The following is a 56,743-nucleotide window of genomic DNA, read 5'->3' as shown; positions in this document are numbered from 1 at the left end:
TTCGAGGACATCAAGGCGGTCTTCAAGAACGAGACCGGCCGCGTCTTCATCTATCCGTCGTCTGGCACAGGCGCCTGGGAAGCGGCGATGACCAATGTGCTGAGCCCCGGCGATAAGGTGCTGATGTCGCGCTTCGGGCAGTTCTCGCATCTGTGGGTCGACATGGCCGAGCGCCTCGGCTTCGAGGTCGATGTGATCGACTGCGAATGGGGAACCGGCGTGCCGCTGGAGCTCTATGCCGAGCGGCTTAAGGCCGACAAGGCACACAGGATCAAGGCCGTGTTCTGCACCCAGAACGAGACCGCGACGGGTGTGACCAGTGACGTCGCCGGTTGCCGTGCGGCGCTCGATGCGGCAGACCACCCAGCGCTCCTCTTCGTCGACGGCGTCTCGTCGATCGGCTCGATCGACTTCCGCCAGGAGGAATGGGGCGTCGACTGCGCCGTCAGCGGCTCGCAGAAGGGCTTCATGCTGCCCGCTGGCCTCGGTTTCCTCTCGGTGAGCAAGAAGGCGCTCGTCGCTTCGCGGATCGCGACGCACCGGCGCTGTTTCTTCTCCTTCGAGGACATGATCCGCGCCAACGATGCCGGCTATTTTCCTTATACGCCGGCGACCCAGCTGCTGCGCGGCCTGCGCGCCTCGCTCGACCTGATCGCCGAGGAAGGGCTGGAGAACATCTTCGCCCGTCACCATCGCCTTGCCGAAGGCGTGCGCAAGGCGGTCGATGCCTGGGGCCTGAAACTCTGCGCCAAGGCGCCGAAATGGCACTCCGATACGGTCAGCGCCATCTTGGTGCCGGACGGCATCGACAGCGGCGACGTCGTCAAGCGCGCCTACAGCGCCTACCAGACATCGCTCGGCGGCGGTTTGAACAAAGTGTTCGGCAAGGTCTTCCGCATCGGCCATCTCGGCTGGCTGAACGAGGTGATGGTCTGCGCCTCGCTGTCCGCGGCCGAAATGGCGCTGCTCGACTGCGGCGTGCGGCTGGCGCCGGGCTCCGGCGTGGCGGCGGCGATCGAGCATTTCCGGCGCACCGCCGACGTGCCCGTCGCCAAGGCGGCGTGAGGAGCGCACGATGAGCCACACCATCAACCACCTGAAGAAGCTCCGGCTGCAGCGCAGCGAACTGGCCGTCCCGGGTTCCAGCCCGGAGATGATCGACAAGGCGGCAAACAGCGCCGCCGACTTCGTCTTCCTCGACGTCGAGGACGCGGTCGCGCCACCGGACAAGGAACGCGCCCGCAAGAACATCATCCAGGCGCTGAACGACATCGACTGGCGCGCCAAGGGCAAGACCGTCTCGGTGCGCATCAACGGCCTCGACACGCATTACATGTACCGCGATGTGGTCGACGTCATGGAACAGGCCGGCGACCGGCTGGACACCATCCTGGTGCCGAAGGTCGGCGTGCCGGCCGACCTCTATATGGTCGAGGCGATGGTCAACCAGATCGAGATGGCCAAGGGTTTCAAGACCCGGGTCGGCCTCGAAGCGCTGATCGAGACGGCGCTCGGCATGGCCAATGTCGAGGCGATCGCCGCCACGCCCGGGCGGTTGGAAGCCATGCATTTCGGCGTCGCCGACTATGCCGCCAGCAACAAGGCGCGCACCGTCAACATCGGCGGGCTCAATCCCGACTATCCCGGCGACCAGTGGCATTTCGCGCTGTCGCGCATGACGGTCGCCTGCCGCGCCTACGGCTTGCGCGCCATCGACGGACCGTTCGGCGATTTCTCCGATCCCGAGGGCTACAAGGCGGCCGCGAGACGCGCCGCCGCGCTCGGCATCGAAGGCAAATGGGCGATCCACCCTTCGCAGATAACTCTGGCCAACGACGTGTTCTCTCCGCCGGAAAAGGAAGTCATCCGCGCCAGGCGCATTCTGGAAGTGCTGAAGGAGGCCGAGGCGCAGGGCAAGGGTGCCGCCGCGCTCGACGGCAAGATGATCGACGCGGCGTCGGAACGCATGGCGCGCAACGTGCTGGTGGTGAATGAGGCGATCGAGCGCGCCGGCCAGGCGCACGCCGTCGCCGCGCAGTAGAGAAATACCGGGAGGACAAGATGGACATTCACGAATACCAGGCCAAGGAGCTGCTTGCCCGCCACGGCGTGCATGTGCCGCGCGGCGGCCTCGCCTACAGCCCCGAACAGGCGACCTACCGTGCCAGGGAGATCGGCGGCTCGAAATGGGTGCTGAAGGCGCAGGTTCACTCCGGCGCGCGCGGCAAGGCCGGCGGCATCAAGCTCTGCGCCAATGACGAGGAGATTTCCAACGCCGCCGAAGCCATGCTCGGTCGCAAGCTGGTGACCAACCAGACCGGCCCGCGCGGCAAGCTGATCTCGCGGCTTTATCTTGAGGAAGCCGTCGACATCGCGCAGGAGCTCTATCTCGGCTTCGTGCTCGACCGCAAGGAAGAGCGCGTGATGATCGTCGCCTCGGCCGCCGGCGGCATGGAGATCGAGGAGATCGCCGAGACAGCGCCGGATTCGATCATCCGCGCCGCCGTCGATCCCGGCGTCGGCATGCAGCGCTTTCAGGCACGCGAGATCGCCTTTGGCCTCGGGCTCGAGGACAATCTGATCGGCAAGGCCACGGAAACCATCCTCGGCTGCTACCAGGTGTTCCGCGACTACGATGCCTCGATGCTTGAGATCAATCCGCTGGTGGTGACGCGCGACGGCAATCTCGTCGCGCTCGATGCCAAAATGTCGTTCGACGAGAACGCGCTGTTCCGTCGCCCGGAAATCTCCGAACTGCGCGACAAGAGCCAGGAAGACCCGCGCGAGACCTTCGCCAGCGATCGCGGCCTCTCCTATGTCGGGCTGGACGGCAACATCGGCTGCATCATCAACGGCGCGGGGCTCGCCATGGCGACGATGGACATGATCAAGATCGCCGGCGGCGAGCCGGCGAATTTCCTGGACATCGGCGGCGGCGCCTCGCCGGAGCGCGTGGCGAAGTCCTTCCGCGCCGTGCTCGGTGACAAGAATGTCGAGGCCATCCTGGTCAACATCTTCGCCGGCATCAACCGCTGCGACTGGGTGGCCGAGGGTGTCGTCAAGGCCATCCGCGAGGTCGGCGTCGGCGTGCCTTTGGTGGTGCGCCTTTCCGGCACCAGGGCCGAGGAAGGTCGCAAGATCCTGGCCGATTCCGGCGAAGCGGTGATTGTCGCCGAAACGCTGGCCGAAGCCGCCGAGAAAGCGGTCGCCGCCTGGCGCGCAGCCACCAAGACAAAAAAAGCAGCCTGAGGGAGGTCGAACAAATGGCAATCCTGCTCAACCGCAGCACCCGCGTCATCGTGCAAGGATTCACCGGCAAGATCGGCAGCTTCCATGCCGACGACATGAAGCGCTACGGCACCAAGCTGGTCGGCGGCGTCACCCCCGGCAAGGGCGGCCAGACGCATCTCGGCCTGCCGGTCTTCAACACCGTCAAAGGCGCGGTGCGCGAGACGCGCGCCGAGGCCAGTATCGTCTTCGTGCCGCCGCCCTTTGCCGCCGATTCGATCATGGAGGCGGCGGACGCGGGCATCAAACTTTGCGTGTGCATCACCGACGGCATCCCCTCGCAGGACATGATGCAGGTCAAGCGCTACATGCGCCGCTATCGCTTCGAGGACCGCATGCGGCTGGTCGGGCCGAACTGCGCCGGCGTCATCACGCCCGGACAGGCGCTGATGGGCATCATGCCGGGCAATATCTATCTGCCTGGACGCGTCGGCATCGTCGGCCGCTCCGGCACGCTCGGCTACGAGGCGGCCTCGCAGATGAAGGCGCTCGGCATCGGCGTGTCGACCAGCGTCGGCATCGGCGGCGATCCGATCAACGGCTCGTCCTTCAAGGACATCCTGCAGCTCTTCGAGCGCGACGACGATACCGACGCCGTGGTGATGATCGGCGAGATCGGCGGCCCGCAGGAAGCCGAAGCCGCGATCTGGGCGCGCGACAATATGCGCAAGCCGCTGATCGCCTACATCGCCGGGCTTTCCGCGCCGAAGGGACGACGCATGGGCCATGCCGGCGCGATCATCTCGGCGTTCGGCGAATCGGCGCAGGAGAAGGTCGAGATCCTCAAGGAAGCCGGCGTCATCATCGTGCCGACGCCGGCGTGGTTCGGCGAGGTCGTGGCCGATACGCTGGCGCGAACGAAGAAGGCAGCGTAGCCTTCGCGAACAGGCCGGCCTCGCCGGCGGTTGCCGGAGCGCGAGGCGGCGCTGGCCTGTTGCATAGCCTGGTTACTTCACAACCATCAATTTTATTAATCTCTAAAATAGCTATCACTAAAGAAATTGGAACAATGTGCCATAGTTAAAAATGCCGCACAGAAGTATGTGCAACGCCGACTAGACTTTGCTAGAGCAGTATCCCATGAGGATGCTTCTCGACTGGGTGCGACGTTGTTTCACCACGGACAGGTTGACGCTGGTGACGGCGAGCGACGCAAGCCATGCGCGCTCGCTGGAGAACCTGCTGGCCAGCATTCAACGCCATGAGCCGGGCGCGAGGGTCGTCGTCTACGATCTCGGCATGACCGCCACCCAACTCGGCCATCTGAAGTCCCGCTTCCGTTACGAGTTCAAGGCCTTCGAGTTCTCGAAATATCCGGCCTTCCTCGATATCAGGATCGCGGCCGGCGAATACGCCTGGAAGCCGCAGTTGATCCGCGACGCGGCGCGCGAAAGCCGGGAGATCGTCTGCTGGATGGACGCCGGCAACATCGTCACGGAACCACTGCGCAAGCTGCGGCGCGAGGCACGGCGCGAAGGCTATTATTGTCCGCAATCGCAGGGCACGATCTCGGAATTTACCCATCCGGCTATGCTGGCTTATTTCGACCTGCCGGCGGATTGGAAAAGCGATTTTCGCAACCTCAACGGCGCTTGCGTGGCCTTTGACATGCGCAATCCGCGAGGCGCCAGCCTGCTTGAAGACTGGGCGCGGTACGCCCTCATCAAGGACTGCATCGCGCCAGAGGGCTCGAGCCGCGCCAATCATCGCCAGGACCAGGCGCTGCTTACCGTGCTCGCATATCGCGCCGGCCGGGCTCGCGAAAGCAGCAAGGCCGCCAGGAAGCTGCTGGGGTTCAAGACACACCAGGATGTCGAGAGCTGACCATGCACCCGTGCCGTGAGACACCAAAACTCAAGAATACAGGTGGAAATATTGAAGTGGTTTAGCCGCAAAACCGAAAAGCGCATGAGACAACGTCTGCAGGCCGAGCTTCCAGTTTTCTACCCGAGTTCGGGGAACTATTGGCTTTACCCGCATCTGACATACAGCGCCGCCAACCACTTGCCCAAGCAGTTGCTGAGGCTCGTTACTGCCCCGGCGGCCCACAGCATGAACAGCTCGGATTTAGCCGGCGATGGTGACAACCGCCTGGAAGAATTGTTCAGGGTTTACGGCTCCGACAAGGGTACCAATGGCTATGCTCCGGTCTACAATTTCGTTTTCCGGAGCCTCGGTCGACCAGATTTCACGCTCCTGGAAATTGGTCTTGGCACCAACGACCCGCTTGCGATTTCGACTATGGGAGCGACGGGGCGACCTGGAGCGTCACTACGCGCATTTCGCGACTACATGCCGAAGGCAGCGATCTATGGCGCCGACATTGACAGGAACATCTTGTTTTCCGAGCAAGGCATTCGTACGGGATGGGTAGATCAAACCGACATCGCCACATTTGACGGATTGGTCTCTCAGTTGGGACGCACTTCGTTCGATCTCATAGTCGATGACGGGCTTCACTCCAGCGAAGCGAATTTGAACACCATCGACTTCTGGCGGCGCAGTTCGTCACAAGGTGGATGGGTGGTCATAGAAGATATCCCTGAACGCACACTTGATGTCTGGCGCGTTGTTGCGGGTCTTCTCGGCCAATCCGGCCATGATTGCTGGCTGATAAAGGCACCGAATTGCTTTATGTTTGCCGCGCGCCACGCCGGTCAGGATCACTCCACACCACGCGATTGACCCAAAGCCCAACAGCCTGATCGTGGCCGGCGATTCAGTTACCAAACGGTGGCGTGGCGCACCGGCTTGCCGGCCTGTCAACGCCATTTTCAGAGCGCGCTCGTACAGGTGACAAGATCAGGCCAAGATTGCGCAACAAAACTTAATATCACTTCACGCATGCGGCCACTTTCACCTGAAATAGTCGGAGCATCAGGGGCTCTCACCGCCCCGCTGCTCTGGAGCATGCATGTTCAAAATGGTTTCTGGAAACTTCGCCCGCCAGGCCTCTCTCGCGGCGATGGCGATCCTGTTTTCAACGCATTCGGAGATCGTGCTGGCGGCGGACGCGATTGCCGTCGATACCGAGGATTTGACACAGCCGCCGGAGCCTTCCCGTTTCGGGCGCTTCGAACAGAAACTGGGCGACTGGCATGTCGTCCTTGGCGGTGGCGCCATCATCACCCCCAAATACGAGGGCAGCAACGAATTCAAGGTCATGCCGGTGCCTTTCATATCGGCGACATTCCTCGACACGGTAACGATCGATCCGACAGGCGCCAACATCGCCCTCTATGAACAGGGGCCGTTCGAATTCAGTGCGCGGCTTGGCTATGACATGGGCCGCAAGGAAGACGATTCCGACCATCTGCGCGGCCTGGGCGATGTCGACATGAGCGCGACCGTCGGCGCCAAGGCGGCGGTGAAGTTCGGTCCGGCGGAAATCTTCGCGCAATTGGACAAGACGATCGGCGGCAGCGATGGCCTGGAGGGTATGATCGGCATCGAAGTGACCCAGCCTCTGTCGCAATCGCTGATGGTCGGCGCCAGCGCATCGGCGGTCTTCGCCGACGAAAAATACATGCAGGCCTATTTTGGCGTTACGCCCGAACAATCGGCTCGATCGGGCTTGGCGCGTTATGATGCCGGCGCCGGGTTGAAGCGCGCCGATTTTTCGATTTCCGCCACATATATGCTCAATCGGAGCTGGATGGTGCGTGGCCAGGCGGGGGTCGGCATTCTTGTGGGGGACGCCGCCGACAGCCCAGTTGTCGTCGACAAGGTCCAGCCCTCGGGGATGCTCCTTGTCGGATATCGGTTTTGATGCCCACACACAGTGCGATGCAGACCGCGGCAAGCGGGATCGATTTGAACGCCGAGTTCAAATCGCCGAGGCAAGGACCGCATATCCTCATTGTCGAAGACGATGTCGACATCGCCCGCATGCTGGGCGAGACGCTCACTGAAAACGGCATGATCGTGGAAATCGCCGGCAACGGCGTCCGGATGAACGCCGCGCTCCGCAACCAGAAATTCGATCTGATCGTGCTCGACATCATGCTGCCGGGCGAAAACGGCCTCAGCATCTGCCGCCGGCTTCGTGCGCAAACGAATGTTCCGATCCTGATGCTGACCGCGCTCGGCGAGGAAATCGACCGCATCTTCGGGCTGGAGATCGGTGCCGATGACTACGTGACGAAACCGTTCAGCGCGCGCGAACTGACGGCAAGGATACGGGCGTTGCTGCGCCGCACGGCCTACGCTCCCGACGAGCGCGACCGGTCGAAGGTGCTTTGCTTCAACGGCTGGCGCCTCGATCCCGTTCGCCGGCAATTGCATGATCCGAGCAATGCCCGGGTTGCGACCACGACGCATGAATTCGATCTGCTGCTGGCGTTCTGCCGCAATGCAGGCCGGGTTCTGTCGCGCGAGGAACTTCTCAGCGTAACCCATGCCGGGCTTGCCGGCCCGATCGAGCGAAGCGTCGATGTCCATGTCAGCCGGATCCGCCAGAAGATCGAAAAGGACGCGCGCGATCCTGTGCTGCTCCGGACCGTTCGGCTGGGCGGCTACATCTTCACCGCGACGGTGGAGGAAGCGTGAGGGACCTGGTCCGCCGTTTCCTGCCCCGGTCCGTGCGTGTGCAGTTCGCGGCAATCATTTTCATCGCGGTGATTGTGATCTTGTCCGTCGGATCGGTCGTCGAAGGTTTGATAGAGAAGATCGACCTTCCCGTTATGGAAGATAGCGCCAGGCGAGCCGCCGTGGTCGCTGCCCTGTTGCGCGAAACCCCCGCCGAAGCTCGTGGTGCTGTTCTGGCGGCAGCGACGCGAGCCGGCTTTGATTTCAAGATCCTGCCGAAGGAACAGACCCGCAGTCTTCCATACTCCTATCTGCAATGGCGAAGCATCGAATGGCTATTCGGGATCGAGAAAGGGGCGATTGATGGACAGTGGACAAGGCTTGCCGGCCAATACGCTTTTGTCATCGATCTGGATCAGCAGAGCGTCTTGGCTCATTTCGGCATGCCAGATTCCTGGCTGACATCAGGCTTCGTCCGTGTCTCGTTCTACAGGTTCATGGCTTTCGTCGCCTTGCCCGTCCTGATCTGGCTGTTTGCGGTATGGGCCGTGACCGATCCGCTGAAGCGCATCTCGGCGGCGGTGGGGGAAGCTGAAATCGAGAATGGCAACGAGCTTTTCGCCGAACACGGCTCCATCGAAATGGTCGGTCTGACGCGCGCGCTGAACACGATGCGGGCACGTATCCGCGCGATGATCGAAAACCGCACGCGCATGCTGCGCAGCGTCAGCCATGATCTGCGCACACCGTTGACACGGCTGCGGCTTCGCGCCGAGCGCATGGAGGATGGCCCCGTTCGAACCGCCCTCTTGTCCGACGTCCAGCACATCGAAGATCTGATCGACGAGACCTTGACCTATCTGCGCAACGATGTCTCGACGGAAAAGCTGCAACGGGCCGACATTGCCAGCGTACTGCAAACCGTCTGTGCAGAATTCTCCGATGTCGGGTTTTCGGTTTCCTATTCCGGGCCGGACAGGCTTCTGGGCTGGTGCAAACCCAATGCGCTGGCGCGTGCCATCACCAACCTGTGCGACAACGGCGTCAAATTCGCCGGCAACGTCACCGTCGCGTTGACGCAAACCGACACGGTGGCGCGCATCGCGGTCGGCGACGATGGCCCGGGCATTTCGATGACGGCGCGCTCGCGCGTCTTCGAGCCCTTCTTCAAGGAGGACATGTCACGCGGCGTTGCGTCCAAACACGGTTTCGGTCTGGGCCTGTCGATTGTAGCGGATATCATCCAAGGTCATGGCGGCAAGATCGAGTTGCACGACAACCGGCCAACCGGTCTTGTCGTCACCGTCGACCTGCCGAATGAAAGGGGCCAACCTTTGTAGGATGGCCGGCGCCTTACTGGAAGCCCTATGAGCGCCGGATTGCCCGAGGTGATTTAAGGCTTGCTTCAGGAGAATTTGGTGCGGTCGAGAAGACTCGAACTTCCACGGGTTGCCCCACAGCGACCTCAACGCTGCGCGTCTACCAATTCCGCCACGACCGCACGTGGTAGGAGCCGGAACCGACCGGCTCGGGGCCTGTAGCAAATCGTTTCCGGCGAAACAAGTGCGCCGGGCGGAATAATCGCAGGCACCTGGCACACAATGCTCCATGGTGTCGCCGTACTTGCGGAACTGGACGTTTGGATCCTTTGCCGCCATATGAAGGGAAACGCATGTCGCCGAAAAGCGTAAGGCGGTTTTGGGGTGACGACATGCACAGCCAAAAACGATCGAATGATGACAGAACGCAGCCAGATCGCCACGTCGTTCCTGCCCCTGCCCGGCTCGGCGCCGGTCGAATGGATGGTCGAGCCCGGCCTGACCGCATATCCCGATGCCCTTGCCTTCATGGAAGCACGCGCCGAGGCGATCCGCGCCGGGGCTGCAAGCGAAATGGTCTGGCTGGTTGAGCACCCGCCGCTCTACACCGCCGGCACGAGCGCCCGCAGCGAGGATCTGATCGAACCCGATCGCTTCCCGGTCTTTGCCGCCGGACGTGGCGGTGAATACACCTATCACGGCCCGGGACAGCGTGTGGCCTATGTGATGCTCGATTTGAAGCGCAGGCGCGAGGATGTGCGCGTCTTCGTCGCCGCGCTGGAGGACTGGATCATCGGTACGCTCGCCGCCTTCAATGTGCGCGGCGAGCGGCGCGAGGATCGCGTCGGCGTCTGGGTGGTGCGTCCGGATCGCCCTCGCCTGCCGGACGGCTCGCCGGCCGAGGACAAGATCGCGGCAATAGGTATCCGGCTCAGGCGCTGGGTGAGCTTTCACGGCATCGCCATCAATGTCGAGCCGGACCTCGGCCATTTCAGCGGCATCGTGCCTTGCGGCGTCTTAGACCACGGCGTGACCAGTCTTGTCGATCTCGGCCTGCCGGTGACCATGGCCGATCTCGACCTCGCTCTGAAATCAGCCTTTGAGGACGTGTTTGGACCTGCAATGGCACCGATCGCCGAGAAGGCCCTAAAGGCGGGCTGAACCCGGCCCTACATTAACTGCGCCGACGCCCACAGCATCCCGTAGCCGTGGATGGCAAACACAGCGAGCAGCGCGCCGGCCATCGCCAGCCGGTCGAAGGGCTGGATCGGCTTCAGCTCGTGACGCGGCTTCACGCCGCTGCCCATGGTGAGCAGGCTGAGGATCGAGAACACCGCGCCGGCGATCAGCAGGAAGCTTGGTGAAAAACCGGCCCGCCAGCCAAGCGCCAGAAGCGCCGACAAAAGGAAGAAGGACGCCAGCGCAAGCGCTATCGGCCCGGAACAGATCTGCCGCAGCACCTGGCCGCCGTCGAACTTCCACACCGGGACCAGATTGGCGATGTTGAAGAGTGACGCGCAGCCGGCCAGTGTCGCCAGCAGCGCCGCAGCCAGACGGTGCCCTTCGGCGCTGGCAAAACCGTTGGCGGCGATCAGCACCGGCACCAGGAACGCCGAGAAGCCCGCGCCCATCAGCGCCACGAAGGCCACCTCGAAGCGGCTGTCATAGGGTCTGCCGCCCATGGCGATGCCACCAAGCAGCGGAATGAAGATCATGCGTGCCCGGCGATGTCCCGTCAGCCGGAACGCCGCCATGTGGCCGAGCTCGTGCAGCGCGACCACCGAGGTCAGGATGGCGGCCAGCGCGAAGCCGCCGATGTTGAGGCCGAAGAACGGCCACAGGATGAAGGCGGAAAGCACGGCAAAGCCAACCTGGCTTACCGGATGCTCGAACCAGCCGCCCTTGCGGTACTGCCCGGTTGCCGCCCAGATCTCCAGCTTGCGCAGTTCCCGGCGCATAGCGAAGAAGCGGAAGATCAGGAAAGCGACGCCGCGATAGCGGTCGGCCTGGCTGAGCGTCACCCGCGTGGCCTCGCCTTCCGGCGCAAGCGCGGTGATCTCGCGATAATTGGCCCAGAACGAGGGATCGAGCGCGGTATCCTCGATCACGCGCATCGAGAAGCGGCTGCCTTCCACCACATCCTCGAACCGCGCCCTACGGTGGATCGGCTGGCCGTCCCGGCCCTCCCAGGACAGCTTGATCAACGCCGTCCCGCCGCCGTCCAGCGCTTCGGCCGAGAGGATTTCGCCGGACCACCCGGCATCGCTGCCGAACGGCCACAGCGCCTGCCAGAGCCGGGCCTGCTCGGCCCGTATCACACGGCTGACGGTAACCGTGCGCAGACCGAGCGGCACCGTCATCAGCAAAAAGATCAGCCCGAGATTTCCGGCCACGAGTGTGACCGTGACAATGACCGACACCGCCTATGCTCCTGCCTTGAAGGAGCACCCTAGCGGCGGCACGACCAAGAAAGACTTAACAACGGGCGGGCTCTTGCCCGTCCCGACAAGGGCGAGCCCTTTGCTCGTCCCAGGCGGGCTCTCACCCATCCCAGACAACGGACGGGCACTTGCCCGCCCCGGCGCGGCGACCATGCCGCCTGATCACATGGCGCCAATCCAGATCGCCATGGAAACAAGGAAGGTGCTCATGCAAACCAGCGAGACGACATCCTGAACCAGATCAGACATAACTCTCTCCTGTTGTTGATATGTTCGCAATTTGTTCTAATTTTGTTCGAATGTCAACGACCTCCTTGGCACGGCGAGAGGCAGAGAATTTTACACAGTAAATGAAAGGTAAACGCTGGCTGAGGGGTGACCGGTCGAAGCCGCAGCGCCCGAGAGCCCTTGGGGGCCGCAAGACCAGGCGCCTATTCCCCACCAACCGGCGTGTGCAATGCGCTCAGAGTTGCCTGCGTCCCTTCCGACAGCAGCACCCGAAACCTACGACTGCGGGCAGCCGCAGGTTTCACGGTTGAAGCCCTGGACGCATCGGTATGAGCCACCACGCGGACACCCGAAAAGCAGGGAGTAGACGGTCGACAAGGCGACCGCCAGGAACAGCAGCACGACAATCCCGAGAATGACCTTTTTCATGGCGGCCTCCGGCCGGCGACAGGTCGCATCCTATCACATCCGCGGCGGATACACGGCTGACCGTCATGACAGCATTGCTGGCTGGAATCCGGCTCCCGGCCCGTTAGCGTAGATCGTCAGCCAAGCCTCAGAGAGGCACGACCTTGCCTTCGGCCAGCGTCACGCGCCGATCCATGCGGCCCGCCAGCTCATGATTGTGGGTCGCGATCAGCGCCGCCAGGCCGGATTGCCGGACCAGCGCCTCCAGCGCGTCGAAGACGTAGGACGCCGTCACCGGGTCGAGATTGCCGGTCGGCTCATCCGCCAGCAGCACCAGCGGCGCGTTGGCCACCGCGCGCGCGATCGCCACGCGCTGCTGCTCGCCGCCCGAAAGCTCGGCCGGCCGGTGTTGCGCGCGCTTGCCGATCTGCATGTAGTCGAGAAGCTGCGCCGCCCGCTCGGACGCGTCCTTGCGAGGCAGCCCCTTGATCAGCTGCGGCATCATAATGTTTTCGAGGGCCGAGAATTCCGGCAGCAGGTGATGGAACTGATAGACGAAGCCGACATCGTTGCGGCGGATCGCGGTGCGGTCCTCGTCCGACAGCCGGCCGCAGGCACGGCCGCCAAGGATGACGTCGCCGGCGTCGGGCCGCTCCAGCAGCCCCGCGGTATGCAGCAGCGTCGACTTGCCGGTGCCTGACGGCGCCACCAGCGCCACCATCTCGCCGCGCCGCAGCGAGAAATCGGCGCCGTTCAAAATGGTGAGCTTGCGCGGCCCCTGGACATAGTGCCGCTCGACGCCCTTCAACTCGATAATGGTCTCGGCCATCATTCGTACCGCAAGGCTTCGACAGGATCGAGCCGGGCTGCCCGCCAGGCCGGAAAGACGGTTGCAAGAAACGACAGGCCGAGCGCCATGATCACCACATAGGTGGTCTCGCGCGGATCCATCTTGGCCGGCAACTGGCTGAGGAAATAAAGCTCGGGATTGAACAGGATCTTGCCGGTCATCCACGAGAAGAACTGGCGGATCGATTCGATGTTGATGCAGATGACCACGCCGAGCAGCACGCCGGCGATCGTGCCGGTAACGCCGATCGCCGCGCCCGTCATCAGGAAGATGCGCAGGATCGCGCCGCGCGAGGCGCCCATGGTGCGCAGGATGGCGATGTCGTGGCCTTTGTCCTTCACCAGCATGATGAGGCCGGAAATGATGTTGAGCGCCGCCACCAGCACGATCAGCGTCAGGATCATGAACATGACGTTGCGCTCGACCTGCAGCGCCGAGAAGAAGGTCTCGTTGCGCTGGCGCCAGTCGACGATATCGATCGGCCGCTGCGCCGCCCGCTCGACCAGCGGCTTCAGCGCATCGACATTGTCCGGATTGTCGACATAGATCTCGATGGTCTGCGCCCGACCGTCCATGTTGAAATAGAGCTGCGCTTCCGAAAACGGCATATAGACGATCGAACTGTCATACTCCGACATGCCGACCTCGAAGATCGCCGCGATCTTATAGCCCTTCATGCGTGGCGTGGTGCCGAGCGGCGTCACATCGCCGTCGGGCGAAATCAGCGTGATGGTATCGCCGAGCACGAGACCGAGATTCTCGGCCATGCGCTTGCCGATCGCCACGCCTTCGCCGGCATCGAAGCCGTCGAGCGTGCCTTCCTTGATGTTGCCGGAGACGATCGAGATCTTGCCGAGATCCTCGCCGCGGATGCCGCGCACCAGCGCGCCCGTACCGCCGCCGACATTGCCTTGCGCCAGCACCTGGCCGTCGATCAGTGGGATGGCATATTTGATGCCTGGGACGCCGTTGATGCGGCCCGCCACCTGCGCGTAGTCCTCAAGCGGCGAATCGAGCGGCTGCACGATCAGGTGGCCATTGACGCCGAGGATGCGCGTCAGCAACTCGGCGCGAAAGCCGTTCATCACCGCCATGACGACGATCAGCGTCGCGACGCCGAGCATGATGCCGAGGAAGGAGATCGAGGCGATGACCGAAATCACCGTCTCCTTGCGCCGCGAGCGCAGATAGCGCCACGCCACCATGCGCTCGAAACCCGAGAATGCACCTGCCGCTGACCGGGCCGCCGCCGCTTCGCTCATGCGGCGACACCCAGGCGCTTCTTCGCCTCGGCGACCGGCAGCGTCTCGCGCTCGCCGGACTTGCGGTTCTTGATCTCGACCTCGCCGGCGGCCACGCCGCGCGGGCCGACGATCACCTGCCAGGGCAGGCCGATCAGGTCGGCGGTGGCGAACTTGCCGCCTGGACGCTGGTCGGTATCGTCATAGAGAACGTCCTTGCCGGCCGAGGTCAGCGCCGCGTAGAGCTCGTCGCAGACGCGGTCGCATTCGGCGTCGCCCGCCTTCATGTTGATCAGGCCGATATCGAACGGCGCCACCGCCTCCGGCCAGATGATGCCGTTCTCGTCATGGCTCGCCTCGATGATCGCCGCCACCAGGCGCGACGGGCCGATGCCGTAGGAGCCGCCGGACGCGAAGTGATCCTTGCCGTCGGGCCCGGTCACCTTGGCGTTCAGCGGCTTCGAATATTTGTCGCCGAAATGGAAGATGTGGCCAACCTCGATGCCGCGCGCCGAGACCCGGTCGGCTTCGCCGAGCTTCTCCCAGGCCGCCTCGTCATGCATCTCGTCCGTGGCGGCGTAAGGCGTCGTCCATGTCTTCACGATGTCGCCGATCTCGGCGTCGTCGGAAAAGTTGGTGTCCGCGCCCGGCACGCCCAGCGAAAGATAGGCGCGGTCGCAAAACACCTGGCTCTCGCCGGTGTCGGCTAGGATGATGAATTCGTGGCTGAGGTCGCCGCCGATCGGACCGGTGTCGGCGCGCATCGGTATCGCCTGCAGGCCCATGCGCGTGAAGGTCCGCAGATAGGACACGAACATGCGGTTGTAGGCTGCGCGCGCGCCCTCGAAATCGAGGTCGAAGGAATACGCGTCCTTCATAAGGAATTCACGGCTGCGCATGACGCCGAATCGTGGCCGCACCTCGTCACGGAACTTCCACTGGATGTGATAGAGATTGAGCGGCAGGTCCTTGTAGGACTTCACATAAGCGCGAAAAATCTCGGTGACCACTTCCTCATTGGTCGGACCGTAGAGCATGTCACGGTCCTGCCGGTCCTTGATGCGCAGCATCTCCTTGCCGTAGTCGTTGTAACGGCCGCTTTCGCGCCACAGATCCGCCGACTGGATGGTCGGCATCAGGATTTCCAGGGCGCCGGCGCGGTTCTGCTCCTCGCGGATGATCTGGCAGACCTTGTCCAGCACGCGCTTGCCGAGCGGCAGCCAGGAAAAGCTGCCCTGCCCTTGCTGGCGGATCATGCCGGCGCGCAGCATCAGCCGATGCGAGACGATTTCAGCCTCGCGGGGATTTTCTTTGAGAATGGGCAGGAAATAGCGCGACAAACGCATGGACTGGTCCGTGAGTGAGAATAGCGGCGCCGGAATCGGCGCGACGAGGCTTGTTTGCCCGGGCTTCATAGCCATTTCGTGGCCGAATGGAAACCCGAGCACCCTAAAGTGTTGACGGCCTCTGAACCCGACCAAAAAGCCAGTCGAGGCCCTGAAATGCCAAATACCGCTATTTGATCGATTCACAAGCAAGCTATGCTACACTATTGTGCAGTGCAGCACGATATTGCCCGTTTCGGGGCAAAATTCTTCGTGACATTTTCACCTGCCTTGGTCTAGTGTGCGCCGATAACCGAGAGGGCGGAGAAAAATCTGCTCTCCTACGCGGTCAAAGTCTTGGGAGGATGCGATCTAGGCGCGGTTACTCGCTGCCGCCGGACACCGGAAACGGATCGGACGCGTTTAAATTGCAAGGCCTTGTGCCTTGCATTTTTTTTGTGCAATCATCCGCTTAGCACGCCCCCTGCCAAACAGCTTGATCATCATGCAGCCGTCAAGATCGGAAGCCGGCTTCCGATCTCAACCTTGGCGCGCGTTTACTGCTCAATACTTGCGAAAACTGTAGCGTTGAGCAATTTCAGGAAAAGTATGAAGCGGTTAAGTTCGGCGACTTCGCCGTAACCCTCCGTCGGTAATTGCGTCGAGCAAAAAGTGGGGAGGTTCGCCAAGGCGAACCTCCCCACCTCAGTGACTGGCGTCCGGCGTGAAGTCCGGCATCATCCGCATGATGTCGTCGAAACCGAATCCCAGACCCACCGTCAGGCCATAGAGAACGCCCATCACGACCATTGTCACGATCGTCGCGCGGATGAAGGCGCGCAGCACATGCGGTCCGCGCGGCGCGCTGGAAACGGTGCCCAGTGTGACATCCTGGTCGTCGTCCTGGGTGCGCAGGCTGAACGGCAGAACAATGAACAGCGCCAGCCACCAGGTGACGAAAAACAAAGCGGCGAACAGAACCCAGTTCATGCCTGCTCCAGTTCGACCAATGTGCCGAAGAAATCCTTGGGGTGCAGGAACAGCACCGGCTTGCCATGTGCCCCGATCCTGGGGTTGCCATCGCCGAGCACGCGGGCGCCGCTCGCCTTGAGATGGTCGCGCGCGGCAAGGATGTCGTCGACCTCGTAGCAGACATGATGCATGCCGCCTGACGGGTTCTTCTCCAGGAAGGCGGCGATGGGGGACGCCTCGCCCAACGGCTCCAGCAACTCGATCTTGGTGTTGCCGACATCGACGAACACCACGGTCACCCCATGTTCCGGCAGCGCCTGCGGCTCGCTGAGCCGCGCGCCAAGCGTAGTGCGATAGGTTGCGGTCGCGGCAGCCAGATCCGGCACGGCAAGCGCGACATGATTGAGGCGTCCAAGCATGAAAAGCTCCGCTTTAGGGAGTAAGGCAGTAGGGCAATAGGGGAAAAACAAGGAAACAAGCAACCGCTCGTTCTTCCCCTACTGCCTTACTCCCCTATTCCCTTATTCGTCACCGCGTGACGAATACAGTCACCAGCGGCTTCTTGCCCCAGGCCTCATTGGCGGCGCCACGCACCGCGCGGCGCACCGCTTCCTGCACCAGATCGAGATCCTTCCGGCGCTGACGCGGGATGGAGTCCACCGCGCCGACCGCCGCGTCGAGCATCAGGTCTTCCAGCGTATTGCCCTTGCCGTCCGCCTCGGCGACGCCGATGGCGACAAGGTCCGGATCGCCGGCGAGCTCGTATTTGTCGTCGAGCACGACATTGACCGCGACATGGCCGGCGAATGAGAGCTTGCGCCGGTCGCGTATGCCCATCGCCTGGTCGGTGCCGATCAGCGACCCATCCTTATAGACGCGGCCGAACGCCACCTGGTCGATGATCGTCGCCGGGCCCGGCCAGAGCCTGAGCAGATCGCCGTCGCGCACCTGCGCCACCTGGCCAATGCCCGACATCGACATCAGCGAGCCCTGCGCCACCAGATGCGCCGCCTCGCCATGCACCGGAACGCCGATCTGCGGCCGCACCCACTCATACATCTTGCGCAATTCGCTGCGCCGCGGATGGCCGGAGACATGCACCAGCGCGTCGCCATCCTCGATGATCTTGATGCCGAGATCGATGAGGCGGTTCTTGATCTCGAGGATAGCCTTTTCGTTGCCGGGAATGGTGCGCGAGGAAAACACCACCGTGTCGCCGGCCGTCAGCGACACCGATTTCATCTCGTCGCGCGACAGCTTGGCCAGCGCCGCCAGCGGCTCGCCCTGGCTGCCGGTGCAGATGATCACCAAATTCTCGCGCGGGATGAAGCCGTAATCCTCCTCGGCAATGAACTCCGGCAGGCCGTCCATGTAGCCAAGTTCGCCGGCGACATCGATGACGCGCTTCAGCGAACGGCCAAGCACCAGGCATTGCCGGCCGGCATCACGCGCCGCTCTCGCGATCGAGACGATGCGCCCGACATTGGAGGAGAAGGTCGTGACCGCGACACGGCCCTTGGCGCTCTCGATGACGCCCTTCAGCCCTTCGCCGACTGCAACTTCCGACGGCGATTCGCCTTCGCGCAGAGCATTGGTGGAATCGCAGATCAGCGCCAGCACGCCCTTGTCGCCATAGGCGCGGAAACGCGCCTCGTCGGTCATCGGGCCGATCGTCGGCGCCGGATCGATCTTCCAGTCGCCGGTATGGATCACCGTGCCGGCCGGCGTGGTGATCGCCAGCGACATCGGCTCGGGGATGGAATGCGCGACCGGGATGGCCTCGATCTCGAACGGTCCGATGGTGAATTTCTCGCCGGCCCGGTAGATCGTCAGCGGGATCTTGGGCGCCCCCTGTTCGCCCTGCCGCTTGGCTTCGAGCAGTCCGGCAGAAAACGGCGTCATCCATACAGCCGCTTTGAGCTTCGGCCAGATGTCGAGCAGCGCGCCGTAATGATCCTCATGCGCGTGGGTGATGACGATGCCGCGCAGGCCGTCGATGTTTTCCTCGATGAAACGCGTGTCGGGCAAGATGAGATCGACGCCCGGATGGGCGCTGTCGGGAAACGTCACCCCGACATCGACGACGATCCATTCGCGCGCGTGCGCCGGCCCGTAGCCGTAAAGGGCGAAATTCATGCCGATCTCGCCGACGCCACCAAGCGGCGCGAAGACGAGTTCGGCGTTTTCCTTGTTCGCCATCAAATTCTTTCCTTCCTGGCCTCTCAGGCCAAGTCACTCAAATCAAGTCGTCAAAGACGAGCCGACGCGACAGCGCCGAAATGCACATCGCCGGCGGCAATCGTCAAAACCGATCCCTCATCGTCGCGGATCACAAAACGGCAGTCCTCGTCAATGGTTTCGAAGACGCCACGCACCACATTGCCGTCAATTCTGACAGCAACCTCGCCGCCAAGGCCCGCCGCGCGGGTCAGCCAGCGCTTTCTTATGGCATTAAGCCCACGCCCGTCATCCCACAGCCGGGCATTCTCGCTCCAGGCATCCGACAGCGCCAGGAACAACGTCTCGGCGTCGCAATCGGCGCCCAGCGCCTGCAACGACGTCGCAGGATAAGGCAGATCCTGCGGATAGGCCGCCACATTGACGCCGATGCCGATCGCAACCGCGAAACGGCCGCCTTCGAGCATGGTCGATTCCAGCAGGATGCCGGCGAGCTTGGCGCCGGAAGCCAGCACATCGTTCGGCCATTTCAGCTCGAAACGGTTGCGGCCCTGGCTGGCGCCGTCGACGGCGACCGCGATCCGGCCCTTCGGCACGACGGCGTCGAGCGCATCGGCGAGCGCAAGGCCGGCGACGAAGCCGAGCGTCGCGGCAAGCTTCAGTTCGCTGCTAGGAATGAGAAGCAGCGTTGCCGCCAGATTGCCTGCGGGCATCAGCCAGGCACGGCCGCGCCGGCCACGGCCGCTTTCCTGCCTTCTGGTGACGACCCAGAGCTTGCCGGGATCGCCGGCCCGCGCGTGCTCTAGCGCCACCGTGTTGGTGGAGCCGACGCTGTCATGGGCATCGAGCCGGAACCCTTCCGAAGTCGCGGTTGGAGCCAGCCGAAACGCCATCCCGTCAGAAGAAGGTCTTTGCGGCGGCTTCGGCGTAGCTGCCGATCGGTCCGCCGATCAGCACGTAGAACAGCACGAAGGCGCCGCTGACGCCGAGCACGACGCGCAGCTCGCTCGCCATCGGCACGAAGCCGCCGACCGGCTCGTCGAACCACATGATCTTGATGATGCGCAGGTAATAGTAGGCGCCCACCACCGAAGCCAGCACTCCGATGATCGCCAGCGCATAGAGATGCGCGTTGATGGCGGCGAGGAACACGTACCACTTCCCCCAGAAACCCGCGAGCGGCGGGATGCCGGCCAGCGAGAACATCAGGACGGTCAGGATGGTGGCCATGTACGGATTGGTCGACGACAGACCGGCAAGATCGCTGATCTGCTCGACATTGCCTTCCTTGCGCCGCATGGCGAGGATGAAGGCGAAGGTGCCGAGCGTCATCACCAGATAGATCAGCATGTAGATGGCAACGCCACGCACGCCGTCCTGGCTGTTGGCGGCCAGGCCGACCAGCGCGTAGCCCATATGGCTGATCGAGGAATAGGCCATCAGGCGCTTGATGTTGGTCTGGCCGATGGCCGCGAAAGCGCCAAGCGCCATCGAGGCGATCGAGATGAAGACGACGATCTGCTGCCAGTCGGCGGCGATCGGCTTGAAGGCGCCCATGGTGACGCGCACGATGAGCGCCATCGCCGCCATCTTGGGTGCCGCCGCCAGGAAAGCAGTGACCGGCGTCGGTGCGCCTTCATAGACGTCCGGCGTCCACATATGGAAGGGCACGGCGGAAATCTTGAAGGCAAGGCCCGCCAGAACGAAGACGAGGCCGACCACCAGGCCAAGCTGGCGCTCGCCACTGCCGAGCGCCGAGGCGATTTCCTGGAAGCCGACATTGCCGGTGTAGCCGTAAACGAGGCTGATGCCGTAGAGCAGCATCCCCGACGACAGCGCGCCAAGAACGAAATACTTCAGGCCTGCTTCGGTCGAACGCAGATTGTCGCGGTTGATCGCCGCCAGCACATAGATCGCCAGCGACTGCAGCTCGAGGCCGAGATAGAGCCCGATCATGCCGTTGGCCGAGATCATCAGCATCATGCCGAGCGTGCAGAGCAGGATCAGCACCGGGAACTCGAACTTGTCGAAATGCTCCTGCCGGGCAAAGCGCATCGACATCACCAGCGCGACCGCCGAGCCGATCAGCGACAGCATCTTCATGAAGCGCGAAAAGGAATCCTGGATGAAGGCGCCGCCATAGCCAGGTCCAACCCCGCTGGAGAAGGCGAGCGACAAGCCGGCGATCACCAGCACGACGACGGCAAGCACGGTCACCGTCATGGTGTTGTTGCTGCGCGAATAGGCGCCGATCAGCAGCAGAACCAGCGCGCCGATGGCGAGGATCAGCTCCGGCGTCGAGAGCGAAAGACTGGAGAGAAGGTCCGGCGTCATGGTTTATCCCCAGTCAGTTCGCCGCCGCGGTCTGCGCGGAATTGATGGATGCGGTGACGTTGGTGACGAGCGTCTTGACCGAAGCCGCCGTCGCGTCGAACACCGGCGCCGGATAGACGCCGAAGAAGATGACCAGCACCACCAGCGGATAGACGATCACCTTCTCGCGGGTCGAAAGGTCGAGCAGGTTCTTCAGGCTTTCCTTGGTCAGCACGCCGAAGATCACCCGGCGATAGAGCCAGAGCGCGTAAGCCGCCGACAGGATCACGCCGGTGGCGGAAAAGAACGCTACCCAGGTGTTGACCTTGAACACGCCGAGCATGGTCAGGAATTCGCCGATGAAGCCTGAGGTGCCCGGCAGGCCGACATTGGCCATGGTGAAGACCATGAACACGGTGGCGTATTTCGGCATGTTGTTGACCAGGCCGCCATAGGCATCGATCTCGCGCGTGTGCATGCGGTCATAGATGACGCCGACGCACAGGAACAGCGCGCCCGAGACAAGGCCGTGGCTGAGCATCTGGAAGATCGCGCCCTGCACGCCTTCCTGGTTCATGGCGAAGATGCCCATGGTGACGAAGCCCATATGGGCGACCGACGAATAGGCGATCAGCTTCTTCATGTCCTCCTGCATCAGCGCCACCAGCGAGGTGTAGATGATGGCGACGACGGAGAGCGTGAACACCAGCGGTGCGAACATCGCCGACGCTTCCGGAAACATCGGCAGCGAGAAGCGCAGGAAGCCGTACCCGCCCATCTTCAGCAGGATGGCGGCCAGGATGACCGAGCCGGCTGTCGGCGCCTCGACATGGGCGTCGGGCAGCCAGGTGTGCACCGGCCACATCGGCATCTTCACCGCGAAGGAGGCGAAGAAGGCGAGCCACAGCCAAGTCTGCATGTTGGCCGGGAAGTGATGCGTCAAAAGCGTCGCGATATCGGTGGTGCCCGACTGGAAGAACATCGCCATGATGGCGAGCAGCATCAGCACCGAGCCGGCCAGCGTATAGAGGAAGAACTTGAACGAGGCATAGACGCGCCGCTTGCCGCCCCAGACGCCGATGATGATGAACATCGGGATCAGGCCGGCCTCGAAGAAGACGTAGAACAGCACGATGTCGAGCGCGCAGAACACGCCGATCATCAGCGTCTCGAGGATCAGGAAGGCGATCATATAGGCCTTGACCCGCTTCTCGATCGCTTCCCAGGAAGCCAGGATGCAGAACGGCATCAGGAAGGTCGTCAGGATGACGAACAGCATCGAAATGCCGTCGACGCCCATGTGGTAGGAAATGCCCGAATCCAGCCAGGCGTATTTCTCGACGAACTGGAAGCCGGCCTGCGAATTGTCGAAGCCCGTCCAGATGAACAGCGACACCAGGAAGGTGAAGGCCGTCGTGATGAAGGCGATCGCGCGGATGTTGCGACGCCCGTTGTCATTGTCATCGTTGATGAACAGGATGAGCAGAACACCAACCAGCGGCAGGAAGGTGACCAGCGAGAGGATTGGCCAGGCGGTCATCAGAGCATCATCCAGGTGACGAGAGCGGCCACGCCGATCAGCATGGCAAAGGCGTAGTGATAGAGATAGCCGGTCTGCAGCTTGACGACGCGGTTGGTGATGTCGACCACACGCGCCGAGATGCCATCGGGACCGAGCCCGTCAATGATGGCGCCGTCACCGGTCTTCCACAGGAACCTGCCGAGGCGCTTGGCCGGCTGCACGAACAGGAAGTCGTACAGCTCGTCGAAGTACCATTTGTTGAGCAGGAAGGCGTAGAGGCCGCGATGCTGCGCCGCGAGTTCCTTCGGCATGTCGGGACGACGGATATAGAACTGCCAGGCGACGGCAAAGCCGATCAGCATGGCGACGAACGGCGCCAGTTCCACCCAGAGCGGCAGCTCGTGTATTTCGTGCAGGATGTGGTTGTCCGGCATCGTGAACAGCGACGCCTTCCAGAACTCGGCATAACCCTCGCCGATGAAGGCGCCGTGGAAGATGACACCGGCAAACAGCGCGCCGACCGCCAGCACATAGAGCGGCCCCAGCATCACCGGCGGCGATTCATGGACGTGATGCATCACCTCGTGGCTGGCGCGCGGCTCGCCATGGAAGGTCATGAAGATCAGCCGCCAGGAATAGAAGCTGGTGAAGCAGGCCGCGATCACGAGCAGCACGAAAGCCAGGCCCGCGACCGCGTTGTGGCCGGCGAACGAGGTTTCGATGATGGCGTCCTTGGAGAAGAAGCCGGCGGTGCCGATCACCGTCGCCGGGATGCCGACGCCGGTCAGCGCCAGTGTGCCGATCACCATCATCCAATAGGTGTTGGGGATCAGTTTGCGCAGGCCGCCCATCTTGCGCATGTCCTGCTCGTCCGACACGGCGTGGATGACCGAGCCGGAGCCGAGGAACAGCAGCGCCTTGAAGAAGGCATGCGTGAACAGATGGAAGATCGCCGCGCCATAGGCGCCGACGCCGAGCGCCACGAACATGTAGCCGAGCTGCGAGCAGGTCGAATAGGCGATGACGCGCTTGATGTCGTTCTGCACCAGACCGACGGTCGCCGCGAAGAAGGCGGTAAAGGCGCCGATGAAGGTGACGACGGTCAGCGCCGAATGCGACAGCTCGAACAGCGGCGACAGCCTTGCCAGCATAAACACGCCGGCGGTCACCATGGTCGCTGCGTGGATCAGCGCGGAGACCGGCGTCGGGCCTTCCATGGCGTCCGGCAGCCAGGTGTGCAGCGGCACCTGCGCCGACTTGCCCATGGCGCCCATGAAGAGCAGCAGGCAGACCACCGTAAGCGCCGACTGCTTGTCCAGCGCATGACCGAGGAAGGTGAGCACCGCGGCGCCCGCCGGCGCGCCTTCGGCCGGCAGGTAAGTGGCCGCATTGGCAAAGATGGTGCCAAGGTTGACCGAGCCGAACAGCACGAACACACCGAAGATGCCGAGCGCGAAGCCGAAGTCGCCGATGCGGTTGACGACAAAGGCCTTGATGGCCGCGGCATTGGCCGACGGCTTCTTGTACCAGAAGCCGATCAGGAGATAGGAGGCGAGACCGACGCCTTCCCAGCCGAAGAACATCTGGACGAGGTTATCGGCCGTCACCAGCATCAGCATCGCGAAGGTGAACAGCGACAGGTAAGCGAAGAAGCGCGGCCGGTTCGGATCGTGATGCATGTAGCCGATCGAGTAGATGTGGACCAGCGCCGACACGGTGTTGACGACGACCAGCATGACCACCGTCAGCGTGTCGATCCTGAGCGCCCAGGATGCATCGATGCCGCCAGACTGAATCCAGCGCAGCACCGGCACCGTGAACACTTCGCCATGGCCGAAGCCGACGGTGAAGAAGGCGACCCACGACAAAACAGCGGCAATAACCAGGAAGCCGGAGGTGATGTATTCGGACGCCTTGGCGCCGAGCGAATTGCCGAACAGGCCGACAATCAAGAAGCCAAGCAGCGGAAGGAAGACGATAGCCTGATACATGATCGTTCCCGTCAACCCTTCATCGCGCTGACGTCTTCGACCGCGATCGAGCCGCGGTTGCGGAAGAAGACGACAAGAATGGCAAGTCCGATCGCGGCCTCGGCGGCTGCGACCGTCAGCACGAACAGGGCAAAGACCTGTCCGACGAGGTCATGCAGCGCCGCCGAGAAGGCGACGAAATTGATGTTGACCGCAAGCAGGATCAGCTCGACCGACATCAGGATGACGATGATGTTGCGGCGGTTCAAAAAGATGCCGAACACACCGAGCGTGAACAGGATCGCCGATACGGTCAGATAATGTGCGATGCCGACGACCATCTTCAGATACCCTCGCCCGACTTGACCTTGCGGATTTCCATGCCCGTCGCCGGCGTGCGGCCGACCTGGGCGGCGATCGACTGCCGCTTGATCCCTTCCTTGTGGCGCAGCGTGAGCACGATGGCGCCGATCATGGCGACCAGGAGCACGAGGCCCGAAATCTGGAAGTAGTAGAGGTAGTCCGTATAGAGGATGTCGCCGAGTGCTGCCGTGTTGGAGCGCGTGGCGAGATCCGGCGTATGCTTGGCAACCGTCGAGGCGAGCTGCGGCGCGAAGGTGTAGCCGCCGAGCACGACGACCAACTCAATAAACAGGATAATCCCAACCGATGCGCCGATCGGTGCATATTGCAGCGCGCCCTGCTTCATCTCGGCGAAGTCGACGTCGAGCATCATGACGACGAACAGGAATAGCACCATCACCGCGCCGACATAGACGACGAGCAGGATCATCGCCAGGAACTCGGCGCCGGTCAGCATGAACAGGCCGGCGGCGTTGAAGAAGGTGAGGATCAGGAACAGCACCGAATGCACGGGGTTGCGCGACGAAATGACCATGAAGGCCGACGCCACGGCGATAAAGGCGAAGAGGTAGAAAAAGGCCGCCTCTAATCCAGTCAGCATGGGTTCCCCCGGGTTCCAAATTCCGACTCCGACCCGCCTCCGGTTCGAAACCGCGTGTTCCTTAGACGGACGCCGTTGCGCCGTCCACTTTCTTGTTCCTTCTCCCCGTTTACGGGGAGAAGGTGGGCCGAAGGGTCGGATGAGGGGTAACGCCAAGTTTCCAGAAGCTGGCGCCGCCCCTCATCTGCCTGCCGGCATCTTCTCCCCGTAAACGGGGAGAAGCACGCTAATCACCTATAAGGCGAGTCCAGCGCGATATTGCGCGCCAGTTCCCGCTCCCAGCGATCGCCGTTGGCGAGCAGCTTTTCCTTGTTGTAGTAAAGCTCCTCGCGCGTCTCGGTCGCGAACTCGAAATTCGGCCCCTCGACGATGGCGTCGACCGGGCATGCTTCCTGGCAGAAGCCGCAATAGATGCACTTCACCATGTCGATGTCGTAACGCACGGTGCGGCGCGTGCCGTCATTGCGACGCGGGCCTGCCTCGATGGTGATCGCCTGCGCCGGGCAGATCGCTTCGCAGAGCTTGCAGGCAATGCAGCGTTCCTCGCCGTTCGGATAGCGGCGCAGCGCATGCTCGCCGCGGAAGCGCGGGCTGGTCGGCCCCTTCTCGTGCGGATAGTTGATCGTCTCCTTCGGCGCGAAGAACTGCCGCATCGACAGGAAGAAGGCGCTGACGAAATCCTGCAAAAGCAGCGACTTTGCGGCTTGAGTTAGTGCACCCATTTCACTGCCCTCCCAGTTGGTAGCCCGCAAAGGCGCCAACTATCGCCCAGACAGGCGCAACAATCAGAAAATAGAAGAACCCGGGATTTATCGATCCGAGCCCCGGCACCCGAAAATTTCCAGCCCTTGGAGCGAACAGCGCCCGCAAAGTCATGATCATGAAGCCGGCCAGAACAGCAAAACCACCCATGACTGCCGCCCCCAGCAGCGCCGCCATGGATTTGGTCAGATCCGCAATCCAGGGAATATCGATCGTCATCACGCAAACCCCGTGATCTTGAGGAAGGCCGCGGTGGCGACGACCATGAACAGCGAAATCGGCAAAAACACCTTCCAGCCGAGACGCATCAGCTGGTCGTAGCGGTAGCGCGGCACGAACGCCTTCACCATCGAGATGCCGAAGAAGACGAAGCAGACCTTCAGCACGAACCAGATGACGCCGGGCACCCAGGTGAAGGGCGCGAAGTCGAACGGGGCAGCCAGCCGCCAAGGAACAGGATGGTCGCCAACGCGCACATCAGCACGATTGCGACATATTCGCCGAGGAAGAACAGCAGGAACGGCGTCGACGAATATTCGACCATGTGGCCGGCGACGAGTTCCGATTCGGCCTCCACCAGGTCGAAAGGCGGCCGGTTCGTCTCGGCAAGCGCCGAGATGAAGAAGATGATGAACATCGGAAACAGCGCCAGCCAGTTCCAGTCAAGGAACGTGTTGGGCAGCCCGAGCCGCGTGCCAATGCCATCATGCTGCGACAGCACGATATCGCTGAGGTTGAGCGAACCGGCGGTGAGCAGCACGGTGACGATGACGAAGCCGATCGAGACTTCGTACGACACCATTTGCGCGGCCGAGCGCAGCGCGCCGAGGAACGGATATTTCGAATTCGACGCCCAGCCGCCCATGATCACGCCATAGACCTCGAGCGAGGAGATGGCGAAGACATAGAGGATGCCGACATTGACGTTGGCGATCGCCCAGCCGTTCGCGACCGGAATGACCGCCCAGGCCGAGATCGCCAGCACCGCCGACACCAGCGGCGCCAACAGGAAGACGCCCTTGTTGGCGCCCGACGGAATAACCGGCTCCTTGAAGACGAACTTCAGCAGGTCGGCGAAAGCCTGCAGCGTGCCGAACGGACCGACGACGTTCGGACCGCGGCGCAGTTGCACCGCCGCCCAGATCTTGCGGTCGGCGTAAAGAATATAGGCCACGAAGATCAGGAGAACGACGATCAGCACGACCGACTTCAAGAGGATCAGCAGCGCCGGCAGCACGTAGAACGAGAAGAAGGTGTCCATGCTTATTCCGCCGCCTGCTTGAAGCCGCTCTTGGCCAGCGCCGAGCATTCGGCCATCACGGCCGACGCCCGCGCGATCGGGTTGGTCAGGTAGAAATCCTTCACCGGCGACGTGAAGGTGCCCTTGTTCAAGCGGCCGCCGAGCTTCGCCGCCTTGGCGACGTCATCGGCGCTGCCGGCCAGAACCTGGTCGATGCGGGCGAGATGCGGATAGTCGCCATAGAGCTTGGCGCGCAACTGCGGCAGCGAATCGAAGGGCAGCTTCTTGCCGAGCACGTCCGAGAGAGCCCGCAGGATCGCCCAGTCCTCACGCGCCTCGCCTGGCGCGAAGCCGGCGCGGTTGGTCTGCTGCACGCGGCCTTCGGTGTTGACATAGGTGCCCGACTTCTCGGTGTAGGCGGCGGCCGGCAGGATGACGTTGGCGCGATGCGCGCCGGCATCGCCATGCGTGCCGATATAGACGACGAAGGCGCCGCCGGTCTTGGCCATGTCGATCTCGTCGGCGCCGAGCAGGAAGAGCAGATCCGTCTCGCCAAGCATGCCGGCGACATCCTTGCCACCCTCGCCCGGCACGAAGCCGACATCGAGGCCGCCGACCCGGGCCGCCGCGTTGTGCAGTACCGCAAAGCCGTTCCAGTCGGCGGTGACCGCGTTGACGGCCACAGCCAGCCTGGCCGCCTGGCCGAGCACCGCGGCGCCATCGGAACGGGCCAAAGCGCCCTGGCCGACGATGATCAGCGGACGGGTCGCCTTGCTCAGCACCTCGAAGAACTTGCCGGCGCCATCCGCCAGCCCCTTCAGGGATTCAGGACCGGCGCCGATCAGCTCATAGTCATAACGGGTGTCGCCGACCTCGCCGATGACGCCGACCGGCAGATTGCCGAGGCGCCAGCGCTTGCGGATGCGGGTGTTGAGCACCGAAGCCTCGAAGCGCGGATTGGCGCCGATGATCAGCACCGCGTCGGCCTGCTCGATGCCTTCGATGGTCGGGTTGAAGATGTAGCTGGCGCGGCCGAGCGAGGGATCGAGTGCTGCGCCGTCCTGACGGCAATCGATGTTCTTCGAGCCGAGCGCGGCCATCAGAAGCTTGAGCGCGTAGATTTCCTCGACCGCCGCGAGGTCGCCGGCGATGGCGCCGATCCGCTCGGGCGTGGTCTTCGACACCTGTTCCTTGATCGCGGCGAAGGCTTCCGCCCAGCTTGCCGCTGCCAGCTTGCCGTTCTTGCGCACATAGGGGCGGTCGAGGCGCTGCGTGCGCAAGCCGTCCCAGATGAAGCGGGTCTTGTCTGAGATCCATTCCTCGTTCACCGCTTCGTTGACGCGCGGCAGGATGCGCATCACTTCACGGCCTCTGCTGTCGACGCGGATCGCCGAACCGACGGCGTCCATGACGTCGATCGATTCCGTCTTGGTCAGCTCCCACGGCCGCGCCTGGAAGGCGAACGGCTTGGAGGTCAGCGCGCCGACCGGGCAAAGATCGATGACATTGCCCTGCAGCTCCGAGGTCATCGCGCTTTCGAGATAGGTGGTGATCTCGGCGTCCTCGCCGCGGCCGATCAGGCCAAGCTCGGAAATGCCGGCGACCTCGGTGGTGAAGCGGACGCAGCGCGTGCAGTGGATGCAGCGGTTCATCACCGTCTTCACCAGCGGGCCGATATACTTGTCTTCGACCGCGCGCTTGTTCTCGTGATAGCGCGAGGAATCGACGCCGAAGGCCATGGCCTGGTCCTGCAGGTCGCACTCGCCACCCTGGTCGCAGATCGGGCAATCCAGCGGATGGTTGATCAGCAGGAATTCCATCACGCCTTCGCGGGCCTTCTTGACCATCGGCGTGTTGGTGAAGATTTCCGGCGGCTCGCCATTCGGGCCGGGGCGCAGGTCACGCACGCCCATGGCGCAGGAGGCCTGCGGCTTGGGCGGGCCGCCCTTCACCTCGATCAGGCACATGCGGCAGTTGCCGGCGATGGAAAGCCGTTCGTGGAAGCAGAAGCGCGGCACTTCCGCACCGGCATCCTCCGCCGCCTGCAGCAGCGTGTAGTGGTCGGGTACCGTGATCTCTTTCCCGTCGACCTTGAGCTTTGCCATTCGCCTCAAACCCCTGCGGATGTCCCGCAATCCATCTTTGCGGACGCGGCTGGAGCCGCGTCCGGCATTTCATTTCACTTCTTGGCGGCGAGCGCCGCCGCTTGCCTGGCCCAGTCGTCGCGGCCGATGCGGCCGGCAAGCGACAAATAATCCTCGACCCAGGCGATCTCCTCGGATGTCCACGCGGCGATCTGGCCATAGGTCCAGATGCCGAGGCCGTTGAGCACCTTCTCCAGCTTCGGGCCGATGCCCGAAATCGCCTTCAGGTCCGACGGCTTGGCAGGCTTGTCGATCGCCTTCGGCTGCCTGAAATCCTCAGGCATCAGCCCGGCTGCCGCAGGCTCGGCAACCGCATCGGTGTGCGTCGCGTCGAGTGCCTTTTCGGTGGCGTTCGCCGCGATGTCGGTCACGTCGCGGGCAAAAGTCTGTGCGTCGGCGATCAGCGTTTCGGTCGCCTTGCGCGCCTTGGAGGAATTGGCCGCCGCTTCGTTCTGCGCCTCGAGGTCGTCGAGGAACGGCTGGAACATGCGCTGCGACGCTTCGAGCGCCCCGGTGAACGCGCCCATCCACATGCCGACGGCGTGGTTGGCCAGACCGATGCCGAGCGCCGACATCGCCGCCGCGCCGGCGACGGGATGCACCATGAGGTTGACGGCGCTGGCCATCTCCTCGGCATCATCCTGGTCAGGTCCTGGTTCATCTTCTCGAATTGTTCCAAATCGGGCATCAACGGGTAAGGTATCGAATACGGCGCCATAGAAATCTCCTGGTCGTTTCTTCGTATGCCCCGCCCCCAGCTTTTTCGTCTCGGGCTCTCGCCCGCATTCCAATTCTATTCCGCCGCAACCATCACCGGCTCTGCTCGGTGCGCGTTGCGCGAAAACTCGTCGATACGGCGCTCAACCTCACCGCGGAAATGCCGCATCAGGCCCTGGATCGGCCAGGCAGCCGCGTCGCCCAGCGCGCAGATCGTGTGGCCTTCGACCTGCTTGGTGACGTCAAGCAGCATGTCGATCTCGCGCTTCTGCGCCTCGCCGCGCACCAGCCGTTCCATCACTCGCCACATCCAGCCGGTGCCTTCGCGGCACGGCGTGCATTGGCCGCAGCTCTCATGCTTGTAGAAGTAGGCCAGCCTGGCGATCGCCTTCACGATATCGGTCGACTTGTCCATGACGATGACAGCCGCCGTGCCGAGGCCGGATTTGAGATCGCGCAGCGCGTCGAAATCCATCGGCGTGTCCATGATCTGCGCCGCCGGCACCAGCGGCACCGAAGCACCGCCCGGGATGACCGCCAAAAGATTGTCCCAGCCGCCGCGAATGCCGCCGCAATGCGTCTCGATCAGCTCGCGGAACGGGATCGACATCGCTTCTTCGACGGTGCACGGATTGTTGACGTGGCCGGAGATGCAGAACAGCTTGGTGCCCGCATTGTTCGGCCGGCCGAAGGACGAGAACCAGGCAGCGCCGCGGCGCAGGATGGTCGGCGCCACGGCAATCGATTCGACATTGTTCACGGTTGTCGGACAACCATACAAGCCGACATTGGCCGGGAATGGCGGCTTCAACCGGGGCTGGCCCTTCTTGCCTTCGAGGCTTTCGAGCAGCGCCGTCTCCTCGCCGCAGATATAGGCGCCGGCGCCGTGATGCATGTAGATGTCGAAATCATAGCCGGACGTGTTGTTCTTGCCGATCAGCTTGGCCGCATAGGCTTCATCGATGGCGCGCTGCAGCGCCTCGCGCTCGCGGATGAACTCGCCGCGCACATAGATGTAGGCGGCAACCGCGCCCATCGCGAAGCCGGCGATGAACGATCCCTCGACCAGCGTGTGCGGATCGTTGCGCAGGATATCCCGGTCCTTGCAGGTGCCCGGCTCGGATTCATCGGCGTTGACAACCAGATAGCTCGGCCGGCCGTCGCTCTGCTTAGGCATGAACGACCATTTCAACCCGGTCGGGAAGCCGGCGCCGCCACGGCCGCGCAGGCCTGATGCCTTCATCTCATTGACGATCCAGTCGCGCCCCTTGGCGATGATGCCGGGCGTATTGTCCCAGGCGCCGCGCGCCATGGCGCCGGCCAGCGACTTGTCGAACAGGCCGTAGATGTTGGTGAAGATGCGATCTTTGTCCTGAAGCATTTTTCGTCCCTCAGACCGGCTTCTTGCCGAAGACGCGGATGTATTCGGCGACGCCGCCCTTGGCGAGCGCCTTGGCCTGCTCGACCCAGTCGTCACGGTCGATGCGGCCGCGGAAGTTGAGATAGCCGTCGACCCAATCGCGCTCGGCCTTCTTCCAGGCGGCGACCTGCGCGAAGGTGTAGATGCCGAGCGAATGCAGGATAGCCTCGATCTTCGGACCGACGCCGGAGATGAGCTTGAGATCGTCGACCGTGGCCGGCCGCTCGATGCCGGTTGGACGGCTCTTGTCGTCGAGTGAAGGCTTCGCCGTTTTGGCCACGGGCTGCTTGGTTTCCGGCGCCCTGAAAGCAGTGGCCGGTTCGGCCTTCGTCTTCGGCCCGCTGCGCGGCTTGGAAACCGCCTCGACTTCCGGCGCCGCCTGGTTGGCGTTGGCGGCCGAATGGCGCGGCGGCCTGACGCTGGCTGCCTTTTCGACTGCCGGCGCGACCTTGACAGGCGACGGCGTCGTCAGCGCCGGGCTGGTTTCGAGCGCATCGGTCTTCGGCTTGCTTGATTTCGACGGTGCTACCGGAGCCGCCGCAACTGGCGCTGCAGGCGCCTGTGAGACGGTGGCGGCGGGCACGGCAGCCGGCACTGCCGCATCCTTGACGGATGCCGTCGCCGCAGCTTCCTTGGCGGCCTTGGCAACCGCCTTGGCTTCCTTGTCGCGGGTCGACTTCAGGATCGCCTTCTCGCTCGTCAGGCTGGTGAGACCCGAAGCCGGCTCCGAACCGGTGCGGCCATCCTGCGGACCGGGCGCCACCGAAGCGCCCTTGCCGGCATCGTAGAGGTCGATGATTTCGGCGAGCCGCTCGGGCGTCAGGTCCTCGAACGTATCCTTGAAGATCATCACCATCGGCGCGTTGACGCAGGCGCCGAGGCACTCGACCTCCTCCCACGACAGCGTGCCTTTGTCGTTGGTGTGGAACTGGTCGTGATGGATCTTCGAGCGACAGACATCCATCAGCGCTTCCGAGCCGCGCAGCATGCAAGGCGTGGTGCCGCAGACCTGGATATGGGCGCGGGTGCCGACAGGATTGAGCTGGTACTGCGTGTAGAAGGTCGCCACCTCCAGCCCGCGGATGCGCGGCATGTCGAGCATGTCGCAGATCGTTTCGATCGCCGCCTTGGTGACCCAGCCTTCCTGTTCCTGCGCGATCATCAGCAACGGGATGATGGCGGATTGCTCGCGCCCCTTCGGATATTTGGCGATCCACTGCTGCGCCGCCGCCGTGTTCGCCTTGTTGAAGGCGAAGGAAGCTGGCTGGACGCTGGCATCTGCGAGACGGCGGACTGACATTAGCGATCGACCTCACCAAACACGATGTCGAGGGAGCCGAGAACGGCCGTGACGTCGGCCAGCATGTGGCCGCGGCACAGGAAATCCATCGCCTGCAGATGCGCGAAGCCGGGCGCGCGCAGCTTGCAGCGATAGGGCTTATTGGTGCCGTCGGAGACCATATAGACGCCGAATTCACCCTTCGGCGCCTCGACGGCCGCATAGACTTCGCCGGCCGGCACGCGATAGCCCTCGGTGTAGAGCTTGAAGTGATGGATCAGCGCTTCCATCGAGCGCTTCATCGCCTGGCGCTTCGGCGGCACGACCTTGCCGTCGAGGTTCGACACCGGGCCAGCACTTTCCTTGCCGAGCAGCAGATCGATGCACTGGCGCATGATCTTCGCCGACTGGCGCATCTCTTCCATGCGCACAAGGTAACGGTCGTAGCAGTCGCCGTTCTTGCCGATCGGGATGTCGAAATCCATCTCGGAATAGCATTCATAGGGCTGCGATTTGCGCAGGTCCCAGGCTGCACCCGAGCCGCGCACCATGACGCCGGAGAAACCCCAGGCCCAGGCGTCGGCCAGCGAAACAATGCCGATATCGACATTGCGCTGCTTGAAGATGCGGTTGCCGGTGAGCAGCTTGTCGAGATCGTCGAGCGACTTCAGGAACGGGTCGATCCACTTGCCGATGTCCTCGACCAGTTGGCGCGGCAGGTCCTGGTGTACGCCGCCCGGCCGAAAATAGGCCGCATGCATGCGCGAGCCAGAGGCGCGCTCATAGAACACCATCAGCTTTTCGCGCTCGACGAAGCCCCACAGCGGCGGCGTCAGCGCGCCGACGTCCATCGCCTGCGTCGTCACATTGAGGATGTGCGACATGATGCGGCCGATTTCGGAGTAGAGCACACGGATCAGCTGACCGCGCCTCGGCACCTCGATGCCGAGCAGCCGCTCGGCGGCCAAAGCGAAGGCATGCTCCTGGTTCATCGGCGCGCAATAGTCGAGCCGGTCGAGATAGGGCACGGCCTGCAGATAGGTCTTGGCCTCGATCAGCTTCTCGGTGCCGCGATGCAAGAGCCCGATATGCGGATCGACACGGTCGACCACTTCGCCGTCCAGCTCCAGCACCAGGCGCAAAACACCGTGCGCCGCAGGGTGCTGCGGTCCGAAGTTGATGTTGAAATTGCGGACGGAGGTTTCAGCCATCGTGGCGCCTCAATTTGCCTTCGCCTTTTCATCGCCCGGCAGAACGTAATCCGTTCCCTCCCAAGGGCTCAAAAAGTCGAAGTTTCTGAACTCTTGCTTCAATTCCACCGGCTCGTAGATGACGCGCTTGGCTTCGTCGTCGTAGCGCACCTCGACGAAGCCGGTCAGCGGGAAATCCTTGCGCAGCGGATGGCCGTCGAAGCCGTAGTCGGTGAGGATGCGACGCAGGTCCGGATGGCCGGAAAACAGCACGCCGTAGAGGTCGTAGGTCTCGCGCTCGAACCAGTCGGCGCCGGGATAGACGCCGGTCAGCGACGGCACCAACGTTTCCTCGTCGGCATGGACCTTGAGCCGGATGCGGACGTTCTGCTTCGGCGACAACAGATGATAGACGACGTCGAAGCGCCTGGCGCGCGACGGATAGTCGGCGCCGCAAACGTCGATGATCGAGATGAACTGGCAGCGCGGATCGTCGCGCAGGAAAGTCGCCACTTCGATCAGATTGCCCGGCTCGACCAGAAGCGTCAACTCGCCATAGGCCAGCACGGCCTCGCCGATGCGACCGGCCAGTTTCTCGCCGAGATAGGTGGAGAGTTCGTTCAACGCCTGGGTCATCGGCTCACCGTTCGATCGTGCCGGTGCGGCGGATCTTCTTCTGCAGAAGGAGAATGCCGTAGAGCAGCGCTTCGGCGCTCGGCGGGCAGCCGGGCACATAGATGTCGACCGGCACGATGCGGTCGCAGCCGCGCACCACCGAATAGGAATAGTGGTAATAACCGCCGCCATTGGCGCAGGAGCCCATCGAGATGACGTAGCGCGGCTCCGGCATCTGGTCGTAGACCTTGCGCAGCGCCGGCGCCATCTTGTTGGTCAGCGTGCCGGCCACGATCATGATGTCGGACTGGCGCGGAGACGCTCGCGGCGCGACACCGAAACGCTCCGAATCGTAGCGCGGCATCGAGGTATGGATCATCTCGACCGCGCAGCAGGCAAGGCCGAAGGTCATGAACATCAGCGAGCCGCTGCGCGCCCAGGTGATCAGCGCTTCGGTCGAGGTGACAAGGAAACCCTTGTCGGCCAGCTCGTTGTTGATTTCGAGGAAGAAGGGATCGTCCTCCCCCACCGGCCGACCGGTGTTGGGGTCGATGATACCCTTGGGCTTCGGCGCGACGAGGGTGCCTGAACTATCGTTCAATCCCATTCCAGCGCTCCTTTTTTCCATTCATAGGCAAAGCCGATGGTCAGCACCGCCAAAAACACCATCATCGACCAGAAACCGAGCATGCCGATTTTCGAGAAGGAGACGGCCCACGGAAACAGGAAGGCCACTTCCAGGTCGAAGATGATGAACAGGATCGACACCAGGTAGAAACGGATGTCGAATTTCATGCGGGCATCGTCGAACGAATTAAACCCGCATTCATAGGCGGAAAGCTTTTCCGGATCGGGATTGCGGTAGGCCACCAGGAACGGCGCCACCAGCAGCGCCAGGCCGACGACCAGCGCCACGGCGATGAACAGGACGATCGGCAGGTACGAACTCAGGAGTGCGCTCATGCGGCGGCTTTCCTCGGCGGGCCAGTTCACTTTGATTACAGCAACGAACTCTAATGCGGAAGCGTGACAGTTTAACCGCTGAACCGTTTTAAGAGGCCCATGCTGCAACGCGGCGAGGGTTAGCGCAGCGGTTTCAGCGAAGCAAGTCAAACCTTGTTCAAATTACCGCCCTGGACGCCATATCGGAGGAAACTGGTCCGATCCCATCCGGTTTGATTTCCTTCGCTTTTTACTCCACTTTTGTCTCCTGACACATCTCCCGCCATTTGCCTGCTAGCATCACCGGAATCACCGGCTAAAAATCCGGCAAACGATCAGGGCAAGGGCGCCTGGATGAAGGACAAGATTTCGCTTCGTATGGCCCGGCGCATCGCGCTCGGCGCGCAAGGTTTCACCGACCCGCGGCCTTCCGGCGCACCCGACCGGCGCCACCTCGCCCGCGTTCTCTCCCGCACCGGCCTGCTGCAGATCGATTCCGTCAGCGCCGTGGTGCGGGCGCACTATATGCCGCTCTATTCGCGCCTTGGCCCCTACCCGCTCGCGCTGCTCGACAACGCCGCCGTCACCCGCAAGCGCACCGTGTTCGAATACTGGGCGCATGAAGCCTCCTTCCTGCCGGTCGAGACCTGGCCGCTGATGCGCTGGCGCATGCAGCGCGCCGAGCAAGGCGACGAAATGTATCTCGGCCTCGCCAAATGGGGGCGTGAACGCAAAGAGTTGATCGACGAGATCTATGGGCAAGTCGCCGAACGCGGCCCGATCGCCGCCTCCGACATAGAAGGCCACAAAGGCAATGGCGGCTGGTGGGGCTGGAGCGAGGCCAAGCACGCCTTCGAATGGCTGTTCTGGGTCGGTCGCATCACCACCGCCTACCGGCGCGGCTTCGAGCGCTACTACGATCTGCCGGAGCGTGTGCTGCCGCAGGCCGTGCTCGACCTGCCTGTCCCTTCCGTCGAGGACGCGCATCGCGAATTGCTGCGCATTTCCGCCCGCGCCCACGGCATCGCCACCTATGGCAACTTGCGCGACTATTTCCGTCTGGCGCCCGGCGACACCAAGGACCGCATCGAGGAACTGGTCGAAATGGGCGAGTTGCTGCCGGTGAGCGTCGAAGGCTGGGACAGGACCGCCTATCTGCACAAGGATGCCCGTTTTCCCCGCCGGATCGAGGCGCGTGCCTTGCTCGCGCCGTTCGACCCGGTTGTCTTCGAACGCACGCGCACCGAAAAACTCTTCAATTTCCGCTACCGCATCGAAATCTACACGCCGGCCGAAAAGCGCCAATACGGCTATTACGTGTTGCCCTTCCTGCTCGGCGACCGGATCGTCGCCCGCGTCGACCTCCGCGCCGACCGTCCGGCAGGCGTGCTGCGCGTCCATGCCGCCTATGCCGAGCCCGACGCGCCGCCGGAGACAGCCGCTCAGCTCTTCGAGGAATTGAAGCAGATGCAGGCCTGGCTCGGCCTGGAAAGCATCGAGGTGACGCCGGCCGGCGATTTGGGACCGGCGCTGGCCGACATCGCAGTGTCGTAGCCACGCGTTGACACCGCTGCCTCCAAAAGCCTAAATCCGCTTCAGACGGTCCCCTGCCCGCAACGGCAAGGGCCAAGAGGGAATGCGGTGCGGGCGAGAAAAACCCAAATCCGCGGCTGTCCCGCAACTGTAAGCGACGAGCCAAAGCCGAAAACCACTGGGATGTTCCCGGGAAGGCGGCTACTCAAGGCGACGACTCGCGAGCCAGGAGACCTGCCGTCTGAGAGAAAGAATCCGATCGCCCGGCGGGTTTCCGGGTAAGGAGCCCGGCTTTTTGGACCACAACGGCAGTTTTTCGGCTGGCACAGCGGACAATTCGTCCGACGACGGCGACGCTTTGGCCGGCGTGACCGTCATCGTCTGCGCTTCCTGCCGCGATGAGGCCGGCTCCGATGGCCACCCGCGCGCCGGCGAGTTGCTTGCCGAGGACACCCGCCGCGCCGCCTGCGATGACAAGATCCGCGTCCGCACCGTCGAATGCCTCGGCAATTGCAAGCGCCGGCTGAGCGCCGCGATCCTGCGCGACGGCTGCTGGAGTTATGTTTTCGGCGACCTGACCACGACCAGTGGCGCCGACCTCGTTGCCGGCGCAAAGCTCTTCGCCACGTCGGCCGACGGTCTCATCCCGTGGCGCGGCCGCCCCGATTGCCTCAAGCGCGGCCTCGTTGCCCGCATCCCTCCCCTCGACATGCTGAAGGACTGACCATGAGCGCTCCAAATACGGCCGGCAACCTCTCCCGTGTTCCCTGCACCGTCGTCACAGGCTTCCTCGGCGCCGGCAAGACGACGCTGGTCCGCCACCTGCTGGAGAATGCCGGCGGCAAGCGCATCGCCATCATCGTCAACGAGTTCGGCGACATCGGCATCGACGGCGAAATCCTGAAAGGCTGCGGCATCGACACCTGCCCGGAGGAAAACATCGTCGAACTGGCCAATGGCTGCATCTGCTGCACCGTCGCCGATGATTTCGTGCCGGCGCTCGACCAGATTCTTGCGCTGACGCCGAAGGTCGACCACATCCTGATCGAGACTTCGGGCCTCGCTCTGCCAAAGCCGCTGGTCCAGGCTTTCCAATGGCCGACGGTGAAGAGCCGGGTGACCGTGGACGGCGTCATTGCCGTGGTCGACGGCCCGGCGCTCGCCGAAGGCCGCATCGCCAACGACATGGACGCTTTGCAGGCGCAGCGCGCCCAGGATGACAGCCTCGACCACGACGACCCGGTCGAGGAAGTGTTCGAGGACCAGATCGCCTGTGCCGACCTGATCATCCTGTCGAAGAACGACCTGATGGACGCCGCCGGCTCGGCCCGCGCCAACGCCATCATCGGCGAACACTCGGCCCGCGCGGTCAAAATCGTGCCGACCTCGCATGGCAAGGTCGATCCCTCGGTGCTGCTCGGCCTCGGCCTCGCCGTCGAGGACGACATCGAGAACCGCAAGTCCCATCACGACGGCGCCTTCGACCACGAGCATGACGACTTCGACACGTTCATTGTCGACATTCCCTCGATCGCCAATCCGGACGAGCTGGCAAAGCGCGTCGCCACCGCCGCCGAAAAGGAAAACGTGCTGCGCGTGAAGGGTTTCGTCGAAGTCGGCGGCAAGCCGATGCGGCTTCTGCTGCAGGCCGTCGGCCCGCGCGTCAACCACTACTATGACCGCGCCTGGACGGCCGAGGACGATCGGCGTTCGCGTCTCGTCGTCATCGGCCTCAAGGGGCTGAACCGCCCGGCGATCGAGGCTATACTCGCCGGCTGACGCCAACCGACCTAGGGGCGAAATGCATATTCTGACCACCAGTTCCACCTCGCTCGACGATCTCGCCGAGCCGGTCGATCTGCGGCAGACGCCGGCGGATGTGGTGGCGCTGTCCTTCACCGACAGCGACCTTGCCGGCCTGGCGGTGGCATGGAAAGCCGATGCCGCCCGCCTGCCCTCGATGCGGCTCGCCGCGCTACGTGATCTGCGCCATCCAATGTCGGTGGACCTCTGGATCGACAGCGTCGCCCGCCATGCCAAGGTCATCCTTGTCCGCATCCTCGGCGGCTACGACTGGTGGCGCTACGGCTGCGACCAGCTCGCGGCGGTGGCGCGCGAACGCGGCATCAAGCTGGCGCTGCTGCCCGGTGAAAGCCACGATGAGGACCAAAGGCTTATCGAGGCCTCGACGCTGCCGCGCGCCGAGCTGGACGCCCTGCTCGGCTATTTCCGCGAAGGCGGCCCGGCCAATATGACCGCGTTGATGCAGCGGCTGACGTGGCTGGCCGGATCGGATGCGGCGGTGGCCGAGCCGGTGAACGTACCGAAAGCTGGCTACTACGAGCCGGGCTGCGGTGTCGTCCCCCTCCCCTTGAGGGGAGGGTCCGGCCGCAGGCCGAGAGTGGGGTCCTCTCCGAGGCGCGCCTGCTTAAAGAAGCGCCGAGCCCGGTCGCTCCGACCCCACCCGGCCCTGCGGGCCACCCTCCCCTCGAGGGGAGGGAAAGGTCATCCCCATCCTCTTCTATCGCTCGATGCTGCTCGCCGCGGACGTCGCGCCGATCGACGCTCTCGTTGACACCTTGCGCTCTCAAGGCCTGGCCCCAGTCCCGATCTTCGTCTCCAGCCTGAAAGACCCGACGTCGCTTGCCTTCGTCGAGGACGCCATCGCATCCCTGAGCCCGGCCGCGATCATCACCGCGACCGCCTTTGCCTCCGGCGCGGAGCCCGGCGTCGAAACCCTGTTCGACCGCGCCGGCGTGCCGGTGTTCCAGGTCATCGTTGCCACGACAAAGCGCGAGGTGTGGGAGAAGAACCAGCGCGGCCTGGCGCCGGCCGATCTTGCCATGCATGTCGTGCTGCCCGAGCTCGACGGCCGCATCCTCGCCGGTGCGATCTCCTTCAAGGGCGAGATCGAGACCGATCCGGCGCTGGCCTTCCGCGCCTTCGCCAACCGCCCGGAAGCCGATCGCGTGGCGCAGGTCGCCAGGCGCATCGCGGCGTTCATCCGACTGCAAAAGACGGAGCGGGCAAAGCGCAAGCTGGCGATCCTGATCCCCGATTATCCGAGCGCACCCGGGAGGACCGGTTATGCCGTTGGCCTCGATGTGCCGTCCAGCGTGCTGGCGATGCTGCATGACCTGAAGCAACAGGGCTATGCGGTCGATGGGATTCCGCAATCGCCGCGGAAGTTGTTGGATGCGTTGGAGCGGAGTAGCGACGGGTTGGGGCTGGAGGAGTATCTCGATTTCTCCAAGGCCCTGCCGGTTGAGGCGATGGCTGCCGTCGAGGCCGCATGGGGGAATGCAGAAGAGAAAAGTTTGCGCGAGGCGCCCCCCTCTGTCCTGCCGGACATCTCCCCTCTAGGGGGAGATTAGCAGCTTCGGCGTTTCGCCCACCTTTGCAACGTTGGAGATTGGCGAAAGCGGAGATGAGAGCGCAATCTCCCCCCAAGAGGGGGAGATGTCCGGCAGGACAGGAGGGGGCGCCTCGCGCCACCCTTCCCCACCAACAGGCGAAAAACACTTCCCCTTCCGCGCCGCCGCCTTCGGCAACGTCACCGTCGCGCTTGCCCCCGATCGCGGCCGTTCGGCCGACCGCCGCGCCGACTACCACGACCCGACCCTCCCCCGCGTCACGACCTGATCGCCTTCGGCCTCTGGCTGCAGAAATCGCTTGGCGTTCATGCCATCATCCATGTCGGCGCCCATGGCACGCTGGAATGGCTGCCGGGTAAGACCGTCGCCCTCTCCGGCGCTTGCTTCCCAGAAATCGTCACCGGCTCGCTGCCGGTCATCTATCCCTTCATCGTCTCCAACCCCGGCGAAGCCGCACAAGCCAAGCGGCGCATTGCCGCCGTTACGCTTGGCCATCTGCCGCCACCGCTGACCGGCGCCGGCCTTGACGAGACCCAGCAGACGCTGGAGCGGCTGGTCGACGAATACGCCCAGGCCGACGGGCTCGACCGGCGCCGCCGCGACCGCCTGGCCAAGCTGATCGTCGAGACGGCGCGGCAGTCGGGGCTGGCCAGTGAAGCCGGCGTTGCCCGAACCGACGCGCCCGACGAGGCGCTGCGCCGCATCGACGCCTGGCTCTGCGACCTCAAGGATTTCGCCGTCAAGGACGGGCTGCATGTCTATGGCCGCGCGCCGGACGATGAGGCCGATCCGCTGCGCCGGCAAAGTGCCGACAACGAGAAAACAATGCTGCTGGCCGCGCTCGACGGTCGCCACATCAAGGCCGGTCCGGCCGGAGCGCCGGCGCGTGGGCGCTCCGACGTGCTGCCCACCGGCCGCAACCTCTTCACCTCCGACCCGCGCACCATGCCGACGCCGACAGCCTATGACCTCGGCCAGGCGGCGGCGGAAGAAGTGGTGCGCAGCTACATGCAGAGCCATGGCGACTGGCCGCGCTCGCTGGTGATCGATCTTTGGGGTTCCGCTTCGCTGCGCACCGGTGGCGAGGAAATCGCCCAAGGCCTGGCGCTGATGGGCTGCCGGCCGCAATGGGATGCCGCGACAGGCCGCGTCACCGGCATCGAGGTGCTGCCGCCGGCAGTGCTCGGCCGCCCGCGCGTCGACGTCACCTGGCGCATCTCAGGCCTGTTCCGCGACATGTTCCCGACCCAGATCGCGCTGATCGATGCCGCCGCCAACGCTGTTGCCGCCCGCGACGAGGAGGATTCGGAAAACCCGCTTGCGGCCAAAACCCGAGCCGACGGCAAAATCAGCCCGCGCATTTTCGGCACTTCGCCCGGCACCTATGGCGCCGGCGTCGAGGATCTGCTGTCACGCGGCCAATGGGGCGTGCGCGAGGAGATCGGTCGCGCCTATCTCGATGCCACCTCGCACGCTTATGGCGGCGCTGACGGCGAAGCGATTGCAGCGCCAGGCGCCTTCGAGGGTCGAATCGCCGAAGCCGATCTGCTCGTCCATACCGGCGACGATCCCGGCCGCGATATTCTCGAAGGCTCGGCCGATGTCGCCTTCATCGGCGGGTTTTCGGCGGCGCTTGCCACGCTCGGACGCAATGCCGACGTCATCGTGCTCGACACGACCGATCCGGCAAAGCCAAAACCGCGCTCGGTCAGTGAGGCCGTGTCCCGCGTGGTGCGCGCCCGCGCGGTCAACCCGCGCTTCATCGCCGGCCAGATGCGGCATGGACCGCGCGGCGCCTCGGAATTTGCTGAAACCGTCGACCGCCTGGTCGGCTTCGCCGAGACCACGCATGCCATTTCGGGCGCGCTGATCGAAGCCGTGCACGACGCTTACCTAGGCAATGCGGATGTCCGCGCTTTCATCCTGCGCGAGAACCCGGCCGCCGCAAAGGTCATCGCGGAGCGCTTCTCGCCGCGCGGCGGCGCGGCCTGTGGCATCCGCTCCGAAACTCCGTCGACGACGATCTCGCCGCTTTGATCGCCGAGGCTCGGGCAACCGGGGTCGCGGCATGAACGCGTTTTCGCGCCGCGGCGCCTGCCCGGCCTTGAGTGCGCCCATGCAGACGGGCGACGGCCTGCTGGTGCGACTCAACCCCGTCGCCGGAGGACTTGCGCCGAAGCTGTTGATCGGACTCTGCGAATCCGCCTTGCGCCACGGCAACGGCATCATGGAAGTGACCGCACGCGGCAGCCTGCAGATCCGCGGCCTGACGGCCGAAAGCGCACGGCTGCTGGCAGCGGAGGTCGATGCGCTGGGGATTGAGGTGCGCAGCGGCGTGCCGGTCGAGACCGGACCACTGGCGGGGATTGACCCGCAGGAGATCGCCGACCCGCGCCCGCTGGCCGAGCGGATCAGAGCAGCGATTGACGAGGTGGGGCTGGCGGCAAGGCTGGGGCCGAAAGTGTCGGTGGTCGTCGACGGCGGCGGCCTGTTGGCATTGGATGCGGTGACGGCTGATGTAAGGCTGAAGGCGGTGCGAGTTGGCACCGGCGTTGTTTGGAGGATTTCGGTCAGCGGCGACGATCGAAGCGCGAAAGCGCTCGCGACGGTCGATGCCGATGCAGCGCGAGACATCGCGGTCGCCGCGCTCAGGATGGTCGCTGAAAAAGGCCGAGAGGCGCACACGCGGGATTTGTCGGCGAGGCAGTTGGTCTCTCTCGCAGGCTGGCATTCTGTGGCCCCCCTCTCTGTCCTGCCGGACATCTCCCCCTCAAGGGGTGAGATTGGCAGCGTCGACGCCGGCTCCCCATCTTCAACGTTGCAGATTGGCGAAATCGGCGACGACAGCCCGATCCCCCCCCTCGTGGGGGAGATGTCCGGCAGGACAGAGGGGGGGGCCTCGCGCAAACCTATCGGCCTTTTCCCCTTAGCCGGCGACACTTTCGCCCTCGGCATCGGCCTGCCCTATGGCAGCATGCCGGCCCAAAACCTCATCGATCTAGCCGGCCAGGCCTCGAACCTCGGCGTCACCGAAATCCGCCTCGCCCCCGGCCGCGCCATGCTCTTCCTCGGCCTCCCGCCTTCCGCCTGCTCCGCCCTGCAAACCTCCGCCGCGACCCTCGGCTTCGTCACCTCCCCCACCGACCCGCGCACCCGCATCGCCGCCTGTCCCGGCACACCCGCCTGCGCTTCCGGCCGCATCGCCACCCGCGCCATCGCCGAGACGATCGCAAAACAAAGCCCCGATCTCTTCGATGCCTCGCTCAATTTGCACATTTCCGGCTGTGCCAAAGGCTGCGCGAACCCCGGCGCGGCAGCCATAACCCTGGTCGGCGACGAAAACGGAGCCGGACTTGTCGTGGACGGGACGGCAAAGGCCCTTCCTGCCGGATACAGGCCGGGCTATGACGCCGCGCGTGGGATCGCCGCTATCGCGGCGGCCGTCCGCGCACGACACGCCGACGAGACTGTCGCTGCCTGCCTGGCAAGGTTGGGCGCGGCCGGTCTCGCCGAACTCTATCGACGGAACTGATAATGGCCGCCTACGACTATATCCATGACGGCAACGCGATCTACGAGCGCTCTTTCGCCATCATCCGAGCCGAGGCGGACCTCAAGCGCTTCTCGGAAGCCGAGGCCGACGTCGCCGTCCGCATGATCCATGCCTGCGGCCAGGTCGAGGCCGCCAGCCATTTCGTCTTCTCCAGCGATTTCGTGGCCGCCGCGCGCAAGGCCCTTGCCGCCGGCGCGCCGATCTTCTGCGACGCCGAGATGGTTTCGCATGGCGTCACCCGCGCCCGCCTGCCGGCCGGCAACGAGGTGATCTGCACGCTGCGTGACCCGCGCACGCACGACATCGCCAGGGAAATCGGCAACACCCGCTCGGCCGCCGCGATCGACCTCTGGCGCGCGCGCATGGCCGGCTCGGTCGTCGCCATCGGCAACGCGCCGACGGCGCTTTTCTACCTGCTCGAAAAACTGCGCGACGGTGCGCCCAAGCCGGCCGCGATCATCGGCATGCCGGTCGGCTTTGTCGGTGCGGCCGAATCCAAGGATGCGCTGGCCGAGAATTCCTACGGCGTGCCTTACGCCATCGTGCGCGGCAGGCTTGGCGGCAGCGCCATGACCGCGGCCGCGCTGAATTCGCTGGCGAGGCCCGGCCTGTGAACGCGCTTCCAAAAGGCAGGCTTGTCGGCGTCGGCACCGGGCCCGGAGATCCGGAGCTTCTGACGCTGAAGGCCGCGCGGGTGCTGGCGGAAGCCGACGTCGTCGCCTATTTCGCCAAGCGCGGCAACAACAGCAATGCGCGCGCCATCGTCGAGGCGCGCTTCCGGCCGGATATGGTCGAGCTGCCGCTGCTCTATCCGGTGACGACGGAGATCGACAAGGATCACGACGACTACCGCTCGCAGATCACCGATTTCTACGAGCAGTCCGCCGAACAGGTCGCCGAGCATCTCGACGCCGGCAGGATGGTGGCGGTGCTGTCCGAGGAGACCCGCTCTTCTACGGCTCCTACATGCACCTGCATGTGCGCCTGGCGTACCGCTTCCCGACCGAGGTCATTCCCGGCATCACCGCCATGTCCGGCTGCTGGTCGCAGACCGGCGTGCCGATCGTCCAGGGCGACGATGTGCTGACCGTGCTGCCCGGCACGATGAGCGAGTTCGAGCTGACCCGCCGGCTGGCCGACACCGATGCCGCCGTCATCATGAAGGTCGGCCGTAACCTGCCCAAGATCAGGCGCGCGCTGGAAGCCGCCGGCAAGCTGGCCAAGGCCGTCTATGTCGAGCGCGGCACCATGGCGGGCAGCGTCTCGATGCGGCTCGCCGAAAAGCCGGACGACAAGGCGCCTTACTTCGCCATCGTGCTCGTCGCCGGATGGACGGCGCGCCCCGGAGCCAAATCATGAGCGGCCGCCTTACCGTCATCGGTCTCGGCCCCGGCAATGCCGACCAGGTCACGCCGCAGGCAAGCCATGCGGTGGCCGAGGCTACGTTCTTCTACGGCTACAAACCCTATCTCGACCGGCTCGATCTAAGGGCGGACCAGACCCGCATCGCCTCCGACAACCGCGAAGAGTTTGCTCGCTCCAACGAAGCCCTGACGAAAGCCGCCGAAGGTCACAACGTCGCCGTCGTGTCGGGTGGCGATCCCGGCGTCTTCGCCATGGCCGCCGCCGTCTGCGAGGCGATCGAAGCCGGTCCGGCCGAATGGCGCTCGGTCGATCTCGCCGTCGTTCCCGGTGTCACCGCCATGCTTGCGGTCGCCGCCCGCATCGGCGCGCCGCTTGGGCATGATTTCTGCGCCATCTCGCTCTCCGACAATCTGAAGCCCTGGGACCTGATCGAACTGCGTTTGCTGGCGGCTGCCGGCGCCGGCTTCGTCATCGCGCTCTACAACCCGATCAGCAAGGCGCGCCCCTGGCAACTCGGCCGCGCCTTCGAGTGCCTGAAAGCCATCCTGCCAGGCACCACACCGGTGATCTTCGGCCGCGCCGCCGGCCGGCCCGACGAGCGCATCGAGGTTTTTCTGCTTGCGGATGCCGATGCGGACAAGGCCGACATGGCGACCTGCGTCATCATCGGCTCACCCGAGACCCGCATCATCAAACGTGGCGACAAGTCCGCCCTGGTCTACACGCCGCGTTCGGCAACGGGCGCGAAAAGATGATCGACCTGCGCGGCCAGTTGATCGACGGTTTCGGCCGACGGCACGTACGGCAAAGTCGGGCGGCGGATCATGATCACTTCGATACCGAGCGCCCGCGCCGCTGCGATCTTGCCATAGGTGGCCTCGCCACCGCTGTTCTTCGAAACGACCACGTCGATGCCGTTGCTTTCGAGCAAGGCACGCTCGTCCAATTCCGGGAACGGTCCGCGCGCCAGAAGATAGTGCGCGTCGGGCACCGCCAGCTTCGGCTCGACCGGATCGACGCTGCGGATGAGGTAGCGGTGCTGCGGCGCGGACTCGAAGGCTCCAGCCTCCTGCCGGCCGATCGCCAGGAACACGTGGCGCGAGGCCTTGCCCAGCGCCTTCGCCGCTTCGGCGACGCTGTCCACCAGCGTCCAACGATCGCCCGCAACTGGTTCCCAACCGGGGCGTCGCAAGGCAAGGATCGGCACTCTGGCCTGCCTGGCGGCTTCGGCGGCGTTGGCCGAGATGCGGGCAGCATATGGATGTGTGGCGTCGATCAGCAGGCCGACCTTGTGATCACTGAGATAGGTGGCCAGACCGTGCGCGCCGCCAAAGCCGCCGACGCGCACCGGCGCGCCTTGCGCGACCGGGCTCTCGGTGCGGCCGGCAAGCGACAGCGTGACCGAGAAATCCGCGCGACGCGCCAGCCTTGCGGCCAACTGCCGGGCTTCCGTGGTGCCGCCGAGGATCAGGATAGGGTGGGTCATCATGCCTGCTAAGGATCCGCGCGCCGCTAAGACCGCCTCAAGGTGGCTCACCATCGTTGGCATCGGCGAGGACGGTGTAGCGGGTCTCGGCGACGAGGCCAAGCAGCGCATAGCGCGAGCCGAAGTCGTCTTCGGCGGCAAGCGGCACCTTGCGCTCGTCGCGTCCCTCGCCAAGGGCGAAGCACGCGCGTGGCCGACGCCCTTCGACGCCGAGATGCGCGACGTGCTGGCGCTTGCGGGCAAGGATGTCTGCGTGCTTGCCTCCAGCGACCCTTTCTTCCACGGCGTCGGGGTGACGCTGGCACGCAAGGTGAAGCCGGAGCATATGCGGGTCCTGCCGTCACCCTCATCGCTTTCGCTGGCGGCATCGCGGCTCGGCTGGGCCCTGCAGGATGTCGAAACCATCTCGCTGCATGGCCATTCGATCGACCTGATCCGTCCCCTGCTCCATCCAGCCGCCCGTATCCTCGCGCTGACCTCCGACGGCGACGCCCCGGCTGCCATCGCCGGGCTGCTGGCGGAACTCGGCTTCGGCCCATCGCGATTGACGGTCCTTGAAGCTCTCGGCGGTCCGGATGAAACGCGTCGCACCGCGCGCGCCGATGCTTTCGACCTGAAAAACATCAATCCGCTCAACGTGCTGGCGCTCGACATTGAATCCACACCGGATGCGCGCATCCTGCCGTTGACCGTCGGCCTCGCCGACCATCTGTTCGAGCATGACGGCCAGATTACCAAGCGCGAAATCCGCGCTATCACGCTCTCGGCGCTGGCGCCAAGGCGCGGCGAGTTGTTGTGGGACATCGGCGCCGGCTCCGGCTCGATCGGCATCGAATGGATGCTGGCCGACACCTCGATGCGTGCCATTGCCATCGAAGCCAACAGCGAGCGCGCCGTACGCATCGCCCGCAATGCTTCCCATTGCGGCGTGCCCGGCCTTGTCGTTGTCGAGGGCGCGGCGCCCGAGGCATTCGCCAAGCTGGAAACGCCGGACGCCATCTTCATCGGCGGCGGCGGCAGCGATGCCGGTGTGCTGGAGAAGGCGATCAAGGCGCTGCGCCCCGGCGGCCGGCTCGTCGCCAATGCGGTGACGCTGGAGATGGAGGCACTGTTGCTCGACCAGTACAACAGGCGCGGCGGCGACCTGACCCGCATTGCGCTTTCCCGCGCGGCGCCGGTCGGTTCGATGCAAGCCTGGCGGCCGGCCATGCCGGTGCTGCAATGGAGCTGGGTGAAGCCATGATGGTCGCGGGCATCGGCAGCCGCAAGGGTGAGGGCTGGCGACGTGCATGCGGCCATCGAGACCGCGCTCGAAGCGCATGGACTGGCATTGACCGCGCTTTCGGCCTTGGCAACCGGCGAGGTCAAACGCAATGAGGAAGCAATCTTCATTGCAGGCCGCGACCTTGCGCTTCCGGTAATCGTCGTCACCGACGACGCATTGCGCGCGGCGTCGGTGGGCACGATCAGCAAATCGGAAGTGTCGCAGGCCCAGGCCGGCACGCCCTCGGTTTCGGAAGCCTCGGCGCTCGCCGCCGCCGGCAAGGGCGCAAAGCTGCTCGGGCCGCGCACTGCGGTTGGCCCCGTAACCTGCGCCATCGCGCTTGGCGGAGGCGCCGAATGACCGTACATTTCATCGGCGCCGGTCCGGGCGCCGCCGACCTCATCACCTTGCGCGGCAGCCGGCTGCTGGCCGCCTGTCCGGTGTGCCTCTATGCCGGCTCGATCGTGGCGCCGGAACTGCTCGAGCATTGCGCGCCCGGCACAAAGCTGATCGACACCGCGCCGATGTCGCTTGACGAGATCGAAGCCGAATACGTCGCCGCGCACAAGGCAGGCCAGGATGTCTCGCGCCTGCATTCCGGCGATCTTTCCGTCTGGAGCGCCGTTGCCGAGCAGATTAGGCGGCTGGAAAAGCATGGCATCCCCTACACGCTGACGCCGGGTGTTCCCTCCTTTTCCGCCGCCGCGGCGGCTGCGGCGCGAGCTGACCATTCCAGAGCTGGCGCAAAGCCTGGTGCTGACGCGCGTTTCGGGCCGCGCCTCGAAAATGCCGCCCGGCGAAACGCTGGCGGGCTTCGGCCGCACCGGCGCCACGCTTGCCATTCATCTTGCCATCCATGTCATCGACCGCGTCGTTGCCGAGCTGACGCCGCTCTATGGTGCCGACTGTCCGGTCGCGGTGGTTTTTCGCGCTTCCTGGCCGGATGAGCGAATCCTGACCGGAACGCTCAGCACCATCGAAGCGCAGTTGGCGGAAAATCCGATGGAGCGCACGGCGATCATCTTTGTCGGCAGCGCCTTGGCAGCGCAGGATTTTGGCGAAAGCTCATTATACGACGCCCATTATCAGCGGCGTTTTCGCGGACGGGACGGATTGTGAACGGCAGCGCCAATACAAACGGACGGGCTTCGGTCGAGCAAGCGCTGGCGCGGCTGAACTTCAAGCCGCGTGAGTTGGAACCCGGTCATGTCTGGCTGGCCGGCGCCGGCCCTGGCGATCCCGGCAGCCTGACGCTGGAGGTGTTGGCAGCACTCGGCCAATGCGACGCCTTGGTCTATGACGCGTTGGTGTCACCCGATGTGGTGGCGGTCGCCCAAGGCGCAGAGCTGTTCTACGCCGGAAAGCGCGGCGGCCAGCCCTCGATGAAGCAGTACGACATCACCGCTTTGCTCGTGAAGCTGGCGCGCGAAGGCCGTCGTGTCGTGCGCCTCAAGGGCGGCGACCCCTACATCTTCGGTCGCGGCGGCGAAGAGGCACTGGCCTTGGCGCGGGAAGAAATTCCGTTCCGGGTGCTCTCCGGCCTGACCTCAGGCCTCAGCGCACTGGCCGCCACCGGCATTCCCGCCACCATGCGCGGCATCAATAAGGCCGTCATCCTCGCCACCGGCCATGCCGCCGGCACCGATGACGACATCGACTGGGCGGCGATCGCCCGCACCGGACAGCCGGTCGTCGTCTATATGGGCATGGCCAATTTGCCGCTGATTGCCGCGGCACTGCTCGAAGGCGGGCTGGCGCCGTCGACGCCGGCGGCGGTCATTGTCGCGGCGACAACGCCGCAGGAGCGCATCCTGGTCGCCACGCTTGCGACCATTGCCGAGGAAGCAGCCGCGGCCGGCCTCGCATCGCCGGCATTGATCGTCGTCGGCGGCATCGTTGCCATGCGCGCGGCACTGGCAGGCGAAGCATGACGGCACGCGCGATCATCATCGGCGCGCCGCGCTCGGGCTCGGGCAAGACCAGCGTCACCATCGGCCTGCTGCGCGCACTTGCCCGGCGCGGCCTGAAAGTGCGCGGCGCGAAATCCGGACCTGATTACATCGATCCCGGCTTCCATACCGCCGCGACCGGCCTCTCCGGCGTCAATCTGGACAGCTGGGCAATGCCGCCTGCCCTGCTCAACGCATTGGCCGCGCAGGCAGCCGATGACGCCGATTACATCATCCTCGAAAGCGCGATGGGCCTGTTCGATGGCATTCCGGCGCCGCAAGGCCGCTCGGGCTCAGCCGCCGACCTCGCCCGGCTCTATGGCCTGCCGGTCCTTCTGGTCCTCGACGTTTCGGGACAATCGACCACGGCCGCCGCCGTCGCCAAGGGCTTTGCCACGTACGATCCTGACGTGCGCATGGCCGGCGTCGTGCTCAACCGGCTCGGCAGCGAACGCCACCGCCGCCTGTCTGGCGACGCCATCGAGGCGATCGGCCTGCCGGTGGTCGGCGCTATCCTGCGCGATCCGACGCTCAACCTGCCGGAACGGCATCTCGGTCTTGTGCAGGCTGGCGAATACGAAAACCTGATGGCGCATCTCGACCGTCTGGCCGACATGGTCGAGGCATCGCTCGATATCGACGCCATTCTCGCGCTGACGACACCTCTCCAGCCCCTGCCCGGCGACTTTGCGGGTGCCTTGCAGCCGCCCGCGCAGCGCATCGCGCTGGCGGAAGACGCCGCTTTCACCTTCCTCTATCCGCATGTCGCCACGCACTGGCGCAAGGCCGGCGCCGAGATCGTGCCCTTCTCGCCTTTGGCCGATGAGGCGCCTGCGCAGGACTGCGATGTCTGCTGGCTGCCCGGCGGCTATCCCGAACTGCATGCCGGCAAACTGGCCGCCGCCGACAATTTCCGGGCGGGCATGGCGCGCTTTTCGGCCACCAAGCCGGTCCATGGCGAGTGCGGCGGCTTCATGGTGCTGGGCGAGGCGCTGGAGGACGCGGACGGGACCGGTCACAAGATGCTCGGCCTGCTCGGGCATTCGACCAGCTTCGCCAGGCGCAAGATGAACCTCGGTTATCGCGAGGCGCGCCTTCGCGCCGACTGCCCCTTGGGGCCAAAGGACACGCTTATCCGTGGCCATGAATTCCACTACGCGCAAATGCTTGCTACCGGCAATGACGAGCCGCTGGCCGACCTCGCCGACGGCCAGGGCAATCCGCTCGGCGCCTCCGGCTACCGGCGTGGCCACGTCAGCGGCACCTTCTTCCATGCCATAGCGAGGGGTGCATGAGCCGCCTGTCCGAGCCCCGCCAGTTCCTCGACGATATCGGCCTCAGCATGGTCTTCTTCACGCGGCTCAGGCTGCCGTCGAGCGATTTCGGCGGCCGCAGCCTCGCCGACGCGATCTGGGCCGCGCCCTTTGCCGGTCTCGCCGTGGCGGTTATCGGCGCGCTCGTCTACGCGATCACCTCTAAGCTCGGTCTTGCCGCCGGTCCGGCGGCGGCGTTGACGCTTGCCGCGACCATGCTTGCCACCGGTTGCCTGCATGAGGATGGTCTTTCCGACATCGCCGACGGTTTCGGCGGCGGTCGCACGCGCGACAGCAAGCTGGAGATCATGCGCGACAGCCGCATCGGCGCTTATGGCGCAGCGGCGCTCGGCATCTCGCTGCTGATCCGCTGGAGCGCGTTGTCGCAACTGACTGGACCCGGCCATGTTTTCCTGGCGCTGCTCGCCGCCCATGCCGCCTCGCGCGGCCTATTCGGCGCCTTCATGCATCTTCTGCCGCCGGCCCGCGCCGATGGCCTGTCGGCAGGTGCCGGCGCCGTCAGCGTCGAGACCGCCGCGATTGGCGCCGCGCTCGGCGTCGTGGCGCTGCTGGCGCTCGGGCTTGGCGGCGCCATTGTCGCGCTCATCCTGCTCGGCCTGCTGTTCGCCGCCTTCCGTGCGCTCTGCCTCAGCCAGATCGGCGGCCAGACCGGCGACACGATCGGCGCGCTGCAGCAGCTCGGCGAGATCGCGGTCCTGCTTATCGCTTCCGTCTGCCTGTCCTGATTCTTTCTCGGAGATCTTGCCCTCATGCCTTTCAAATCCCTCGAAGACCTTCGTGCCGCCTGCCTGGATTTGTCCACCGGCAGCGATACCGCCGCCGCTGCCGTCGCCCGCCGCCAGGACACGCTGACCAAGCCGCCGGGCAGCCTCGGCCGGCTGGAAACGATCGCCGCCTGGCTCGGCCGCTGGCAGGGTCGCGACATGCCGAAGCTCGACAACGTCAAGGTCTTCGTCTTTGCCGGCAATCACGGCGTCACCGCCCAGGGCGTGTCGGCCTATCCGTCGGAAGTCACGGTACAGATGGTGGCCAACTTCGCCGGCGGCGGCGCCGCCATCAACCAGCTTGCCCGCATCGCCGGCGCCAGGCTCGATGTCATCCCGCTCGACCTGGAACATCCGACCGGCGATTTCACGCAGGTACCGGCAATGGACGAGAAGGCATTCCTCGCCGCCGTCTCTGCCGGCTACGACGCCGTGACCGAGGATCTCGACCTCGTCTGCTTCGGCGAGATGGGCATCGGCAACACCACGCCGGCGGCCGCGATCTCGACGGCGCTTTTCGGCGGTGGCGCTGAAAAATGGACCGGGCGCGGCACCGGCGTCGACGATGCCGGCCTGCAGCGCAAGGTCGTTGCCATCGAGGCGGGCCTGAAGCGCCATGCCGAGGCGCTTTCCGATCCGTTGAAGATCGCCGCGGCCCTTGGCGGGCGCGAGCTTGCCGCCATCCTCGGCGCCACGCTTGCCGCGCGCAAGAACAACGTGCCGGTGCTGCTCGACGGCTTTGTCTGCACCGCGGCCGTCGCACCGCTGGCGCGGCTGCACCCAACCGGGCTTGCCCACACCGTCGCCGCCCATGTCTCGGCCGAAGCCGGCCACCGCCGCCTGCTCGAAGCGCTCGGCCTGCCGCCGCTGCTCGATCTCGGCATGCGGCTTGGCGAAGGCTCCGGCGCCTGCCTGGCCGTCAACATCGTGCGCTCGGCGCTGGAGTGCCATGCCAGGATGGCAAGTTTTGCCGAGGCCGGTGTGTCGGAGAAATAAACGCTTGCGAAGGTGTGGCGAGGCAGCCCCCACGACGCGCCTAAGGCCTATTTGCGCAATAAAAAACCCCGCACAGGCGGGGTTTTGAAAGAGCGACAGTTCGAAATCAGAACTTGTAGCTTAGTCCAACGCGAACATCGTTGGTGGTCAGATCAAGCCTGGCTTGCTGTCCAGGGAAGTTGAACGGCGCAGGTTGTGATTTGCGGCCATAGTCGGAATAGCGGTATTCGACCCGCGCAATCAGATTGTTGGTGACGGCATATTCAAGTCCAGCGCCTGCCGTCCAACCAACCATGGTATCGCTGTTCTCGATCGACCCACCTGGAAAATTGAATGCGCCGGAGTAATGACCGATAGCAAGACCGGCAGTTACAAACGGCAAGAAACGATCGACTGCATAGCCCGCACGCAAGCGTGCCGACCCAAACCATTTTAAATCACTGCTTGGGAAGACAGTGGAAGGCGCTCCGGTAAATGAGCCGTCCCCCTTGGCGTTGGTGAAATTGGCATCCGCTTCAACACCGACGACATAGTTGCCGTCGAACTGATAATTGTAGCCTACGAATGCACCGCCAAAAGCGCCTTTGGGATCGACGGAGGTGCTGATGAAGGGCGGGCCCGCCGGGGACCCCGCGCCGTCGTAAGTTGAATTTCCCCAAACGTACCCAGCCTGTGCACCCACATAGATGCCGGACCAATCATAGGCCACGGGCTGAATCGGTTGGGGTGAAAGGTCCGCCGCCAACGCTGGGCTGGCAATCGCAAGCGAAGAAAGCAGGGCAAACTTAAGCGCGCGCATCGAGCATTCCCGTGAATGCTCCACCGCCTAAAAGGCGGTGGCTTCAGGTTACGGCTTAAAGCCGGATCGGTCCGCCGTCCGGCGGACAGGGCGCAAACTCATGTCACGTTAAAGTTGTCGTCGGGTTCGGGCGGTGTCTGGTTGGTAATGTATTCCATCCACATCTCGTCCGTCACATTGCCGCTTGTGGCAACCCAATAACCCCTCGCCCACAGGTGCTGGCCCCAATAGCGCTTGCGCAATATCCCGAACTCGCTCAGCAGCTTGTGCGAACTGCGCCCCTTCAGGTGCTGCACGGCGCGCGATACCGACAGGCTTGGCGGGATCGACACCAGCATGTGCACATGGTCGCGATTGATCGATCCGGCGTGAATCACCATCTCATGCGCCTGCGCCGTCTCGCGCAGCAACTCCCGGCATCGGTTGCCGACATCACCGCCTAGCACCGCATAGCGATACTTCGTCACCCAGATCAGGTGATACTTGCAGTCCCAAACCGTGTGGCTGCCGCGCTTGTACGCTTCCATCCGGCCAATCTACACCGGATAGGCCGCCATCCCAGCCGCCTAAAGGCGTGGGGTTTCCTGATCCCCTATCGGGGACTCTAAACAAAATCGGTAGGTCAGGTTAGCTCAGTTCCATAACAAACCATGTAACCTTTCTGCCACAAATTCAGAAAATTGCTTGATCAATTGCCGGAAGGTGGCACCGGTTCTATCGGTATCTGAGATCGAACCACTAGAAATAAGAATATAGGCGTTATTCCAGACTCTTGGGCTCATCGCATTATCCAGACCGGCTTACCCGCGCCGTTTCCGCCCATATGTCGGCTGCGGCTGACCACCGCCGCCACGGAGCACGAGGCCTGCCGCCATTGCTCGATCTCGGCATGTGGCTCGGTGAGGCTCCGGCGCCTGCCTAGCGGTCAACATCGTGGGCTCGGCGCTGTCGTGCCAAGCGAGGATGGACTGGTGTGTCGGAGAAATAAATTCTGTCGAAATTTCAACACTGTTGAAACATCGAAATAACGTCATCTTGATCATTTCATGAGACGTCAGATGCCTCATTGGGAGATCAAGCAATGTATTTGAAAAGCCTAATAACTGTTGCATTTCTTACCGGGACGGCTTTGCCCGCCCTTGCTCAAGACCAGTTTGTTCGCCCGCTTCGTCCTGGCGAGGATGGATCGGCAAGGATCCAGTCGTCGATTTCGATGACCCTTCCGGTCAAGGATGACGAGGATGCCGGTACCCAGCAGCAGGTAGCGCTTCGCTCCTTCTACAAGGCCGCGGCCGGCAGCTGCGCGATGGTGATCGAGACGGTTGCCGACACCTGTGAGATCACCGGCATGACCACGAACATCAACGGCCGCGACCGCAATCTCGGCGGCTATGGCGGGTCGCAGATCACGGTGACCGGCCAGATCTCGATGAAGGTCAAATTCAAGGCCAGCCTCAGCAAGACGACGCCATAGCAGTCGGCTCAAGCCCTCCGGCGAGCGGAACCGCAAGCCGGCCGCCGTTCGGCTCGACCGCGCTCTGGCTTGGCTTGCCAATCTCCGGGACCCGCTGCGCCGTCACGCCTCGCGGCGACAACGCAGTCCGAGCGGGCGCCGGCCTTGGCTGGCTGGCGCCGCAACCGGCGCATGACGAAGACGCGACAACGCATCTCCGATACCAAGGTCTTCCACCAAGTTTTTGAAAATTTGGTGGGTGCGCACAGGATTGAACTGTGGACCCGCTGATTAAGAGTCAGCTGCTCTACCAACTGAGCTACGCACCCACTCGGCCGGCAAAAACCGGCGTTGGCGGGCATATAGCCGCCGATACCGGTCCTGTCCAGCCCTGCCGGAATCATTTCCCGACAAATCGCTCCGGCATGATCCCGAACCGCAGGTCAGCGCAGCAAAAAGTGGATTCCGGTTTTCGGACAAGATCATGCTCACGCAAAAAACCCTTGTCGTTCAGACGAACAGCCTGCCTTCCGCCACCTTGATCGCATGGCCGCCGATGCGCGCCGAGGCCAGCTTGCCGCCGTCGACATTGAGTTCCAGCCGGATGCGGGAAGGCCGGCCCATTTCCAGCCCCTGCTCGATCCAGAGCCGCGAGGTCCCGTCTGTCGGCGCGTCGAAATGCATGATGGCGCCGGCAAAGGCGGCGGCCGCCGAACCGGTGGCCGGGTCTTCGTAAGACGGCGTGCCCGGCACGATCATGCGCACATGGAAGGCGCTGTCGTGATGCACCGTCTCGCGGCAATAGACATAAGGGCTAGCGAAGGCCCATTCGCTCTTGCGCGGCGCGAGTTCCGACCAGGCCTGGTTGTCGAGCCTGATCTTGGCCGCCGCTTCGAGGCCAGCGACCGGAATCGTCACATAAGGCACCCCGGCCGACCAGAACGAGACCCGGTGATTCTCGAAGCCGATTTCGTGTGGTGCCAGCCCAAGCGCCGCGCCGATTGATTGTGCGTCGGCC

The 56,743-nt window shown here is 64.1% G+C and carries 50 protein-coding genes, 2 tRNA genes, 5 pseudogenes and 1 riboswitch (2 of these 58 running past the window's edge); of the genes and pseudogenes, 26 read left to right on the top strand and 31 right to left on the bottom strand.

Annotation, left to right across the window (positions count from 1 at the left end; genetic code table 11):
- The 9 genes from ACVDG8_RS32315 to ACVDG8_RS32275 all read left to right on the top strand — a co-directional run.
- Positions 1-1,065, top strand: partial view of an aminotransferase class V-fold PLP-dependent enzyme gene (locus ACVDG8_RS32315; protein ID WP_447252092.1) — the 3' portion only. The gene continues 126 nt to the left of window position 1, outside the view; 1,065 of the gene's 1,191 nt are visible here — the last part of the coding sequence; its start codon lies off the left edge, out of view; it ends in the stop codon at positions 1,063-1,065.
- A gap of 10 nt (positions 1,066-1,075) precedes the next feature.
- Complete coding sequence (locus ACVDG8_RS32310) at positions 1,076-2,041, top strand: HpcH/HpaI aldolase/citrate lyase family protein (RefSeq protein ID WP_447252091.1); 966 nt, start codon at positions 1,076-1,078, stop codon at positions 2,039-2,041.
- Positions 2,042-2,061: 20 nt separating this feature from the next.
- The gene (locus tag ACVDG8_RS32305; RefSeq protein ID WP_455707381.1) at positions 2,062-3,249 is read left to right on the top strand and encodes a malate--CoA ligase subunit beta; all 1,188 of its coding nucleotides are present in this window, start codon (positions 2,062-2,064) and stop codon (positions 3,247-3,249) included.
- Positions 3,250-3,263: 14 nt separating this feature from the next.
- Positions 3,264-4,163: a succinate--CoA ligase subunit alpha gene (gene sucD / locus ACVDG8_RS32300; RefSeq protein WP_447252090.1), complete on the top strand. Its 900-nt coding sequence runs from the start codon at positions 3,264-3,266 to the stop codon at positions 4,161-4,163.
- Positions 4,164-4,368: 205 nt separating this feature from the next.
- Positions 4,369-5,112, top strand: a complete 744-nt coding sequence (locus ACVDG8_RS32295; protein ID WP_447252089.1) for a DUF1647 domain-containing protein — start codon at positions 4,369-4,371, stop codon at positions 5,110-5,112.
- A gap of 84 nt (positions 5,113-5,196) precedes the next feature.
- Complete coding sequence (locus ACVDG8_RS32290; RefSeq protein WP_447252088.1) at positions 5,197-5,973, top strand: hypothetical protein; 777 nt, start codon at positions 5,197-5,199, stop codon at positions 5,971-5,973.
- 229 nt (positions 5,974-6,202) lie between these two features.
- Entirely contained in the window at positions 6,203-7,057 is an 855-nt protein-coding gene (locus ACVDG8_RS32285) for a MipA/OmpV family protein (protein WP_447252087.1), read from the top strand.
- A 17-nt stretch (positions 7,058-7,074) separates the two neighbouring features.
- Positions 7,075-7,836 (top strand): response regulator, encoded by a 762-nt coding sequence (locus ACVDG8_RS32280; protein WP_447257154.1) that lies wholly within the window; start codon positions 7,075-7,077, stop codon positions 7,834-7,836.
- The gene (locus ACVDG8_RS32275; RefSeq protein WP_447252086.1) at positions 7,833-9,155 is read left to right on the top strand and encodes a sensor histidine kinase; all 1,323 of its coding nucleotides are present in this window, start codon (positions 7,833-7,835) and stop codon (positions 9,153-9,155) included. Before ACVDG8_RS32280 ends, ACVDG8_RS32275 begins: the two co-directional genes overlap by 4 nt.
- Before the next feature lie 76 nt (positions 9,156-9,231).
- Here the strand turns inward: ACVDG8_RS32275 and ACVDG8_RS32270 are convergent.
- Positions 9,232-9,316: transfer RNA gene (locus ACVDG8_RS32270), tRNA-Leu, on the bottom strand.
- Positions 9,317-9,551: 235 nt separating this feature from the next.
- Here ACVDG8_RS32270 and lipB point away from each other — a divergent pair.
- Complete coding sequence (lipB, locus tag ACVDG8_RS32265; protein WP_447252085.1) at positions 9,552-10,295, top strand: lipoyl(octanoyl) transferase LipB; 744 nt, start codon at positions 9,552-9,554, stop codon at positions 10,293-10,295.
- Positions 10,296-10,303: 8 nt separating this feature from the next.
- Here lipB and ACVDG8_RS32260 read toward each other — a convergent pair whose 3' ends face one another.
- The 25 genes and pseudogenes from ACVDG8_RS32260 to ACVDG8_RS32140 all read right to left on the bottom strand — a co-directional run bounded on the left by ACVDG8_RS32260 (position 10,304) and on the right by ACVDG8_RS32140 (position 35,876).
- The gene (locus ACVDG8_RS32260; protein WP_447252084.1) at positions 10,304-11,554 is read right to left on the bottom strand and encodes a site-2 protease family protein; all 1,251 of its coding nucleotides are present in this window, start codon (positions 11,552-11,554) and stop codon (positions 10,304-10,306) included.
- A 525-nt stretch (positions 11,555-12,079) separates the two neighbouring features.
- Positions 12,080-12,232, bottom strand: a complete 153-nt coding sequence (locus ACVDG8_RS32255) for a hypothetical protein (RefSeq protein ID WP_447252083.1) — start codon at positions 12,230-12,232, stop codon at positions 12,080-12,082.
- 127 nt (positions 12,233-12,359) lie between these two features.
- Positions 12,360-13,040 carry an ABC transporter ATP-binding protein gene (locus tag ACVDG8_RS32250; RefSeq protein ID WP_447257153.1) on the bottom strand — a complete coding sequence of 227 codons (681 nt, stop codon included), beginning with the start codon at positions 13,038-13,040 and terminating at the stop codon, positions 12,360-12,362.
- Positions 13,040-14,323 (bottom strand): lipoprotein-releasing ABC transporter permease subunit, encoded by a 1,284-nt coding sequence (locus ACVDG8_RS32245; protein ID WP_447252082.1) that lies wholly within the window; start codon positions 14,321-14,323, stop codon positions 13,040-13,042. The genes ACVDG8_RS32250 and ACVDG8_RS32245 overlap by 1 nt, the downstream gene beginning before the upstream one ends.
- On the bottom strand, positions 14,320-15,648 hold the full coding sequence (proS, locus tag ACVDG8_RS32240; RefSeq protein WP_447252081.1) for a proline--tRNA ligase: 1,329 nt from the start codon (positions 15,646-15,648) through the stop codon (positions 14,320-14,322). The genes ACVDG8_RS32245 and proS overlap by 4 nt, the downstream gene beginning before the upstream one ends.
- A 684-nt stretch (positions 15,649-16,332) precedes the next feature.
- Positions 16,333-16,617, bottom strand: coding sequence for a DUF1467 family protein (locus tag ACVDG8_RS32235; protein ID WP_447252080.1), 285 nt, complete (start codon positions 16,615-16,617; stop codon positions 16,333-16,335).
- Positions 16,614-17,018, bottom strand: coding sequence for a methylmalonyl-CoA epimerase (gene mce, locus ACVDG8_RS32230; RefSeq protein WP_447252079.1), 405 nt, complete (start codon positions 17,016-17,018; stop codon positions 16,614-16,616). Before mce ends, ACVDG8_RS32235 begins: the two co-directional genes overlap by 4 nt.
- A 109-nt stretch (positions 17,019-17,127) precedes the next feature.
- Positions 17,128-18,798: a ribonuclease J gene (locus ACVDG8_RS32225; RefSeq protein WP_447252078.1), complete on the bottom strand. Its 1,671-nt coding sequence runs from the start codon at positions 18,796-18,798 to the stop codon at positions 17,128-17,130.
- A gap of 50 nt (positions 18,799-18,848) precedes the next feature.
- On the bottom strand, positions 18,849-19,670 hold the full coding sequence (locus tag ACVDG8_RS32220) for a biotin--[acetyl-CoA-carboxylase] ligase (protein ID WP_447252077.1): 822 nt from the start codon (positions 19,668-19,670) through the stop codon (positions 18,849-18,851).
- Between the two features lie 4 nt (positions 19,671-19,674).
- The gene (gene nuoN / locus ACVDG8_RS32215; protein ID WP_447252076.1) at positions 19,675-21,111 is read right to left on the bottom strand and encodes an NADH-quinone oxidoreductase subunit NuoN; all 1,437 of its coding nucleotides are present in this window, start codon (positions 21,109-21,111) and stop codon (positions 19,675-19,677) included.
- A gap of 13 nt (positions 21,112-21,124) precedes the next feature.
- Positions 21,125-22,630, bottom strand: coding sequence for an NADH-quinone oxidoreductase subunit M (locus tag ACVDG8_RS32210; protein WP_455707380.1), 1,506 nt, complete (start codon positions 22,628-22,630; stop codon positions 21,125-21,127).
- On the bottom strand, positions 22,630-24,603 hold the full coding sequence (nuoL, locus tag ACVDG8_RS32205; RefSeq protein WP_447252074.1) for an NADH-quinone oxidoreductase subunit L: 1,974 nt from the start codon (positions 24,601-24,603) through the stop codon (positions 22,630-22,632). The genes ACVDG8_RS32210 and nuoL overlap by 1 nt, the downstream gene beginning before the upstream one ends.
- Before the next feature lie 11 nt (positions 24,604-24,614).
- Entirely contained in the window at positions 24,615-24,923 is a 309-nt protein-coding gene (gene nuoK, locus ACVDG8_RS32200; protein ID WP_040982022.1) for an NADH-quinone oxidoreductase subunit NuoK, read from the bottom strand.
- 2 nt (positions 24,924-24,925) lie between these two features.
- A complete protein-coding gene (locus tag ACVDG8_RS32195; RefSeq protein ID WP_447252073.1) occupies positions 24,926-25,546 on the bottom strand; it encodes an NADH-quinone oxidoreductase subunit J in 621 nt (206 codons plus the stop codon).
- A gap of 230 nt (positions 25,547-25,776) precedes the next feature.
- Positions 25,777-26,268 carry an NADH-quinone oxidoreductase subunit NuoI gene (gene nuoI / locus ACVDG8_RS32190; protein WP_447252072.1) on the bottom strand — a complete coding sequence of 164 codons (492 nt, stop codon included), beginning with the start codon at positions 26,266-26,268 and terminating at the stop codon, positions 25,777-25,779.
- Between the two features lies 1 nt (position 26,269).
- Positions 26,270-26,527 carry a hypothetical protein gene (locus tag ACVDG8_RS32185; RefSeq protein ID WP_447252071.1) on the bottom strand — a complete coding sequence of 86 codons (258 nt, stop codon included), beginning with the start codon at positions 26,525-26,527 and terminating at the stop codon, positions 26,270-26,272.
- Positions 26,527-27,569 (bottom strand): annotated as a pseudogene (gene nuoH, locus ACVDG8_RS32180) (NADH-quinone oxidoreductase subunit NuoH). Before nuoH ends, ACVDG8_RS32185 begins: the two are co-directional and overlap by 1 nt.
- Positions 27,570-27,571: 2 nt before the next feature.
- A complete protein-coding gene (gene nuoG / locus ACVDG8_RS32175; RefSeq protein WP_447252069.1) occupies positions 27,572-29,653 on the bottom strand; it encodes an NADH-quinone oxidoreductase subunit NuoG in 2,082 nt (693 codons plus the stop codon).
- 74 nt (positions 29,654-29,727) lie between these two features.
- Positions 29,728-30,410 (bottom strand): annotated as a pseudogene (locus ACVDG8_RS32170) (NADH-ubiquinone dehydrogenase).
- A gap of 75 nt (positions 30,411-30,485) precedes the next feature.
- On the bottom strand, positions 30,486-31,790 hold the full coding sequence (gene nuoF / locus ACVDG8_RS32165) for an NADH-quinone oxidoreductase subunit NuoF (RefSeq protein ID WP_447252067.1): 1,305 nt from the start codon (positions 31,788-31,790) through the stop codon (positions 30,486-30,488).
- 10 nt (positions 31,791-31,800) lie between these two features.
- Positions 31,801-33,129: an NADH-quinone oxidoreductase subunit E gene (locus ACVDG8_RS32160; RefSeq protein ID WP_447252066.1), complete on the bottom strand. Its 1,329-nt coding sequence runs from the start codon at positions 33,127-33,129 to the stop codon at positions 31,801-31,803.
- Positions 33,129-34,319, bottom strand: a complete 1,191-nt coding sequence (locus ACVDG8_RS32155; protein ID WP_447252065.1) for an NADH-quinone oxidoreductase subunit D — start codon at positions 34,317-34,319, stop codon at positions 33,129-33,131. Before ACVDG8_RS32155 ends, ACVDG8_RS32160 begins: the two co-directional genes overlap by 1 nt.
- Positions 34,320-34,328: 9 nt before the next feature.
- Positions 34,329-34,934: an NADH-quinone oxidoreductase subunit C gene (locus ACVDG8_RS32150; protein ID WP_447252064.1), complete on the bottom strand. Its 606-nt coding sequence runs from the start codon at positions 34,932-34,934 to the stop codon at positions 34,329-34,331.
- A gap of 4 nt (positions 34,935-34,938) precedes the next feature.
- Entirely contained in the window at positions 34,939-35,520 is a 582-nt protein-coding gene (locus ACVDG8_RS32145; protein ID WP_013531090.1) for a NuoB/complex I 20 kDa subunit family protein, read from the bottom strand.
- The gene (locus ACVDG8_RS32140; protein ID WP_371010414.1) at positions 35,511-35,876 is read right to left on the bottom strand and encodes an NADH-quinone oxidoreductase subunit A; all 366 of its coding nucleotides are present in this window, start codon (positions 35,874-35,876) and stop codon (positions 35,511-35,513) included. The genes ACVDG8_RS32145 and ACVDG8_RS32140 overlap by 10 nt, the downstream gene beginning before the upstream one ends.
- 333 nt (positions 35,877-36,209) lie before the next feature.
- On the opposite strand from ACVDG8_RS32140, the gene ACVDG8_RS32135 reads away from it, so the two are divergent.
- The 8 genes and pseudogenes from ACVDG8_RS32135 to ACVDG8_RS32100 all read left to right on the top strand — a co-directional run bounded on the left by ACVDG8_RS32135 (position 36,210) and on the right by ACVDG8_RS32100 (position 46,435).
- A complete protein-coding gene (locus ACVDG8_RS32135; RefSeq protein ID WP_447252063.1) occupies positions 36,210-37,409 on the top strand; it encodes a winged helix-turn-helix domain-containing protein in 1,200 nt (399 codons plus the stop codon).
- Between the two features lie 29 nt (positions 37,410-37,438).
- A riboswitch (cobalamin riboswitch) is annotated at positions 37,439-37,644 on the top strand.
- Positions 37,645-37,683: 39 nt separating this feature from the next.
- Positions 37,684-38,112, top strand: a complete 429-nt coding sequence (locus ACVDG8_RS32130; RefSeq protein ID WP_447252062.1) for a DUF1636 family protein — start codon at positions 37,684-37,686, stop codon at positions 38,110-38,112.
- Between the two features lie 2 nt (positions 38,113-38,114).
- On the top strand, positions 38,115-39,167 hold the full coding sequence (gene cobW / locus ACVDG8_RS32125; protein ID WP_447252061.1) for a cobalamin biosynthesis protein CobW: 1,053 nt from the start codon (positions 38,115-38,117) through the stop codon (positions 39,165-39,167).
- A 22-nt stretch (positions 39,168-39,189) separates the two neighbouring features.
- Positions 39,190-42,834 (top strand): annotated as a pseudogene (locus ACVDG8_RS32120) (cobaltochelatase subunit CobN).
- Positions 42,831-44,294, top strand: a complete 1,464-nt coding sequence (cobG, locus tag ACVDG8_RS32115; protein ID WP_455707379.1) for a precorrin-3B synthase — start codon at positions 42,831-42,833, stop codon at positions 44,292-44,294. Before ACVDG8_RS32120 ends, cobG begins: the two are co-directional and overlap by 4 nt.
- Before the next feature lie 2 nt (positions 44,295-44,296).
- Positions 44,297-44,929, top strand: coding sequence for a precorrin-8X methylmutase (locus tag ACVDG8_RS32110; RefSeq protein WP_447252060.1), 633 nt, complete (start codon positions 44,297-44,299; stop codon positions 44,927-44,929).
- Positions 44,926-45,674, top strand: a pseudogene (locus tag ACVDG8_RS32105) (precorrin-2 C(20)-methyltransferase). The gene ACVDG8_RS32110 and the pseudogene ACVDG8_RS32105 overlap by 4 nt, the downstream one beginning before the upstream one ends.
- Positions 45,671-46,435 carry a precorrin-3B C(17)-methyltransferase gene (locus ACVDG8_RS32100; protein WP_447252058.1) on the top strand — a complete coding sequence of 255 codons (765 nt, stop codon included), beginning with the start codon at positions 45,671-45,673 and terminating at the stop codon, positions 46,433-46,435. Before ACVDG8_RS32105 ends, ACVDG8_RS32100 begins: the two are co-directional and overlap by 4 nt.
- On the opposite strand, the gene ACVDG8_RS32095 is transcribed toward ACVDG8_RS32100, so the two are convergent.
- Positions 46,399-47,166 (bottom strand): cobalt-precorrin-6A reductase, encoded by a 768-nt coding sequence (locus ACVDG8_RS32095; RefSeq protein ID WP_447257152.1) that lies wholly within the window; start codon positions 47,164-47,166, stop codon positions 46,399-46,401. The two genes, ACVDG8_RS32100 and ACVDG8_RS32095, sit on opposite strands and share 37 nt — an antisense overlap.
- A 1-nt stretch (position 47,167) precedes the next feature.
- Here ACVDG8_RS32095 and cbiE point away from each other — a divergent pair, with 1 nt between their 5' ends.
- From cbiE to cobT, 7 genes and pseudogenes are all read left to right on the top strand, one after another.
- Complete coding sequence (gene cbiE, locus ACVDG8_RS32090; protein ID WP_447252057.1) at positions 47,168-48,409, top strand: precorrin-6y C5,15-methyltransferase (decarboxylating) subunit CbiE; 1,242 nt, start codon at positions 47,168-47,170, stop codon at positions 48,407-48,409.
- A 42-nt stretch (positions 48,410-48,451) separates the two neighbouring features.
- The gene (locus ACVDG8_RS32085) at positions 48,452-48,790 is read left to right on the top strand and encodes a cobalamin biosynthesis protein (RefSeq protein ID WP_455707378.1); all 339 of its coding nucleotides are present in this window, start codon (positions 48,452-48,454) and stop codon (positions 48,788-48,790) included.
- A pseudogene (cobM, locus tag ACVDG8_RS32080) lies at positions 48,787-49,549 on the top strand (precorrin-4 C(11)-methyltransferase). The gene ACVDG8_RS32085 and the pseudogene cobM overlap by 4 nt, the downstream one beginning before the upstream one ends.
- The gene (gene cobA, locus ACVDG8_RS32075; protein ID WP_447252055.1) at positions 49,546-50,361 is read left to right on the top strand and encodes a uroporphyrinogen-III C-methyltransferase; all 816 of its coding nucleotides are present in this window, start codon (positions 49,546-49,548) and stop codon (positions 50,359-50,361) included. The pseudogene cobM and the gene cobA overlap by 4 nt, the downstream one beginning before the upstream one ends.
- Positions 50,358-51,674, top strand: a complete 1,317-nt coding sequence (locus ACVDG8_RS32070; protein ID WP_447252054.1) for a cobyrinate a,c-diamide synthase — start codon at positions 50,358-50,360, stop codon at positions 51,672-51,674. Before cobA ends, ACVDG8_RS32070 begins: the two co-directional genes overlap by 4 nt.
- Positions 51,671-52,438, top strand: coding sequence for an adenosylcobinamide-GDP ribazoletransferase (locus ACVDG8_RS32065; protein WP_447252053.1), 768 nt, complete (start codon positions 51,671-51,673; stop codon positions 52,436-52,438). The genes ACVDG8_RS32070 and ACVDG8_RS32065 overlap by 4 nt, the downstream gene beginning before the upstream one ends.
- Before the next feature lie 24 nt (positions 52,439-52,462).
- Positions 52,463-53,473 carry a nicotinate-nucleotide--dimethylbenzimidazole phosphoribosyltransferase gene (cobT, locus tag ACVDG8_RS32060; protein WP_447252052.1) on the top strand — a complete coding sequence of 337 codons (1,011 nt, stop codon included), beginning with the start codon at positions 52,463-52,465 and terminating at the stop codon, positions 53,471-53,473.
- 106 nt (positions 53,474-53,579) lie between these two features.
- Here cobT and ACVDG8_RS32055 read toward each other — a convergent pair whose 3' ends face one another.
- Entirely contained in the window at positions 53,580-54,272 is a 693-nt protein-coding gene (locus ACVDG8_RS32055; protein ID WP_447252051.1) for an outer membrane protein, read from the bottom strand.
- 98 nt (positions 54,273-54,370) lie between these two features.
- The gene (gene tnpA / locus ACVDG8_RS32050; protein ID WP_447252050.1) at positions 54,371-54,799 is read right to left on the bottom strand and encodes an IS200/IS605 family transposase; all 429 of its coding nucleotides are present in this window, start codon (positions 54,797-54,799) and stop codon (positions 54,371-54,373) included.
- 686 nt (positions 54,800-55,485) lie between these two features.
- Here tnpA and ACVDG8_RS32045 point away from each other — a divergent pair.
- Entirely contained in the window at positions 55,486-55,746 is a 261-nt protein-coding gene (locus ACVDG8_RS32045) for a hypothetical protein (protein WP_447252049.1), read from the top strand.
- A 232-nt stretch (positions 55,747-55,978) separates the two neighbouring features.
- On the opposite strand, the gene ACVDG8_RS32040 is transcribed toward ACVDG8_RS32045, so the two are convergent.
- Together ACVDG8_RS32040 and ACVDG8_RS32035 are read right to left on the bottom strand one after the other, a co-directional pair.
- Positions 55,979-56,054, bottom strand: a tRNA-Lys gene (locus ACVDG8_RS32040).
- A 181-nt stretch (positions 56,055-56,235) separates the two neighbouring features.
- On the bottom strand, positions 56,236-56,743 hold the 3' portion of the coding sequence (locus ACVDG8_RS32035; RefSeq protein ID WP_447252048.1) for a PhzF family phenazine biosynthesis protein. Its footprint extends 395 nt past the window's final position; 508 of the gene's 903 nt are visible here — the last part of the coding sequence; the start codon falls outside the window, past its right edge; its stop codon occupies positions 56,236-56,238.

The sequence above is a fragment of the Mesorhizobium sp. ORM8.1 genome (assembly GCF_053005525.2).
This window is presented reverse-complemented; position numbering and strand designations above follow the sequence as displayed.

Excerpts from the sequence above, each read along its gene's own strand:
- cbiE (WP_447252057.1), top strand. The coding sequence starts at position 47,168 with ATGCCTGCTAAGGATCCGCGCGCCGCTAAGACCGCCTCAAGGTGGCTC.
- ACVDG8_RS32235 (WP_447252080.1), bottom strand. The coding sequence starts at position 16,617 with ATGAACTGGGTTCTGTTCGCCGCTTTGTTTTTCGTCACCTGGTGGCTG.
- nuoN (WP_447252076.1), bottom strand. The coding sequence starts at position 21,111 with ATGACGCCGGACCTTCTCTCCAGTCTTTCGCTCTCGACGCCGGAGCTG.
- ACVDG8_RS32045 (WP_447252049.1), top strand. The coding sequence starts at position 55,486 with ATGACCCTTCCGGTCAAGGATGACGAGGATGCCGGTACCCAGCAGCAG.
- nuoK (WP_040982022.1), bottom strand. The coding sequence starts at position 24,923 with ATGGTCGTCGGCATCGCACATTATCTGACCGTATCGGCGATCCTGTTC.
- ACVDG8_RS32150 (WP_447252064.1), bottom strand. The coding sequence starts at position 34,934 with ATGACCCAGGCGTTGAACGAACTCTCCACCTATCTCGGCGAGAAACTG.
- lipB (WP_447252085.1), top strand. The coding sequence starts at position 9,552 with ATGACAGAACGCAGCCAGATCGCCACGTCGTTCCTGCCCCTGCCCGGC.
- ACVDG8_RS32285 (WP_447252087.1), top strand. The coding sequence starts at position 6,203 with ATGTTCAAAATGGTTTCTGGAAACTTCGCCCGCCAGGCCTCTCTCGCG.
- ACVDG8_RS32160 (WP_447252066.1), bottom strand. The coding sequence starts at position 33,129 with ATGTCAGTCCGCCGTCTCGCAGATGCCAGCGTCCAGCCAGCTTCCTTC.
- ACVDG8_RS32250 (WP_447257153.1), bottom strand. The coding sequence starts at position 13,040 with ATGGCCGAGACCATTATCGAGTTGAAGGGCGTCGAGCGGCACTATGTC.
- ACVDG8_RS32280 (WP_447257154.1), top strand. The coding sequence starts at position 7,075 with ATGCAGACCGCGGCAAGCGGGATCGATTTGAACGCCGAGTTCAAATCG.
- sucD (WP_447252090.1), top strand. The coding sequence starts at position 3,264 with ATGGCAATCCTGCTCAACCGCAGCACCCGCGTCATCGTGCAAGGATTC.
- ACVDG8_RS32110 (WP_447252060.1), top strand. The coding sequence starts at position 44,297 with ATGGCCGCCTACGACTATATCCATGACGGCAACGCGATCTACGAGCGC.
- mce (WP_447252079.1), bottom strand. The coding sequence starts at position 17,018 with ATGCTTGGACGCCTCAATCATGTCGCGCTTGCCGTGCCGGATCTGGCT.
- nuoF (WP_447252067.1), bottom strand. The coding sequence starts at position 31,790 with ATGCTTCAGGACAAAGATCGCATCTTCACCAACATCTACGGCCTGTTC.
- ACVDG8_RS32070 (WP_447252054.1), top strand. The coding sequence starts at position 50,358 with ATGACGGCACGCGCGATCATCATCGGCGCGCCGCGCTCGGGCTCGGGC.
- ACVDG8_RS32055 (WP_447252051.1), bottom strand. The coding sequence starts at position 54,272 with ATGCGCGCGCTTAAGTTTGCCCTGCTTTCTTCGCTTGCGATTGCCAGC.
- ACVDG8_RS32135 (WP_447252063.1), top strand. The coding sequence starts at position 36,210 with ATGAAGGACAAGATTTCGCTTCGTATGGCCCGGCGCATCGCGCTCGGC.
- ACVDG8_RS32145 (WP_013531090.1), bottom strand. The coding sequence starts at position 35,520 with ATGGGATTGAACGATAGTTCAGGCACCCTCGTCGCGCCGAAGCCCAAG.
- ACVDG8_RS32185 (WP_447252071.1), bottom strand. The coding sequence starts at position 26,527 with ATGACGATCGATATTCCCTGGATTGCGGATCTGACCAAATCCATGGCG.
- ACVDG8_RS32220 (WP_447252077.1), bottom strand. The coding sequence starts at position 19,670 with ATGGCGTTTCGGCTGGCTCCAACCGCGACTTCGGAAGGGTTCCGGCTC.
- ACVDG8_RS32065 (WP_447252053.1), top strand. The coding sequence starts at position 51,671 with ATGAGCCGCCTGTCCGAGCCCCGCCAGTTCCTCGACGATATCGGCCTC.
- ACVDG8_RS32255 (WP_447252083.1), bottom strand. The coding sequence starts at position 12,232 with ATGAAAAAGGTCATTCTCGGGATTGTCGTGCTGCTGTTCCTGGCGGTC.
- ACVDG8_RS32095 (WP_447257152.1), bottom strand. The coding sequence starts at position 47,166 with ATGACCCACCCTATCCTGATCCTCGGCGGCACCACGGAAGCCCGGCAG.
- tnpA (WP_447252050.1), bottom strand. The coding sequence starts at position 54,799 with ATGGAAGCGTACAAGCGCGGCAGCCACACGGTTTGGGACTGCAAGTAT.
- nuoI (WP_447252072.1), bottom strand. The coding sequence starts at position 26,268 with ATGGGTGCACTAACTCAAGCCGCAAAGTCGCTGCTTTTGCAGGATTTC.
- ACVDG8_RS32100 (WP_447252058.1), top strand. The coding sequence starts at position 45,671 with ATGAGCGGCCGCCTTACCGTCATCGGTCTCGGCCCCGGCAATGCCGAC.
- ACVDG8_RS32210 (WP_455707380.1), bottom strand. The coding sequence starts at position 22,630 with ATGACCGCCTGGCCAATCCTCTCGCTGGTCACCTTCCTGCCGCTGGTT.
- ACVDG8_RS32195 (WP_447252073.1), bottom strand. The coding sequence starts at position 25,546 with ATGCTGACTGGATTAGAGGCGGCCTTTTTCTACCTCTTCGCCTTTATC.
- ACVDG8_RS32290 (WP_447252088.1), top strand. The coding sequence starts at position 5,197 with ATGAGACAACGTCTGCAGGCCGAGCTTCCAGTTTTCTACCCGAGTTCG.
- ACVDG8_RS32295 (WP_447252089.1), top strand. The coding sequence starts at position 4,369 with ATGAGGATGCTTCTCGACTGGGTGCGACGTTGTTTCACCACGGACAGG.
- proS (WP_447252081.1), bottom strand. The coding sequence starts at position 15,648 with ATGCGTTTGTCGCGCTATTTCCTGCCCATTCTCAAAGAAAATCCCCGC.
- nuoG (WP_447252069.1), bottom strand. The coding sequence starts at position 29,653 with ATGGCAAAGCTCAAGGTCGACGGGAAAGAGATCACGGTACCCGACCAC.
- cobG (WP_455707379.1), top strand. The coding sequence starts at position 42,831 with ATGAACGCGTTTTCGCGCCGCGGCGCCTGCCCGGCCTTGAGTGCGCCC.
- ACVDG8_RS32155 (WP_447252065.1), bottom strand. The coding sequence starts at position 34,319 with ATGGCTGAAACCTCCGTCCGCAATTTCAACATCAACTTCGGACCGCAG.
- cobT (WP_447252052.1), top strand. The coding sequence starts at position 52,463 with ATGCCTTTCAAATCCCTCGAAGACCTTCGTGCCGCCTGCCTGGATTTG.
- ACVDG8_RS32140 (WP_371010414.1), bottom strand. The coding sequence starts at position 35,876 with ATGAGCGCACTCCTGAGTTCGTACCTGCCGATCGTCCTGTTCATCGCC.
- ACVDG8_RS32225 (WP_447252078.1), bottom strand. The coding sequence starts at position 18,798 with ATGGCGAACAAGGAAAACGCCGAACTCGTCTTCGCGCCGCTTGGTGGC.
- ACVDG8_RS32310 (WP_447252091.1), top strand. The coding sequence starts at position 1,076 with ATGAGCCACACCATCAACCACCTGAAGAAGCTCCGGCTGCAGCGCAGC.
- ACVDG8_RS32245 (WP_447252082.1), bottom strand. The coding sequence starts at position 14,323 with ATGAGCGAAGCGGCGGCGGCCCGGTCAGCGGCAGGTGCATTCTCGGGT.
- nuoL (WP_447252074.1), bottom strand. The coding sequence starts at position 24,603 with ATGTATCAGGCTATCGTCTTCCTTCCGCTGCTTGGCTTCTTGATTGTC.
- cobW (WP_447252061.1), top strand. The coding sequence starts at position 38,115 with ATGAGCGCTCCAAATACGGCCGGCAACCTCTCCCGTGTTCCCTGCACC.
- ACVDG8_RS32305 (WP_455707381.1), top strand. The coding sequence starts at position 2,062 with ATGGACATTCACGAATACCAGGCCAAGGAGCTGCTTGCCCGCCACGGC.